This is a genomic window from Phenylobacterium sp. (genome assembly GCF_031984885.1).
Classification (GTDB): domain Bacteria; phylum Pseudomonadota; class Alphaproteobacteria; order Caulobacterales; family Caulobacteraceae; genus Phenylobacterium.
The window spans coordinates 56,049-112,640 of the sequence record NZ_DAMABV010000006.1; the positions used below are offsets into that span (position 1 = coordinate 56,049).

Consider the following 56,592-nt stretch of genomic DNA (forward strand, 5'->3'; position numbering starts at 1 on the left):
GGCGTGTTCTGCGCGCTGGACCTGGTGCTGTTCTACCTGTTCTTCGAGTTCGGCCTGGTGCCGATGTTCCTGATCATCGGCATCTGGGGCGGCAAGAACCGGGTCTACGCGGCCTACAAGTTCTTCCTCTACACCCTGCTCGGCTCGGTGCTGATGCTGGCGGCCATCCTGGTCATGATCAGCGTCGCGGGCACCGCCTCGATCCCCGAGCTGATGAACTACAAGTTCGACGAGCACCTGCAGACCTGGCTGTGGCTGGCCTTCTTCGCCTCGTTCGCGGTGAAGATGCCGATGTGGCCGGTGCACACCTGGCTGCCCGACGCCCACGTCGAGGCGCCGACGGCCGGCTCGGTGATCCTGGCGGGCATCCTGCTGAAGATGGGGGGCTACGGCTTCCTGCGCTTCTCGCTGCCGATGTTCCCGCAGGCCTCGGACCTGTTCACGCCGCTGGTGTTCGCCTTGAGCGTGATCGCGATCGTCTACACCTCGCTGGTCGCCTTCCGTCAGACCGACATCAAGAAGCTGATCGCCTATTCGTCGGTCGCCCACATGGGCTTCGTGACCATGGGCATCTTCGCGGGCAACGCGGTCGGCGTGCAGGGCGCGGTCTTCCAGATGCTGAGCCACGGGGTGATCTCCGGCGCGCTCTTCCTCTGCGTCGGCGTGGTCTATGACCGCATGCACACCCGCGAGATCGCCTTCTACGGCGGGCTGGTGAACCGCATGCCCTGGTACGCGGCGACCTTCATGCTCTTCACCATGGGCAATGTCGGCCTGCCGGGCACCTCGGGCTTCGTCGGCGAAATCACCACCATGGTCGGCGTCTATCACGTCTCGACCTGGACGGCGGTCGTCGCGGCCACCGGCGTGATCTTCTCGGCGGTCTATGCGCTGACCCTCTACAAGCGGGTCATCTTCGGCGAGATCACCAACCCGGCCCTGGCCGACATCACCGACCTCGACTGGCGCGAGGTGGCGATTTTCGCGCCGCTGATCGCCATGACCCTGTACCTCGGCGTCTATCCGGCCGCCGTCTTCGATCTGACCCAAGCCTCGGTCGACAATCTCGCCGCGGTTTACCGCGCGGCCATCGGCGGGTGAGGACCTAAAGTCACATGACCTTCTCCCAAGACCTCGCTCTCGCCACGCCGGAACTGATCCTGGCGATCGGCGCCCTTGGCCTGCTGGTGGTCGGCGCCTTCGCGCCGCGCGCCACCACGGCCCTGATGCTGGCCTCGATCGGCGCGCTGATCCTGGCCGCCTGGGCCGCCGCCGTCGGCCCCATCGGCCGCGGCTTCTCCGGCGGGCTGATCTCCGACAACGCCTCGGCCTTCGCCAAGGTGGCGATCTACCTGGCCAGCGCGGTGGCCATCGTGCTCGGCCAGAAGTGGTTCGAGCGCAAGGCGATCCGCAACTTCGAGTTCCCGATCCTGATCCTGCTGGCCGCGCTCGGCATGGGGATGATGGCGTCGGCGGGCGACCTGATCTCGCTCTATATGGGCGTCGAGCTGCACTCGCTGGCGCTCTACGTGCTGGCGGCCATGCACCGCGAGAACGCCAAGGCGTCGGAAGCGGGCCTGAAGTACTTCGTGCTCGGCGCGCTGTCCTCGGGCCTGCTGCTCTACGGCGCCTCGCTGATCTACGGCTTCGCCGGCTCGACCAAGTTCGACGAGATCGCCGCCGTGGTCCAGGGCGGCGCCAGCACCGGCGTGCTGTTCGGCCTGGTGTTCCTGATCTGCGGCCTGGCGTTCAAGGTCTCCGCCGCGCCGTTCCACATGTGGACCCCGGACGTCTACGAAGGCGCCCCGACCCCGGTCGTGGCCTTCTTCGCCGGCGCGCCGAAGCTGGCGGCCATGGTGCTGTTCGCCCGCGTGCTGGCCGAGGGCTTCGCCGGCGCGGCCGAGCAATGGCGCCAGATCCTGGTGGTCATCGCCCTGCTGTCGATCTTCGTCGGGGCTTTCGCGGGCCTGGCGCAGAAGAACCTCAAGCGCCTCTGGGCCTACTCCTCGATCGCCAATGTCGGCTACGCGGTGCTGGGCCTGGCCTCGGGCAACGCCGAGGGCATGCAGGCGATGCTGATGTTCATGATCCTCTACATGATCGACGTCACCGGCTTCTTCGCCTGCCTGACGGCGCTGTCGCGCGACGGCCGTCCGATGGAGACGATCGACGACATGGCCGGGCTGTTCAAGGAACGCCCCGGCATCGCCTTGGCCATGACGGCGTTCTCGCTGTCGGCCCTGGGCCTGCCGCCGTTCTCCGGCTTCTGGGCCAAGTTCTACGTCTTCAAGGCGGCCCTGAACGTCGGCGAGCCGATGATCGTGGTCGCTGCGGTGCTCGGCCTGGTCGGCAGCGTGGTCGCGGCGTTCTACTACCTGCGCCTGATCAAGGTGATGTGGTTCGACGTGGCCCCCAGCGGCACCGACGCCCCGCCGCGCGAAGCCCAGGTGGTGGCCATCAGCGCGGCGCTGTTCACCTTCCCGGTCGTGATGGGCGCGCTGATCTTCCTCGATCCGCTGGCCAAGGCCGCGGCGGCGGCGTTCGGACTCGCCTCCTAGGTGGCAAGCCACCCCCCGATCGAGGCCTATGACGAACTGGACTCCACCAACGCCGAGGCGCGGCGACGCGCCGAGGCGGGGGAGACCGGCCCGGTCTGGATCACGGCCCTGCGACAGACCGCAGGGCACGGGCGCCGGGGGCGGCCGTGGACCACGTCCACCGGCAACCTGGCCGCCACCCTGCTGCTGACCACGGCCAAGCCGGCCGGCGAGGCGGCGCAGCTCTCCTTCGTGGCGGCGCTGGCCGCCGCCGACCTGGCGCAGACCTGCCTGGGGCCGGGCGCGGCGCGGCTGAAATGGCCCAACGACGTCATGGTCTATGGCCGCAAGGCGGTCGGCATCCTGATCGAGTCCGGGACGCGGCCCGACAGCGCGCTGTGGATGGCGGTCGGCATCGGCATCAACCTGGCGCAGGCGCCGACCGACGTCGAGCGGCCGGCGACCTCGTTCGCCGAGCACATGGCCACGCCGCCGCCCGCGCCGCTGGACGCGCTGGAGGTGCTGGCCACGCGGTTCGAGCACTGGCGCGCACTCTGGGCGTCCGAGGGCTTCGGGCCGATCGCCGAGGGCTGGACCGCCCACGCCCATGGCCTGGGCGAGCCGTGCGTCGCGCGGTTGCCCAACCAGACCCACACGGGAATCGCCGAAGGGCTCGATCTGGACGGCGCCCTTCGCCTGCGTCTGGACGACGGGACCGTGCTGCGGATCACCGCCGGCGACGTTTTCTTCGGGGAGGCTTGAGACCGATGCTTCTGGCCATCGAACAGGGCAACACCAACACGCTGTTTGCGGTGCATGACGGCGAGAGCTGGATCGCCCAGTGGCGCGCGGCGACCGATTCCAGCCGAACCGCCGACGAATATGCGGTCTGGCTCTCGCAACTGCTGCACATGGCCGGGTTGCAGTTCGGGGTGCTGGACGCCTGCATCATCTCCAGCGTGGTGCCGCAGTCGATCTTCAACCTGCGCAACCTGGCGCGCCGATACCTGCATGTCGAACCGCTGGTGATCGGCGAGAACGCCGACCTGGGCATCGAGGTGCGGATCGACAAGCCGTCGGAAGCCGGGGCCGACCGCCTGGTCAACGCCCTGGGTGCGCACATCGTCTATCCGGGCGATCTGATCGTGATCGACTCCGGCACCGCGACCACCTTCGACGTCATCGCCGCAGACGGCGGGTTCGAGGGGGGTGTGATTGCGCCCGGCATCAACCTATCTATGGAAGCGTTGCACTCCGCGGCCGCCAAGCTGCCGCGCGTGGCGATCCAGAAGCCGCAGCGCGTGGTGGGCACCGACACGGTCGGCGCCATGCAGTCGGGCGTCTTCTGGGGCTATGTGGCCCTCATCGAGGGACTGATCGCCCGGATCAAGGCTGAACGCGAAAAGCCCATGACCGTTATCGCCACGGGCGGCGTCGCCTCGCTGTTCCACGGCGCCACCGCGGCCATCGACCATTTTGACCCGGACCTGACGATCCGGGGCCTACTTGAAATTCACCGCCGGAACACGGCGGCAAGGACGTAATGAAAGCAAAAGACCAAGACGAACTCGTCTTCCTGCCGCTCGGCGGCTCGAACGAGATCGGCATGAACTTCAACCTGTACGGCTACGGCCCGGCGCATGCGCGCAAGTGGATCGTGGTCGACCTGGGCGTCACCTTCGGCGACCAGACCACGCCGGGCGTGGAGATCATCCTGCCCGACCCGGAATTCATCCTCGAGCACGCCAAGAACATCATCGGCATCGTACTGACGCATGCGCACGAGGACCATATCGGCGCGGTGTCGTGGCTGTGGCCGCAACTGCGCGCGCCGCTCTATGCGACGCCGTTCACCGCCTTCCTGCTGCGCGAGAAGCTGCGCGAGAACGAGGACTGCGCCGACGCCGAGATCACCGAGATCCCGCTCTCCGGCAAGATCCAGCTCGGGCCCTTCGAGGTCGAGTTGATCACCCTGACCCACTCGATCCCCGAGCCGAACGGCCTGGCGATCCGCACGCCCCTGGGCACGGTGCTGCACACCGGCGACTGGAAGATCGATCCGGACCCGGTGCTGGGCTCGGTCACCGACGAGGCGGCGATCCAGAAGCTGGGCGACGAGGGCGTCCTGGCCATGGTCTGCGACTCGACCAACGTCTTCGTGGATGGGGAGTCGGGCTCCGAGGCCGACGTGAAGGAGGCCCTGGCCGGCCTGATCGGCGGTCTGTCCGGCAAGGTGGCGGTGGCCTGCTTCGCCTCCAACGTCGCCCGGATGGACAGCGTGATCCGCGCCGCCGAGGCCGCGGGCCGCAGCGTCTGCCTGGTGGGCCGCTCCATGCACCGGATGGCGGCGGCGGCGAAGTCCGTCGGCCTGCTGGACGGCGTGCGCGAGTTCCTGTCGGAGCAGCAGGCCGCCGCGATGCCCGAGAACGAGGTGCTGTTCCTCTGCACCGGCAGCCAGGGCGAGCCGCGCGCGGCGCTGTCGCGGATCGCGGACGGGGCGCACCCGCATGTGAAGCTGGGGGCGGGCGACGCCTGCGTGTTCTCCTCGCGGGTCATCCCGGGCAACGAGATCCCGATCCGCAACCTGCAGAACCGCCTCGCCGACCGCGGGGTGCGGCTCTACACCGAGCGCGACCATCCGGGCATCCACGTCTCGGGCCACCCGTGCCGGGACGAGCTGGCGCAGATGTACAGTTGGGCGCGGCCGCAGATCGCGGTGCCGACCCACGGGGAGCGCCGCCACCTGCTGGAACACGCCGCCTTCGCCAAGGACCTGCAGGTTCCGCAGTCGGTGGCGCCGCGCAATGGCGACATGGTGCGCCTGGCGCCCGGACGGGCCGAGATCATCGACGAGGTGCCCGCCGGCCGGATCTATGTGGACGCCGGGGTGCTGACGCCGGAGAACGGCGACGCCCTGCGCGAGCGTCGCCATGCCGCCTACAACGGCGTGCTGGCGGTCAGCGTCGTGCTGGACGGCCGCGGCAAGATCGCCGCCGGACCGCAGGTCAGGGCGCTGGGCCTGCCGGCGGACGACGACTATCCGATGGACGAGGTCCTCGATGACCTGGCCAAGGAAGCCAGCCAGGCGCTGGGCCGCCTGCAGGGCGAGCAGCGGGAGTTCGACGAAGAGGTCGAGACCGTGATGTCGCGGGCGGTGAAGAAGGCCAGCCAGCGGATCTGGGGCAAGCGGCCGGTGGTCGAGACCACGGTGCTGCGGCTCTAGCGGCTTCCGCCACGTGATCTCGCGCGGCGCTTCGGAGAGGTCTATACGGCTGTCATGATCGGAAGACTGAACCACGTCGGGGTCGCGACCCCCTCCATCGCCGAGTCCGTGAAGCTCTATCGCGACGTGCTGGGCGCGACGAACATCACCGAGACCAAGGCGATGCCGGAGCAGGGCGTCTATGTCTGCTTCGTCGACCTGCCCAACAGCCAGATCGAGCTGATCGAGCCGCTGGGCGACGATTCGCCGCTCATTGGCTTTCTTGCGAAGAACCCGGCCGGGGGGCAACACCACGTCTGTTTCGAGGTGCCCGACATCATCGCCGCGCGCGACGACATGCGGGCCAAGGGCGCGAGCGTGCTGGGCACGGGCGAGCCGCGGATCGGCGCGCACGGGACGCCGGTGATCTTCGTCCATCCGAAGAACATGGGCGGGGTCCTGGTCGAGCTGATGGAATCCCCTAAGGACGCGCACTGATGACGATCTTCACCGGCATCGCGATCTACTTCACCATCTGGTGGACGGTGCTGTTCTCGGTCCTGCCGATCGGCGTGACCAGCCATGCCGAGGCGGGCATCGACAAGGGCGACGGGGGCGATCCCGGCGCGCCGGTGGATCCCAAGCTGAAGAAGAAGTTCATCACCACGACCATCGTCGCGACGATCCTGTGGGTGATCCTGTTCTTCGTCGTGAAGTACGACCTGATCAAGCTGCCGGACGTTCCGGCTAGCTGGCGCTAGGGCTGGGCGCGAGCGCGGATTGAGCGCCGGGCCCCGGGGCTCGCCCAAGTTTTAGGCGAAAGCGCGATTGAGCGTCGGCCGGGGCGATCGGCGCGGCGCGGGCCGTGTAACTTCGGTTACCCCTGAACTCAGACACAGGCAGCCGGCTGGCCGCCCGTGGCGTTTTCCCCGACAACTTGAGGGCCGCCCGGCCACCGGGCGGCCTTCTTTTCGCTCCGCATACATGGCAAAGCTGGGCGACTTGGCCGCTGCGGCCGCTGATGATCGGGACACCTCCCCAGGCATGAATCCTTCGAGACCTTCGTCCAACGGAGCGGTCGCCGCGTGAGTACGCCGTCGACCAACGGGACGCTGAACGGCCGCGCGCCGCCCTTCGGCCAATGGGAACGCTCGGTGGCGGCCCGCTACCTGCGCGCCAAGCGCAGCCAGGGCGGGGTGGCGCTGATCTCGATCATCTCGTTCGTCGGCATCATGCTGGCGGTGGCGGTGCTGATCATCGTGATGAGCGTGATGAACGGCTTTAGGGCCGAGCTTCTGTCGCGGATCCTCGGCTTCAGCGGGCATCTCTATGTGTCGGGCGGGGTGCTGACCGCGCCCGATCGCGAGGCGGCGATCAGGAGGATCTCCGATCTGCCCGGGGTCATCCAGGTGACGCCCGTGATCGAGGCGCAGGCCATGGCCCTGGGCGCCGGCCAGATCAGCGGCGCCATCGTGCGCGGCATCACCGCCAAGGACCTGAAGGCGACCAGGATCGTCTCGGACAACATCACCCGCGGCAGCATGGCCGGGTTCGACGAGGGCGAGTACGGCGGCGACATGATCCTGGTCGGCGACCGCCTGGCCCAGACCCTGGGCGTGCAGCCGGGCGACGAGCTCAGCCTGGTCTCGCCCAGCGGCGGGGCGACGGCGTTCGGGGCGACGCCGCTGCGCAAGGCCTACACCGTGGCCGGCACCTTCACCGTCGGGATGAGCGAGTACGACCAGGCGTTCATCTACATGCCGCTGGAGCAGGCCCAGCTATTCTTCGGCCGCGACGACGGGCTCGACTACATCGAGATCAAGCTGAACGACGCCGACAGGGCGATCGCCATGAAGGGCGACGTCGCCCGGGCCGCCGGGCCCTCGGCCCTGGTCACCGACTGGACCGAGAAGAACTCGGCCTACTGGGGCGCGCTGAAGGTCGAGCGCAACGTCATGCGCCTGATCCTGATGATGCTGGTGGCGATCGCCGCCATGAACATCATCTCGGGCCTGGTCATGCTGGTGAAGAACAAGGGGCGCGACATCGCCATCCTGCGGACCATGGGCGCGGGGCAGGGCTCGATCCTGCGGATCTTCTTCATGTCGGGGGCCGCGGTCGGCGTGCTCGGCACCATCGCCGGCCTGCTGATCGGTTCGCTGTTCTGCATCTTCATCGGCGAGATCCAGCAGTTCGTGGAGTGGGTGACCGGGGCCGAGGTCTTCAACTCCGACATCTACTTCCTCACCCGCATTCCGGCGAAGATCGACTGGCAGGAAGTGGCCGTGATCACCTTCTGGGCCCTGGCCATGTCGTTCCTGGCGACCCTGCCGCCGGCCTGGCGGGCCTCGCGTCTCGATCCGGTGGAGGCGCTTCGCTATGAGTAATCCCGTCCTGACCATCCGGGGGCTGCGGCGCACCTACCAGAGCGGCGACAAGACCCTGACCGTGCTGGACGGCGTCGACCTCGACGTGCGGCCCGGCGAGATCGTCGGCCTGATCGGCCCGTCGGGGTCGGGCAAGTCCTCGCTGCTGCACGCCGCCGGCCTGCTGGAGCACCCGGACGCCGGGCAGATCAGCATCGAGGGCCGGGACTGCTCGGACCTCAGCGACCGGCAGCGGACGCGGGTGCGCCTGGCGACCATCGGCTTCGTCTATCAGGCCCACCACCTGCTGGCCGAGTTCACGGCGCTCGACAACGTGGCCCTGCCGCAGATGATCGCCGGGCGCTCGCGCCGGGCCGCGCGGGAACGGGCGCGCGAGCTGCTGACCAGCCTGGGGCTGGGCGAGCGGGTCGAGCACCAGCCCGCCCAGATGTCCGGCGGCGAGCAGCAGCGGGTGGCCATCGCCCGGGCGCTGGCCAACGCGCCGCGGCTGCTGCTGGCCGACGAGCCGACCGGCAATCTCGATCCGCACACCTCGGGCGCCGTGTTCGACAGCCTCTACGCCCTGGCCCGCAGCGAGGGCGTCGCGGCCCTGGTGGCGACCCACAACCTGGAGCTCGCCAAGCACATGGACCGCGTGGTGGCGCTCAAGGACGGCCACCTGGAAGAGCAGGTCCAAGGCGCCTTCTAGCCGCAGCCCGCCTCGGCCGTGGGTTCGGACGCCCTCGCGCGCGCGACGCCAAACCGCTTGACGGTGAGAACAAAACGGGAAATAAGAACAAGAACAGAACATCCACAACGAGGACGTCGCAGATGGTTCGCTTGGCTCGGGAATCGCTGGCCTTTGTTTCGGTCGCAGGGTTTGTGTGGATGATGTGCGCGGTGGCCCAATTGGCCGCCTGATCTGGGAGGCGAGGGGTGAGCGAAGCGGTGAACGAGGGTTTCGTCCACCTGCGGGTCCGCTCCGCCTATTCGCTGCTCGAGGGCGCGATCAAGGCCGACAAGGTCAGCAGCCTGGCCAAGGCCGCCGAGATGCCGGCGGTGGCCCTGACCGACCGGGCCAATCTCTACGGCGCGCTGGAGTTCTCGGTCACCAGCAAGGATGCGGGCGTCCAGCCGATCATCGGTTGCGCCCTGCCGGTCACGGGGATCGGCGGCGGCCAGACCGAGCGCTGGGCCAAGATCCCCACCATCGTGCTGCTGGCCCAGAGCGAGCAGGGCTATCTCAATCTCAGCGAACTGTCCTCGCGCTGCTACCTCGACGCCGACGGCAGCGAGGACGTCTCGGTCTCCTGGCGGAAGGTGGTCGAGCACAATGAGGGCCTGATCCTGCTGTCGGGCGGGGTCGACGGGCCGGTCGACCCGCTGCTGGCGGCGGGGAAGATCCCCGAGGGCAAGGCCGCCCTGGCCGAGATGGCCCAGGTGTTCGGCGACCGCTTCTATGTCGAACTGCAGCGGCATGGCCTGCCGTCCCAGGCGGCGGCGGAAGGCGAGCTGGTCGCCTTCGCCTACGACAACGACATTCCGCTGGTCGCCACCAACGACGTCTATTTCGCCAAGCGGGAGATGTACGCCGCCCACGAGGCGCTGCTGTGCATCGCCGACGGCGCCTTCATCATGCAGGACGAGCGTCGCCGGGTGACGCCGGAGCACTGGTTCAAGCCGGCCGCCGACATGCGCGCGCTGTTCGCCGACCTGCCGGAAGCCTGCGACAACACCCTCGACATCGCCCGGCGCTGCGCCTTCATGGTGAAGAAGCGCGATCCCATCCTGCCGCGGTTCGACACCGACGGCGGACGCTCCGAGGCCGACGAACTGGCCCACCAGGCGCGCGAGGGGCTCAAGGCGCGGATCGCCAAGGGGCAGGCCTCGGCGATGCCGGTGGAGGACTATGAGGCGCGCCTCGAGCGGGAGATCGGGATCATCACCCAGATGGGGTTCCCGGGCTACTTCCTGATCGTTTCGGACTTCATCAAGTGGGCCAAGGACCACGACATCCCGGTCGGTCCCGGGCGGGGGTCGGGCGCCGGCTCGCTGGTCGCCTATGCGCTGACCATCACCGACCTCGACCCGCTGCGCTATGGCCTGCTGTTCGAACGCTTCCTGAATCCGGAGCGGGTCTCGATGCCCGACTTCGATATCGACTTCTGCCAGGAGCGCCGCGAAGAGGTCATCACCTACGTCCAGCAGCACTATGGACGCGACCGGGTGGCGCAGATCATCACCTTCGGCACCCTGCAGGCTCGCGCGGTGCTGCGCGACGTCGGGCGGGTGCTGCAACTGCCGCTGGGCCTGGTCGACCGCCTGGCCAAGATGGTGCCGGCCAACCCCGCCAACCCGGTGACCCTGGCCAAGGCTATCGAGATCGAGCCGCGCCTGCGCCAGGCCAAGGAGGAGGACGAGGCGGTCAAGCAACTGCTGGAGACGGCGTTGCAGCTTGAGGGCCTCTACCGCAACGCCTCGACCCACGCCGCCGGCGTGGTGATCGGCGACCGGCCGCTGACCGAGCTGACGCCGCTCTACCGGGACCCGCGCTCGGAACTGCCCGCCACCCAGTTCAACATGAAGTGGGTCGAGAGCGCCGGGCTGGTGAAGTTCGACTTCCTGGGCCTGAAGACGCTGACGGTGATCGACCGGGCGGTGAAGTTCCTGCGCAAGCGTGGGGAGGAGATCGACTTCGCGACCCTGCCGGTGGACGACGCGGCGGCCTATGAGGTGATGTCCAGCGGCGGCACCGTCGGGGTGTTCCAGTTGGAAGGGCAGGGGATGCGCGACACCCTGCGCCAGCTTCGCCCGGGCTCGATCGAGGACGTGACCGCCGTCGTCTCGCTCTATCGCCCCGGCCCGATGGACAACATCCCGGCCTTCATCGACTGCAAGTTCGGCCGGCGCGAGATCGACTACCTGCACCCGAGCCTGGAACCGGTGCTGAAGGAGACCTACGGCATCATCGTCTACCAGGAACAGGTGATGCAGATCGCCCAGATCCTGGCGGGCTACTCGCTCGGCGAAGCCGACCTTCTGCGCCGGGCGATGGGCAAGAAGAAGAAGGAGGAGATGGACCTGCAGCGCGCGCGGTTCGTCTCCGGCGCCGAGGCCAAGGGCGTGCCGGCCGAACAGGCCGGGTCGATCTTCGACCTGGTGGACAAGTTCGCGGGCTACGGCTTCAACAAGAGCCACGCGGCCGCCTACGCCTATGTCTCGTACCAGACCGCCTGGCTGAAGGCGAACGCGCCGGTCGAGTTCTTCGCGGCCTCGATGAGCCTCGATATCTCCAACACCGACAAGCTGGCGGTGTTCTACCAGGACGCCAAGCGGTTCGGCGTGAAGGTGCGCAGCCCTGACGTGAACCGCTCGGGCGCCGACTTCGAGGTGGAGGACGGCGAGGTGCTCTACGCGCTGGGCGGCATCCGCAACGTCGGCCAGCAGGCCATGGAGCACGTGGTGGCGGTCCGCAAGGCGGGCGGCCCCTTCAAGGACATCTTCGACTTCGCCTCGCGGGTCGATCCCAAGCAGGTGAACAAGCGGACCTTCGAGACCCTGGCCCGCGCCGGCGCCTTCGATTCCATCCACCCGGACCGGGCGCAGTTGCTGGCGGCGGCCGAGCTGCTGGCCGGTCTCGGCCAGAGTGTGGCGTCGCAGGAAAGCTCGACCCAGGGCGCGCTGTTCTCGGACGGCACCCACCACCTGGTCGACCAGGTGCGCAAGAAGATGCCCAAGGCCGAACCCTGGACGCCGGTGCAGCGGCTGGACGAGGAACTGGCGGCGGTCGGCTTCTACCTGTCGGGCCACCCGCTGGACGACATGGTCACGGCCCTGCGTCGGCGCCGCACCGACCTGCTGGCCGACGTGATCCCCAAGGCCGAGGCGGGCGCCGAGGCGTTCCGCATGGCCGGCGTCGTGCGCCGCAAGCAGGAACGGGCCTCGCAATCCAGCGGCGAGAAGTTCGCCTTCGTCACCCTGTCGGACCCGACCGGGGAGTACGAAGTGCTGTTCCCGCCGGAATCGCTGCGCAAGTGCCGCGACCTGCTGGAGCCGGGCAAGGCGGTGGCGATCAAGGTGCGGGCCAAGGCGCGCGACGGCGAGGTCCGGTTCTTCGGCGACGACGCCGAGCCCGTCGACAAGGCGGTCGAGAACGCGGTGGCGGGCCTGCGGGTCCATGTGGCGCCGCGCAGCGCCGAGATCGAGGCGCTGAAGAAGCGGCTGGAGAACGTCGCCAACCCGCGCGGCGGGGAGATCATCCTGGTGGCCAATATCGAGCGCGGCCGCGAGGTGGAGCTGAAGCTCCCGGGCCGCTTCAACCTGGATGTCTCGGTGCGCGGCGCGTTGAAGACCGCGCCGGGCGTGGTCTTCGTCGAGGATATCTAGCCGCCGTCAGCGCAGGTCGATGTAGCCCGGCGGCTTGGCGGGCTTCTGGTAGGCGTCGACGCCGCCGCGGTTGGAATAGACCGACGAGCCTTTGTACGGCTTGAAGGGCTCGGGCTGATGCATGGTCGGCGGCTTGGGCGGTTCTGGAAAGCGCGGCGTCGCGGGGCTTCCATAGTGTGGCGACGGAGCGGGCGCGCCGTAGACGGGCGGCGTATAGGGGCGATAGCTGGGCGCAGGTCCCAAGGTTCCCGTGGACGGCTTCAGCGTGCCGCCAGGCGAACCGAAGGTTCCCTGGGCCAGCAGCCCAAGCCCGACGCCGAGCGCTACGATAGGTGTCATGTGCCGCCTCCCACCCTTGCAAGATGCGGCGGAACGGCGTTCTCCGCAAGCCGGCGAAGGCGGCGCGCGGCGTGCAAGGCTTGCATTTTCTCCGCTCAGCGCCTATTTGCCCGGCTCATTCCACACGCAGGTGTTTGGCGACGTACGGGGAGACATCCCGCCCGTATCCATTCCGGTCCTCCATCTGGAGGGTTTGCCTGCGGCGGTTAACCGGAAAAAGGACGAAAAAGCCGATGGCGCTTCCTGAATTCTCCATGCGTCAGCTCCTGGAAGCTGGCGCCCACTTCGGTCACCAGACCCACCGCTGGAACCCGAAGATGGACCGCTACATCTTCGGTTCGCGGTCGAACATCCACATCATCGACCTCTCGCAGTCGATCCCGCTGCTGCACCAGGCCCTGGTGAAGGTGCGCGAAGTCGCCGCCGCCGGCGGCCGCGTGCTGTTCGTCGGCACCAAGCGCCAGGCGTCCGAGCCGATCGCCACCGCCGCCAAGCGCAGCGCCCAATACTATGTGAACCACCGTTGGCTGGGCGGCACGCTCACCAACTGGCGCACCGTGTCGGGTTCGATCCAGCGCCTGCGCGACCTGGAAGGCATGCTCGAGGGCGAAGGCCAGGGCCGCGGCAAGAAAGAACTGCTGCAGATGACCCGCGAGCGCGACAAGCTCGAGCTCAGCCTGGGCGGCATCAAGGACATGGGCGGCATTCCCGACCTGATGTTCGTGATCGACACCAACAAGGAGTCGATCGCCATCCAGGAAGCCCGCAAGCTGAACATCCCGGTCATCGCGATCCTGGACACCAACTGCGATCCGGACGGCATCACCTATCCGATCCCGGGCAACGACGACGCCGCCCGCGCGATCCAACTGTACTGCGACCTGATGGCCGACGCCGTTCTGGACGGCCTGGCCGCCGGTCAATCGGCCGCCGGCGTCGACCTGGGCGCCTCGGTCGCGCCGGTTGAGCCGACCCTGGCTCGAGAGCTTACGCCGGAGCCGCAAGCGGCCCCGGCCGCCGAGGCTCCGGCCGCGGACCAGGAACAAGCCGGCTAAGACGCATTCGTGCGTCTTACTCAGCTTGACGAAAAACGATCATGGCCGGGCCCTATCAGGGTCCGGTCAAACCCATTCTGACTGATAAGGAGCTGACCATGGCGGAGATCACCGCTGCGCTGGTCAAGGACCTGCGCGAAAAGTCCGGCGCTGGCATGATGGACTGCAAGAAGGCCTTGCAGGAAAACAACGGCGACATGGAAGCGGCCGTCGACTGGCTGCGCACCAAGGGCCTCTCGAAGGCCGCCAAGAAGTCGGACCGCGCGGCCGCTGAAGGCCTGGTGGCCGGCAAGCTGAGCGACGACGGCAAGACCGGCGTCCTGGTCGAACTGAACGCCGAAACCGACTTCGTCTCGAAGAACGAGCTGTTCCAGACGGCCGCCCGCGACTTCGCGGTCGTCGGCCTGGAGGTCGAAGGCGTCGACGCCATCACCGCGGCCAAGACGGCCAAGGGCGAAGTCGTCAGCGACGTGATCACCAACCTGATCGCGACCATCGGCGAGAACATGCGCCTGCGCCGCTCGGCTCGCCTGTCGGTGGGCGAAGGCGCCGTGGCCCTCTACCTGCACAACGCGCAGGGTGAAGGCGTCGGCCGTCTTGGCGTGCTCGTGGCGCTGGAAGGCGCCGGCGACCAGGCGGTGCTGAAGGAAGTCGGCCGCAAGATCGCTCTGCACGTGGCCGGCACCCCGACCCCGCCGCTGGCCCTGACCGAGGGCGACCTCGATCCGGCCGCCGTCGAGAAGGAAAAGAAGTTCCTGACCGACCAGGCGCTGGAATCGGGCAAGCCGCTCGCCGTCGTCGAGAAGATGATCGAAGGCCGGATCCGCAAGTGGCAGGAAGAAGTGGTGCTGCTGAAGCAACCCTTCGTCATGAACCCGGATCAGACCATCGAGCAACTGATCGCCGAGACCGCCAAGGAAACCGGCTCGCCGGTGGCCGTGAAGGCTTTCGTGCGCTTCGCCCTGGGTGAAGGCGTGGAAAAGAAGCAGGACGACTTCGCCGCCGAAGTGGCGTCGATGACCGGCCAAGCTTAATTCCATTCGATCGAGCCTGTCGGGGGCGCCGTGTGTTCGACGCACACGGCGCCCTTGGTTTATGTAGTACCCAGCCAGATTCTCGCCGGAACCCGCCGATGCCCGAAGCCAAGCCCCGCTACAAGAAGATCCTCTTGAAGATGTCGGGCGAGGTCCTGATGGGCGAGTCGCTCTTCGGTATCGACACCAAGACGATCGAGGCGGTGGCCGAGGACATCAAGGAAGTGGTCGATCACGGGATCGAGCTCTGCCTGGTGGTCGGCGGCGGCAACATCTTCCGCGGGGTCTCCCTGGCCGGGAAGGGCATGGACCGGGCCAGCGCCGACTATATGGGCATGCTGGCCACCGTGATGAACGCCCTGGCCCTGCAGGGCGCGCTCGAGAAGATCGGCGTCTACACCCGCGTCCAGTCGGCGATTCCGATGGAGGCGGTCTGCGAGCCCTACATCCGCCGCCGGGCGCTGCGGCACCTGGAGAAGGGCAGGGTGGTGATCTTCGCCGCCGGCCTGGGCGCGCCGTTCTTCACCACCGACACCCCCGCGGCGCTGCGGACGGCCGAGATGGGTTGCGATGCGCTGTTCAAGGGCACCAGCGTCGACGGCGTCTACACCGCCGATCCCAAGAAGGATCCGAGCGCCCAGCGCTACGAGACGCTGAGCTATCAGGAAGTCCTGGCCAAGGACCTGCGCGTGATGGACGCTTCGGCCATCGCCCTGATGCGTGACAATCAGATCCCGATCGTGGTCTTTTCCATCCGCGAGCGGGGCAACTTCTTCAAAGTTCTGAAGGGCGAAGGCGTCTTTACGACGATCGCCTGATCCCTTTCCCGAGTTAGACGACAAATCTAGGAGAAATTCCTATGGCTGCTGCGGAAAAGCCGGTCCTGGCGCGATATCGGGACCGCATGGACAAGGCGATCACGGCCCTGAAGGACGAGTTCGCGAGCCTGCGGACCGGGCGGGCTTCCGCCAGCCTGCTGGACCAGGTGATGGTCGACGCCTACGGCTCGAGCGTGCCGCTGAACACGGTGGGCTCGGTCAGCGTGCCCGAGCCGCGCTCGATCAGCGTCAACATCTGGGACCGCGGCCTGGTGGTCTCGGTCGAGAAGGCGATCCGCAATGCGGGCCTGGGCCTGAACCCGGTCGTCGACGGCCAGAGCCTGCGCGTGCCGATCCCGCCGCTGACCGAGGAACGCCGCAAGGACCTGGCCAAGATCGCCGGGAAATACGCCGAGCAGCAGAAGATCGCGATCCGCAACGTCCGCCGCGACGCCAACGACGACCTGAAGAAGGCCGAGAAGGACAGCGTCATCACGCAGGACGAGCAGCGCCGCATGGAGACCGAGATTCAGAAGTTTACCGACGAGGCGATCAAGCGCGTCGACGAAGCCTTGAAAACCAAAGAACAAGAGATCATGCAGGTTTAATCGTCCCAGTTGGATCGAGGACGAACGGGAACCCATGGCCACGATCGATCAAGAGCAGCCCGCGCCGCACGCGCCCCTGCACGTGGCGATCGTCATGGACGGCAACGGCCGCTGGGCGAAGCGCCGCGGCCTGCCGCGCCAGGTCGGGCATCCGAAGGGCGTCGACGCCATCCGGCGCGTCGTCGAGGCGGCGCCCGCCCAGGGCGTGCGCTGGCTGACCCTCTATGCGTTCTCGACCGAGAACTGGCGTCGGCCCGCCGGCGAGGTGGCCGAGGTCATGCGGCTGCTGAAGCTGTATGTGAACTCCGATCTCGACAAGTTGGCGCGTGAGGGCGTGAAGGTCCGCATCCTGGGCCGCCGCGCCGGCTTGCCGCCGGACGTCGCCGAGATCGTCGAGCGCGCTGAGCGCCAGACGGCGCACAACGACAAGTTCTTCCTGCAGGTCGCGTTCAACTACGGCGGCCGCGCCGACCAGGTGGACGCCGCGCGCGCCCTGGCCGCCGAGGCCGCCGCCGGGCGGCTCAAGCCCGAGGACATCACCGAGGAGCTGCTGCAGAGCAAGCTGTCGACGAGCGGCCTGCCGGATCCCGACCTGGTCATCCGCACCAGCGGCGAGCAGCGGCTTTCGAATTTCCTGCTCTGGGAGACGGCCTATTCGGAGTTCGTCTTCCAGGACGTGCTCTGGCCCGACTACAATGCCGACTATCTGCGGGCGGCGATCGAAGAATTCCAAAAGCGCGAGCGGCGCTACGGCGGCGCCGTGGCCGATGATGTCCTTGCCGCAGGCTAGACGCTTCGATTGGGCCAATCTGGGCGTTCGCGTCGCCTCCGCCACCGTCCTGGTGCCGGCGGTGCTCGGGGCCGTGTGGTTCTCGGACCTGCCGGGCCTGCGCTGGATGTTCCTGGTCCTGGTCGCCATCGCGGTCGCCCTGCTGGCGATCGAGTGGGGCGCGATGACCGCGCCGACGGCGCCGGTGCGGGTCTCCACCGCCCTGACGGTGGCGATCCTGGCGGCGGCGTTCCTGGCCTATCAGAAGCACATGCCCCTGGCCTGGGCGGCGGCGGCGCTGGGCGCGGCCGCAGCAGCCCTGGTGGCCCGCGGAGTGGCCGAGAGACCGACCAATGCGGCGTTCGGGGTCATCTATCTGGCCATTCCCGTCGTCTGCCTGGTCTGGCTGCGGGGCATGCCCGAGGGCCGTCAGTGGACGATCCTGCTGTTCGTCGTCGCCTGGGCGGCCGATATCGCGGCCTTCGCCGTCGGCAGCGCCCTGAAAGGGCCCAAGCTCTGGCCGCGGTTCTCGCCCAACAAGACATGGTCGGGCTTCATCGGCGGCCTGGCGGCCGCGGCGGCGACGGGCGCGGCGATGGCCGCGTTCAGCGCCATCGTGCTCAGCGTGCCGGCCGGCGCGTTGATCGGCCTGCTGGGCGGCCTGGCGACCATGGCCGGCGACCTGTGGGAATCGATGCTGAAGCGCCGCTTCGGCGTGAAGGATTCCGGGGACCTGATTCCGGGCCACGGCGGTTTGCTTGATCGGGTCGACGGTCTGATGTTCGCCGTGGTCGTCCTGGCCGCGGCGCGGCTGATCAATCATTGGGGATGGGCGCATTGACTTTGCCTCGCCGCGTCAGCGTTCTGGGTTCCACCGGCTCGGTCGGCGTCTCGACCCTGGACCTGCTGGATAAGGCTGGAGCGGAGGTCGAGGTGACCGCCCTGACCGCCGGCAAGAACGTCGAGCGGCTGGCCGAGCAGGCCCTGCGCTGGCGGCCCAAGCTGGCGGTCGTCGAGGACGAGGCCAGGTATGGCGAACTGCGCGAGCGCCTGAAGGGCTCCGGCGTCGAGGCCGCCGCGGGCGCGGGCGCGGTGGCGGACGCCGCCGCCGCCGAGGCCCAGTGGGTGATGTCGGCCATCGTCGGGTTCGCAGGGCTGGCCCCGACCATGGCCGCGGCCAGGGCGGGCGCGGTGATCGGCCTGGCCAACAAGGAGAGCCTGGTCTGCGCCGGGCCCTCGCTGCTGCGGACCGCCAAGTTCGCCGGCGGGGCGGTGATCCCGGTCGATTCCGAGCACTCGGCGATCTTCCAGGTGCTGGACCCGATGAACGCCCAGCATGTGAGCCGGCTGATCCTGACGGCCTCGGGCGGACCGTTCCGGGGCTGGACCCTGGAGCAGATGGCCCATGCCACGCCCGAACAGGCCGTGGCGCACCCCAAGTGGGACATGGGCGTCAAGATCTCCATCGACTCGGCGACCATGATGAACAAGGGCCTGGAGATGATCGAGGCGGCCTACCTGTTCTCGATGCCGTCCGAGCGCGTGGACGTCCTGGTCCATCCGCAGTCCATCATCCACAGCCTGGTCGAATATGCCGACGGATCGACGCTGGCGCAGCTTGGCGCGCCCGACATGCGCACGCCGATCGCCTGCGCCTTCGCTTGGCCCGATCGGCTGCCCTGGCCGGCCCCGAAGCTGGATTTGGCCGCCATCGGACAATTGACCTTCGAAGAACCGGACCTGCGCCGTTTTCCCGCCTTGAAGATCGCCAAAGAAGCATTGGCGGCCGGTGGGGCCGCGCCCGCGGTGATGAACGCCGCCAACGAGGTCGCAGTGGCCGCTTTCCTTGACCGCAAGATTGGCTTTCTCGATATTGCCGCCACGGTGGCTGAGACCCTCGAACGCGTCGAGACTCAGGGCCTTGTCGCGGGGGCGGCACATGGCGACACGCTCGAGAACGCAAGGCATACCGATACGCTGGCGCGCCGCGTCGCCGGCGAGGTCGTCGCCGGCCTGGGGCGCTAGGCCCGGAGGAGTGACAGCAGGTGCTTGATTTCATCCTCACCGCCCTGACCTTCATCGTCCCGTTCGTGCTGGTGCTCGGGCTGGTCGTGACGATTCACGAGCTGGGCCACTTCCTGGCCGCCAAGATGTTCGGGGTGGCCATCGACCGGTTCTCCATCGGCTTTGGCAAGGCGATCGCCGCCTGGACCGACAGGTCCGGGGTCGAATGGCGCGTCGGCTGGATCCCGCTCGGCGGCTATGTGCGCTTCACGGGCGACGAGAACGCCTCCAGCGTGCCGGACTCCGAAGACCTGGACGCCATGCGCGAGACGATCGCGCGGCGCGAGGGCCGGGACGCCGTCGCCCGCTATTTCCATTTCAAGCCGCTCTGGCAGCGCGCCATCGTGGTGGCCGCCGGGCCGATCGCCAACTTCGTGCTGGCGGTGGCGCTGTTCGCCTCGCTGCTGCTGGCGTTCGGCCAGTATGTGCTGCCGGCGAAGATCGCCTCGGTGCAGCCGGGCAGCCCGGCCGAGGCGGCCGGCTTCCGGGCCGGCGACCTGATCGTCGAGGCCGACGGCCGGCGCATCAAGGGCTTCGACGAGGTCGCCGAGATCGTGCAGGTCCGCGCCAACGTCCCGACCGCCTTCGTGGTCGAGCGGGCAGGGCGGCAGGTCGAGATCAGCGCGACGCCGCAGTGGGTCGAGCGCACCGACTCCCTGGCCGGGACCCGCCGGCAGGGGATGCTGGGCCTGACGCCCGCCCAGACCCGCGACGACTTCGAACACGTCCGCTACAACCCGCTCGAGGCGCTGGCGGGCGGCGTGCAGCGCACCTGGCGCACGCTGGAGACCACCGTCTACTACCTCGGGCGCATGGTGACGGGCCAGGTTTCGCCCGATCAGCTCAGCGGGCCTCTCGGAATCGCCCGAATCTCCGGCAAGGTCGCCCAGGCTGGAGCGGAGGGCGCGCCCGACGTCGGGGGAATGATCCTCGGCAGCGGGGTGAACCTGCTCCAACTGGCGGCTTTCGTTTCGGTGAGCATCGGCTTCATGAATCTGCTCCCAATCCCTGTCCTGGATGGGGGCCACCTGCTGTTCTACGCCTACGAGGCGGTGGCCCGTCGTCCGCTTGCGGCGAGGGTGCAGGCGGCGGGCTACCGGGTGGGGCTTGCGCTGCTCCTGGGATTGATGTTGTTCGCGACCTGGAACGATCTGCAGCAACTGCGTGTGTTCAAAATCCTTGGCGGCGTTTTCTCCTGAAACCCGCGCTTTTCCATTGACGGCTGATACGATGCAAAGACCCCGCGCTAGCCGCGCCGCGCTCGCCTCCGGCCTCGCCTTGTTGATGGGCTCGACGGCGCTTGTCGTTCCCAGCGCCGTGCTGGCGCAGGAACAGGCGACGCCGCCTGAGTCCCAGGACATGGGGCAGCAGTCCGGCGTGGTCCAGCGGATCATCGTGCGGGGCAACGAGCGGATCGAGCAGTCGACCGTGCTCTCCTACCTGCCGATCCAGCCGGGCGAGACCCTGGATCCGGCCAAGGCCGACCTGGCGCTGAAGACCCTGTTCCGCACCGACCTCTTCGCCGACGTGAAGATCGATCTGCAGGGCTCGGACATGATCGTGACGGTCGTCGAGAACCCGATCATCAACAAGGTGGTCTTCGAGGGGAACTCGGGCCTGAAGGAAGACAAGCTGCGCGACGAGGTGACCGTGCGCCCGCGCGGCATCTTCACCCGCGCCAAGGTCCAGCAGGACGTGCAGCGGATCGTCGAGCTCTATCGCCGCTCGGGCCGGATCTCGGCGACCGTGACGCCGAAGATCGTCGAACTGCCCCAGAAGCGCGTGGACCTGATCTTCGAGATCAACGAAGGCCCCAAGAGCGGCGTGCTGCGCGTCAACTTCCTGGGCAACCAGGAGTTCTCGGACAACGACCTGCGCGACGTGGTCGTGACCGAGCAGAGCAGTTGGTACAAGTTCTTCTCGAACAACGCCAACTACGACCCCGACCGCCTGGAATACGACAAGGAGCAACTGCGCAAGCACTACCGCAACCGCGGCTTCTACGACTTCCGGGTGGTGTCGGCGATCGCCGAGCTGGCGCCCGACAAGAACGGCTTCGTCGTCAGCTACACGCTCGACGAAGGCAAGGAATACAGGTTCGGCAAGATCTCGGTGGAGACCGAGCTGCAGAAGCTGGACAAGAACGTCCTCCAGCAACTGGTGCCGATCCGTTCGGGCGAGATCTATCAGGACGAGAAGATCGAGGCGGCGACCGACTCGCTGACCTTCGCGGCCGGCGCCGCCGGCTTCGCCGCGGTGGACGTGCGTCCGCGCTACACGCCCAATCGCGAGACCGGCCTGGTCGACGTGGTCTTCCAGGTGCGCGAGGGACCGCGGGTCTATGTCGAGCGCATCGACGTGACCGGCAACACCCGCACCCTGGACTACGTGGTCCGCCGGGAGATGAACCTGGTCGAGGGCGACGCCTACAACCGCGCGCTCGTGGACCGTTCGCGCAACAACATCCGCGCGCTCGGCTTCTTCAAGGACGTCACCATCAACGAGGCGCCGGGCTCGGCGCCCGATCGCACGACCCTGCAGGTCCGGGTCGAAGAGCAGCCCACGGGCGAGCTCTCCTTCAGCGCCGGCTACTCCTCGGTCGACCAGTTGATCCTCGACCTGGGCGTCACCGAGCGGAACTTCCGCGGTCGCGGCCAGAGCCTGCGGGCCCGGGTGTCGGTCGGTTCGCTGCGCCAGCAGATCGACTTCGGCTTCACCGAGCCGCGTTTCCTGGGCCGCGACCTGGGCGCCGGCGTGGACCTCTATTCCTACCGCTACGACCTGACCGAGTACTCGGCCTATAAGACCGTCACCGTCGGCGGCAACATCCGCATGGCGTTCCCGCTGACCCTGAACTCGCGGATGTCGACCCGCTACACGCTCCGCCAGGAAGACGTGCAGATCGACGACGCCTACTGCGATCCGACCATGCCGCTGGTGTCGCTGTCGCTCTGCGCCCAGCGCGGCAAGTACCTGACGTCGCTGATCGGCTACACCTACCTGTACGACCGCCGGAACGATCCGATCAATCCGACCCGCGGCTTCCGCTTCGACGTCAGCCAGGACCTGGCCGGCATCGGCGGCGACGTGAACTACATCAGTACCGAAGCCACCGGCGGCTGGTACTACGGCTTCAACAAGAACTTCATCCTGAGCGTGACCGGCCAAGGCGGCTATATCGCCGGCTGGAGCGGCGATACGGTTCGGGTCAACAGCCGGTTCTACAAGGGCGGCAACAACTTCCGCGGCTTCGAGACCGCGGGCATCGGCCCGCGCGACACGAACTTCGGACGGTCGGACGCCCTGGGCGGCCGCGCCTACGCCATCGGTTCGGCCGAACTGACCATCCCGACCTTCCTGCCCGAGCAGTACGGCATCAAGGCCGCGCTGTTCACCGACGTCGGCACCCTCGGCCTGCTGGACGACAAGGACAAGCTCAAGGCCGACGGCACCGTCGACCCGCTGATCCACGACGACCTGTCGCTGCGGGCCTCGGCCGGCCTCTCGGTGTTCTGGCGCTCGCCGATGGGCCCCATCCGATTCGACTTCAGCCAAGTTTTGGCCAAAGAAGACTACGACAAGACCGAAACTTTCCGGTTCTCCACCTCAACCAGGTTCTAAGTTCACCTCATGACGATCAAAGCCCTTGTCGCGGCGACCTGCGTCGCCGCCATCACTGCTTCCGCTTCCAGCGCGGCCTTCGCGCAAGCGGCTGCGCCCGCCGCCCCGGCGGCGCCTGCGGTGACTCACGGCCCGGCGCTGCCCGGCGTCTGCACGGTCTCGGTGGAAGGGGCGATCGGGACCTCGACGGTCGGCAAGTACGTCCAGACGCGTCTCCAGCAGATCGCGACCCAGGTCGAAGCCGAGCTGACCGCCGAGCAGAACGCCATCCAGAACGAAGCCAAGACCCTGGAAGGCCAGCGCGCCTCTCTCGACCAGAACACCTTCGAGACCCGCGCCGCGGCCCTGCAGGTCAAGGCCAACGCCTATCAGCGCAAGGAACAGCAGCGTAGCCGCGAGATGCAGGCCACGCAGCAGAAGGCGCTGGGCCGGGTCTATCAGGAACTGTCGCCGATCATCGGCCAAGTCTATCAACAGCGTCAGTGCAGCCTGCTGATCAACCGCGAGAGCGTCGTGATCTCGAACCCGGCGATGGACATCAGCCAGCCGGTCGTGACCGCGCTGAACGCGAAGATCACCCAGTTCACGTTCGACCGCGAGCGCCTCGACCAAACCACCGCGGCTCCGGCCGCGGCTGCGGCGCCGGCGACCCGCAAGTAGGGCGCGACTCGCGATAAAGGCGGGTCGAGCTGAGGAATCCCATGCCCGACCCCCGATTCTTTGAAGACCTCGGCCCTGTCACGCTCGCAGACCTGGCGAGCCTGACAGGCGCCGAACTCGCCGCTCCGGATCAAGGCCAACGCCAGGTCCGCGGCGTCGCCGTCCTGGCCAGCGCCCAGGCCGACACCGTCACCTTCCTGACCGACAAGAAGTACGCGGCCGACCTGGCCGTCGTGAAGGCGGCTGCGGTCTTTCTGACGGCCCGCGACAAACACCTGGCGCCGGAGGGCTGCGTGGCCCTGGTGACGCCGACCCCGCAGGCGGCCTACGCCGCGGCGGCCAACCGGCTGCACCGGGCGCGTCGCCACGTCGGCCGCGAGGCCGTCTCCGCCGACGCCGTGCTGGAGGAGGGCGTTCTGCTGGCCCCCGGCGCGGTGGTCGGTCCAGGCGCGCGCATCGGGGCGCGGACCGAGATCGGCGCCAATGCGGTGATCGGGCCGGGCGTGACCATCGGCCGTGACTGCGTGATCGGCGCCAACGTCACCCTCGGCTTCGCCCTGCTGGGGGACCGGGTCAGGATCCTGGCCGGCGCCGTGATCGGCGAACCGGGCTTTGGGGCGGCCGGCGGCGCCAAGGGCGTCGTGGACATCCCCCAGCTTGGCCGCGTGATCCTGCAGGACGGCGTCACCGTCGGCGCCAATAGCTGTATCGACCGCGGCGCGTTCGACGACACGGTGATCGGCGAGAACACCAAGATCGACAACCTGGTGCAGATCGCCCACAACGTGCGTGTGGGACGGAACTGCGTCATGGCTGCGCACACCGGCATCTCCGGCAGCGTCGTGATCGGCGACGGCGCGGCCTTCGGCGGCCGGGCTGGCGTCGCCGACCATGTGAACATCGGCGACGGCGCCCAGGTGGCGGCCGCGGCCGGCGTGTTCCGCGACATCCCCGCAGGCGAGACCTGGGGCGGGGTGCCGGGACAACCCATTCGACGCTGGATGCGGGAGGTGGCTTGGCTGTCGCGCTCCGCCAACCGCAAAGGAACGGAAAAATGAGCAACGACGCGGCGGTGGCCGAGGTCTCGATCGATATTTCTGAGATCCTCGAGCGGATCCCGCACCGCTATCCGTTCCTGCTGGTGGATCGCGCCGAGGCCTATCGGCCCAACGAATCCATCGTCGGCATCAAGTGCGTGACGATCAACGAGCCGTTCTTCCAGGGGCACTTCCCGGACTACGCGGTGATGCCGGGCGTGCTGATCGTCGAGGCCATGGCCCAGACCGGCGCGGTGCTGATGTCGAAGACCCTGAACGTCGATCGCGCCGGCAAGACCATTCTGTTCACCTCGGTCGACAACTGCCGCTTCCGCCAGCCGGTGCGGCCGGGCGACGTCCTGCGCATGCACGTCAAGGTGCTGCGCGTCCGCGGGGGGCTGTTCAAGTTCGAAGGCAAGGCGATGGTGGGCGAAAAGACCGCTGCCGAAGCGGAGTTCGCCGCCATGCTGGTGGAAACCCCATGAGCATCGAAGTTCATCCCAGCTCCGTCGTCGATCTCAAGGCCCAGTTGGGCGACGGGGTCGTGATCGGTCCGTTCTGCACGGTCGGCCCGAACGTGACGCTGGGCGCGCGGACCAAACTGATTTCGCATGTCGTGGTCGCGGGCGTGACCACGCTGGGCGAGGACAACGCCGTCTATCCGTTCGCCATGCTGGGCGGCCCGCCGCAGCACACCGCCTACAAGGGCGAAGACACCCAATTGGTCATCGGCGACCGCAACGTCGTGCGCGAGCACGCGACGATGAACACCGGCACGGTCGGCGGCGGCGGGATCACCAGGGTCGGCTCGGACGGCCTCTACATGATCGAGAGCCATGTCGGGCATGACTGCGTCGTCGGCGACCAGGTGATCCTGACCAAGCAGGCGACCCTGGGCGGCCACTGCGAGATCGCCGACTTCGTCATCGTCGGCGGCCTGGCGGCGGTCCACCAGCGCACCCGCGTCGGCCGTCACGCGATGATCGGCGGCCTGGCCGCGGTGGTGAAGGACGTCATCCCCTACGGCTCGGTCTGGGGCAATCACGCCCACCTCGAGGGCCTGAACCTGCTGGGCCTGAAGCGGCGCGGCTTCAGCCGCGAGACCATCAACACCATGCGGGCGGCCTATCGCATGCTGTTCGCCGACGAGGGCACCTTCCAGGAACGCCTGGACGACACCGTCGAGACCTATTCCGACACGCCCGAAGTCATGGAGATCATCGACTTCATCCGCGCCGACGCCAGCCGTCCGCTCTGCCTGCCGGAGCGGGAGGTCTAGGGCGTGCAGAAGCTCGGCCTGATTGCGGGCGGCGGGAACCTGCCGGTCGAGATCGCGCAGCACTGCGAGCGCGCCGGCCGCCCGTTCTTCATCATCCGCCTGAAGGGCTTCGCCGGCGAGGAGATCGCCCGATTTCCCGGCGCCGACATCGGCATCGCCGAGCTCGGCAAGTGCTTCAAGGCGCTCAAGCGCGCCGGCTGCAAGGCCGTGACCCTGGTCGGCACGGTCGATCGGCCGGACTTCAAGTCGCTCGCCCCCGACCTGCGCGGCCTGATGGCCTTGCCGGGCGTGATCGCCGCGGCGCGCCAGGGCGACGACGCCCTGCTGCGCCAGCTCCTGGGCGAGTTCGAGAAGGAAGGCTTCGCCATCGAGGGCGCCCACGAAGTGATGGGCGACCTGACCCTGGGGGCCGGCCCGCTGGGCGCGGTCACGCCGAGCGCCGAGCAGATGGCCGACGTCCAGCATGCGCTGCGGGTGGCCCGCGCCATCGGCCAGCTCGACGTGGGGCAGGGCGCGGTCGTCTGCGACGGCCTGGTCCTGGCCGTGGAGGCGCAGGAGGGCACCGACGCCATGCTGCGGCGCGTGGCCGAGCTGCCGCGCGCCATCCGCGGAACCGCCGAGGCGCCGCGCGGCGTGCTGGCCAAGGCCCCCAAGCCGATCCAGGAAACCCGCATCGACCTGCCGACCATCGGCCTGGGCACGATCCAGCGCGCCGCCCAGGCGGGCCTGGCCGGGGTCGCGGGCGAGGTGGGGAGGCTGCTGGTGCTCGACCGGGAGGCCGTGATCGCCCTGGCCGACGAACTGGGGCTGTTCGTGGTGGGCGTGGAGCCGCCCGAAGCGCCGTGAGCAAGCCGCTGTGCGTCATGCTGGTGGCGGCCGAAGCCTCGGGCGACGACCGTGGCGCGGGCCTGGCCAGGGCGTTGCGCGCGCGTCTGGGCGAGGGCGTGCGCTTCGTGGGCGTCGGCGGCGAGCGGATGGCCGCGGAAGGCGTCGAAAGCCCCTTCGACATCGCCGAACTGTCGATCCTGGGCCTGCTGGAGGGCCTTCTGGCCTACCGCAAGGTGGTCGCCCGGGTCGAGGACACGGTGGCCCTGGCGCGGCGCGAGAAGCCCGACGTGGTGGTGCTGATCGACTCCTGGGGCTTCACGCTGCGGGTGGCGCAGCAACTGCGCAAGCTCGATCCCAAGCTGCCGCTGATCAAGTACGTCGCCCCGCAGGTCTGGGCGACGCGGCCGGGCCGCGCCAAGACCCTGGCGGCGAGCGTCGATCACCTGCTGTCGATCCACGTGTTCGACGCGCCGTATTTCGAGGCCGAGGGCCTGCCGGTCACCTTCGTCGGCAACTCGGCCCTGACGCTGGACGTCTCGGGCGCCGACGGCGCTCGCCTGCGCGCCCGGCTGGGAATTTCGCCCACCGCGCCGGTGCTGCTGGTGCTGCCGGGAAGCCGGCCGGGCGAGATCAGCCGGATCCTGCCGCCGTTCGCGGACGCGGCGGCGATCCTGAAGGTGCAGCGTCCCGACCTGGAGGTCGTCATTCCGGCGGCCCCGACCGTGGCGCAGGCGGTCAAGGCGCAGGCCGCCTCCTGGGCGCACGTCGTCGAAGGGGAGGACGCCAAGCTCGACGCCATGAAGGCGGCGACCGTCGCCCTGGCCTGCTCGGGCACCGTGACCACGGAACTGGCCATGGCCGGCGTGCCGATGGTCGTGGGCTATCGGCTGGGCGCGATGACCCACGCGATCCTCAAGCGCCTGATCCGCACGCCCTACATCACGCTGTTCAATATCGCCGCCAAGGACTTCGTGGCCCCCGAGCTGGTGCAGGACGACTGCAATGGCCCGGCCCTGGCCCGCGAGGTCGCCAAACGCCTGGATGACCCCGCCTTGCGCGAACGCCAGGTCGAGGCGCAGACGGCCGCGCTCCTGAAGATGGGCCGCGGCGGCCCCGATCCGTCGGAGGCCGCGGCGGACGCCGTCCTGAAGGTGCTAGCCGCGCGATCTTAGCGGCGTGGCGTCCAGCACGTAGCGTTGGATCTCCGGCGCGGCGGCGCAGACGTGCATCTCCGACCAGGTCGGATTCACCGTGGAGACGCCCAGCTTGCGCAGCGCCGGGAAGAAGCGGTCCTCCAGGTACTCCTTGAGGTCCTCCTCGTTGTCCCAGATGTCGACGGTGTGCGCGCCGGCCTCATCGAAAGACGCCATGTGCAGCACGCATCCCGCCGGCGGGTTTTGATCCCAGCCGATCTCTGCGCGCACCTGTTCGTACATGTCGCGGGTGATGTGGGGCTCGTTCAGTTTCGCCATGAACGCCATCGGCGTGCTCCTGTGGGTTGGCGCAGTCCAGCTTACGAGCATCGGGCGGCGCTGCAACCCAGGCGTATCCCTAAGAAAAAGCCCCGCCCGGCGGACCGGACGGGGCTGAATTCTCAGGCGCCGTGAAGCGGCTTAGCGCTTGTCGACCGAGATGTAGTCGCGCTGGGCCGAGCCCGTATAGATCTGCCGCGGGCGGCCGATCTTCTGCGACGGATCCTCGATCATTTCCTTCCACTGGCTGATCCAGCCCACGGTGCGGGCCAGGGCGAACAGCACGGTGAACATCTCCGGCGGGAAGCCGAGGGCGCGCAGGGTGATGCCCGAGTAGAAGTCGACGTTCGGATAGAGCTTGCGTTCGATGAAGTACGGGTCGTTCAGGGCGACCTTTTCCAGCTCCATCGCGACCTTCAGCAGCGGGTCGTCCCCGTGGCCGACCTCGGCGAGCACTTCGTGGCAGGTCTTCTGCATCACGGTCGCGCGCGGGTCGTAGTTCTTGTAGACGCGGTGACCGAAGCCCATCAGGCGATAGCGGCGGTCCTTAACGCCTTGAACGTACTCGGGAATACGATCGACGGTGCCGATCTCCTTGAGCATGTTCAGCGCTTCTTCGTTCGCGCCGCCGTGGCTCGGGCCCCAGAGGCAGGCGATGCCGGCCGCGATGCAGGCGAACGGGTTGGCGCCCGACGAACCGGCCAGGCGGACGGTCGAGGTCGAGGCGTTCTGCTCGTGGTCCGCATGCAGGATGAAGATGCGGTCCATGGCGCGGGTCAGCACCGGGTTCGGCTTCCAGTCCTCGGCCGGGACCGAGAAGCACATGCGCAGGAAGTTTTCCGAGTAGGACAGGTCGTTGCGCGGGTGCACGAACGGCTGGCCGCGGAAGTACTTGAAGGCGCGGGCCGCGATCGTCGGCATCTTGGCGATCAGGCGGTGCGACGAGATCATCCGCTGTTCCGGATCATCCACGTTGGTGCTGTCGTGATAGAAGGCCGACAGCGCGCCGACGGCGCCGACCATGATCGCCATCGGGTGGGCGTCGCGGCGGAAGCCCATGAAGAACCTATCGAACTGCTCGTGCAGCATCGTGTGATAGGTGATGTTGTGCTCGAAGGTCTCGAACTCCTTGGCGTTCGGCAGGTCGCCGTTCAGCAGGAGGTAGCAGACCTCGAGGAAGCTCGACTTCTCGGCCAGTTGGTCGATCGGGTAGCCGCGATGCAGCAGGATGCCCTTGTCGCCGTCGATGAAGGTGATCTTGCTCTCGCAGCTCGCCGTCGAGGTGAAGCCCGGGTCATAGGTAAAGACGTCGGCCTCGGCGTAGAGTTTTCGGATGTCCACGACGGCGGGGCCGTCCGTACCCTTGAGGATCGGCAGCTCGACCGACTTGCCGTCGAAACTCACCTTAGCCGTGTCGCCCATGCCATTCCTTCCGTCTTGCAGGAGTTAAACGCCCGTTTCAGGGTGCCTTATAGCGCCTTATGCAGGCTGTGAAAGCGCGTCGTCGAGACGCCCCAAACTTTCCGGTTTCCCAAGGCTCACAAGGGCTCCGGCCAGATCCGGGGCCGGTGAGCCTCCCGAGAGGACGCCGCGTAAGGCCGGGCCGAACTTGCCCATGCCCACGCCCTCGGCTTCGGCGAAGCCGCGCAGGGCCGCCTCCAGGGTCGGAACCTCCCAGGTCGCCTGGCCGTCCAGGTGCGCACGCAGGCGCAAGAGCCGGCCCCGGGTTTCGTCGGTGAGCAGGCCCTTGGCCTTCTCGGGCAGTTCGAGCGGGCGGCGCTTGAGCGCGAACACCGTCGCGTCGGCCAGTTCGAGCATGGTCTTGGCGCCGTCGCGGACCAGCGGAACGGTCCGCTCGATGATCACGTCGTCGCCGTCGTGCAGCGGGAAGTCGCGGCTCTTGTGGACGCCGACGACCAGCTTGGCCAGCCGCGCAGGCTCGGCCTGGCGGATGTAGTGGTTGTTCAGGTGGTTCAGCTTGTCCCAGTCCAGGCGGGCGGGGGCGCCGACCACGTCCTTGACGTCGAACCAACTGATCGCCTGCGCGTCGGAGAAGATCTCGTCGTCGCCATGGCCCCAGCCCAGCTTGGCCAGGTAGTTGCGCATGGCTTCGGGCAGATAGCCCATGTCGTCGAATTCGCTGACCGCCTGGGCGCCGTGGCGCTTGGACAGCTTGGTCCCGTCGGGGCCATGGATCAGCGGCAGGTGGGCCCAGACCGGAACCTCCCAGTCCATCGCCTGATAGATCAGGGTCTGGCGCGCGGCGTTGTTCAGGTGGTCGTCGCCGCGGATCACATGGGTGATGCCCATGTCATGGTCGTCGACCACGACGGCCAGGTTGTAGGTCGGGCTGCCGTCGGAGCGCAGCAGGATCAGGTCGTCCAGGGTCTTGTTCTGGAAGGTGACCTGGCCCTTCACCTGGTCGGCGATCACCGTCTCGCCTTCGAGCGGGCTCTTCAGGCGCACGACGTAGGGCTGGCCTTCGTCATAGTTGCCGGCGCCGCGATCGCGCCACGGCGAGCGGATCACGCGGCCTTCGGCGCGGGCGGCCTCGCGCTCGATCTCGAGCTCGTCGGGGGTCATGTAGCAGCGATAGGCGCCGCCGCGGGCCAGCATCTCCTCGACCACCGCGCGGTGACGGTCGGCGCGGGCGAACTGGAACACCGGCTCGGCGTCCGGCTTCAGGCCCAGCCAGTCGAGGCCGTCGAAGATCACCTGCACCGCCGCGTCGGTCGAGCGCTCGCGATCGGTGTCCTCGATGCGCAGCAGGAACTTGCCCCCGGTATGCTTCGCATAAAGCCAGTTGAAAAGCGCCGTCCGGGCCGTGCCAATGTGCATGGAGCCGGTGGGCGAGGGGGCGATCCGGGTGACGACGGGACGGTCGGACATCGAGGTGGAGGCTGTGACTTTGGCTGGCGCGCCTGACGTGCGCGCGGCGCCTCTTAACACGCGCTTTTCGCCCCGTCCCGGTTTTCGCCGCGTCGCAACATGGTTTGGCGATCAAGCCTCCGTGCAGACGACGAGCCTTTGGGCGCCGGTCGCGTTCGGGGGCGGCGCGGCGGTCTACCTCGCGCTGCCGGGCGAACCCTTGGCGATCGTGGCCTTCATGCTGCTGGGTATGGCCGGGGCGATGCTGCTGGTCTCGTCGCGGCTGAACCTGGGCCGTGCGGCCACCGTGGCCCTGGTCCTGGCGGCGTTCGCCCTCGGCGGCTTCGCGGCGGCCAAGCTGCGCACCCAGGCCGTTCGCGCCCCGATCGCGCCGGCCGGCGGGGGCGTTCGGCTCATTGAGGGCTTCGTCGTCGACGTCGCCAGCCCCGGCCAGGGCGGCGCGCGGCTGGTCATCGCGCCCATCGCCATCAGTGGCCTTGCGCCCGAGGCGACCCCCATCCGGATCAGAATCACCTTGCGGGACGACGACGCCCTGCCGGCGCCGGGGAGCACGGTGTCGGTGAAGGGGATGATCAACGCCCCGCCGCCGCCCGCCAGTCCCGGTTCCTACGACTTCGCGCGCGACGCCTTCTTCGACGGGATCGGCGGGGTGGGATTCGCGCTGACGCCGGTCGCCGAGATCGCCGCCGCACCGTCGCCGCCCTGGCGGCTGGCCCTGCAGATGAAGATCAACGCGATCCGATGGGCCCTGGCCAAACGCATCGTCGCGGAAATGGGCGTGGAAAGCGGTGGGCTGGCGGCGGCGATGATCACCGGCCACGAGGCCTTCGTCCCCAGGGAGCAGGTCGAGGACCTGCGCGCGTCCGGCCTGGCGCACATCATCTCGATCTCCGGCCTCCACATGGCGATCGTGGGCGGGTTCACCTTCGCGGCGGTGCGGCTCGGCGTCGCGGCCTGGCCATGGGCGGCGCTGCGGGTGTCGTCCAAGAAGCTCGCCGCTGCGGCCGGCCTGCTGGCGGTGCTGCTCTATCTGGTGATCTCCGGCGCGCCGAGCCCGGCCGAGCGGGCGGCGATCACCGCCGGCGCCGCATTCCTGGCGATTCTCGTCGATCGGCGGGCGATCAGCCTGCACACCCTGGCCATCGCGGCCCTGGTGATCCTGGCGCTGCAGCCGGAAGCCGTGGCCCAGCCGGGCTTTCAGATGTCGTTCGCCGCCACGGCGGCCCTGGTCGCGCTCGCCGAAGCCTGGCCGCGGCCGGCCAAGGAGATCAACACGCCCTGGCCGATCCGGGCGGTGCAGGCGCTCGGCGTATGGACGGCGGCCAGCATCGGGGTGAGCTTCGTCGCCGGCCTGGCGACCGGGCCGTTCGCCATGCAGCATTTCAACCGGGTCTCGACCTTCGGGCTGGTGGCCAACCTGCTGACCGCGCCGATCTCGTCGTTCCTGATGATGCCGGCCCTGGCGGTCGGGGCGGTGCTGGCCCCGCTCGGCCTGGGCGCCGTGCCCCTGGCGGCGGCGGACGTGGCCATCGACACCATGAACCTGATCGCCTCCTGGGTGGCGGGCCTGCCGGGCAGCCAGCGGATCTTCGCCAGCGCCCCGGCCTGGACGCTGCCGGCCGCCTTCGTCGGGATCCTCTGGCTCTGCCTCTGGAAGGGGCCGCTGCGCTGGCTGGGCCTGCCGCTGGCGCTCAGCGTCTGGCTCTGCCCGCGTCCGCCCGCGCCCGATGCGTGGATATCCGCCGACGGGGCGACGGTGGCGGTGCGGCGTGGCGACCAGGCGGTGCTGCTTCGTCCCGACGCCAAGCTCTTCGCGGCCGAGCTGTGGGCGCGCCGGCGGGGCCTGAGCGTGGCGAGCCAGGAGGCGCGGGACGCGGGCTACGACTGCGATCGCTGGTCGTGCGCGCCGCGCCAGGCGATCGCCGATCCCCGCATCGCCGCGATCTTCACCCGCCGCGTCTCGACCATCGAGAAGAAGCAGCCGCTGTTCTGCCAGTGGGCCGAGGTGGTGGTCGTCCGCGGTGACGCCCCGCCGTGCCCGGCGGCGCTGACGCTGACGGCGGCGGACTTCGCCAGGGGCGGTTCGGCCGAACTCTATCGGACGGCGGCGGGCTGGCGGATCGTGTGGGCGCAGGACCTGCGCGGTCAGCGGCCCTGGAGTCGCTGAGCCGCGATCAGTGGTAGCGGCGGATCAGGCCGACCAGGCGGCCCTGAACCTGGACCTGGTCGGGTCCGAAGATGCGGGTCTCATAGGCCGGGTTCGACGCTTCGAGCGCGATGGACGCGCCCTTCTTGCGCAGGCGCTTCAGGGTGGCTTCCTCGCCCATCACCAGGGCCACGACGATGTCGCCGGAGTTGGCCGTGTCGGTCTTGCGGATCACCACATAGTCGCCGTCGAGGATGCCGGCGTTGATCATCGAATCCCCGGCGATCTCGAGCACGAAATGCTCGCCCGCACCGAGAATGGTTTCCGGCACCGGGATCCGGTCGCGTTCCTGCTGGATGGCTTCGATCGGGGTGCCGGCGGCGATGCGGCCGAGGATCGGCAGTTCGCGGGTGTCGTTGGCGATCGGCATGGCCGGCGCCTCGCCGCCCTCGACCAGTTGCGGCTTGAAGGGCGAACGGCCCTTGGGCGGGGCGGTGGTCGTGGCCTGCTGCGGCAGCTTCACCACTTCCAGCGCCCGGGCCCGATGGGGCAGGCGGCGCAGGAAGCCGCGCTCTTCCAGCGCGGTGATCAGGCGGTGGATGCCTGATTTCGACGCCAGGTCGAGCGCTTCCTTCATCTCGTCGAACGATGGCGAGACCCCGGTTTCCTTGATCCGCTCATGGATGAACATGAGAAGTTCGTGTTGTTTACGGGTGAGCATGGCTGTCGAGCCCTTGAGAACAAAGCGCTAACGTCACGAATGTTCTCTAGGTGTTCTAGGTTAATGTCAAGTTACCGTTGAGCCTTTGAAAAGCCAGGCTTTTTCGGTCGCAAGACGGCCGCCCGGGCGACTCAGCCGAGCAGGGCGCGGGTCGCGGCGGTCACGTCGGCCTGCCGCATCAGGCTCTCGCCGACCAGCATCGCCCGTGCGCCGCAGCGCTCCAGCCGGGTGACGTCCAGCGGCGTGAAGATTCCGCTTTCGGTGACCAGCAGGGCGTTGGCGGGCGTGGCCTCGGCCAGCCGCTCGGTGATGGCCAGGTCGGTCTCGAAGGTCCGCAGGTTGCGGTTGTTGACCCCGACCAGGGTCGCGCCGAGCTTGCCGGCCCGCGCCATCTCGTCCTCGTCGTGCACCTCGACCAGGGCGTCCATGCCCAGGCGGGCGGCCTCGGCCATCAGGTCGGCGGCCAGGGCGTCGTCGACCATGGCCAGGATCACCAGGATGGCGTCGGCGCCCAGGGCGCGCGCCTCGGGGACCTGCCAGGGATCGACCAGGAATTCCTTGCGGATGGCGGGCAGGGCGACGGCGTCGCGAGCGGCGGTCAGGTACGCATCGGCGCCCTGGAAGCTGGGGCCGTCGGTCAGCACCGACAGGCAGGCCGCGCCGCCGGCCTCGTAGGCGCGGGCGAGGGCGGGCGGATCGAAGTCCTCGCGGATCAGGCCCTTGGACGGCGAGGCCTTCTTGATCTCGGCGATCAGGGCCAGCTTGCCGGGGGCGTGGGCGCGTTCCAGGGCGGCGCGAAAGCCGCGCGGCGGGGACGCCGCCTGGGCCGCGGCCTCGAGCTCGGCCAGCGACCGCGCGGCTTTGCGTTCGGCCACTTCCTCGCGCTTGTAGGCGGCGATCTTGTCGAGGATGTCGCTCATGGCGTCGTGGTGACCTCGACGAGCTTGGCCAGGGCGGCCTTGGCGCGGCCGTCGTCGATGACCTGGCCGGCCAGTTCGACGCCCTCGCGCAGGGTTTCGACCTTCTCGCCGACCAGGAAGGCGGCGGCGGCGTTCAGCAGCACGATGTCGCGATAGGCGCCGTTCGCGCCGTCCAGCAATTCGCGCAGGGCGACCGCGTTCTGGGCCGGCGAGCCGCCGGTCAGGTCGGCCAGGGCCGAGCGGGGCAGGCCCACGGCCTCGGGCGTGATGGTGAACAGGCGCACCTGGCCGTCGCGGTACTCGGCCACGCTCGTCTCGCCCGTGGTGGTCATCTCGTCGAGCCCGCCGCCATGGACGACCCAGGCCCGCTCGGCGCCCAGCGCGCCCAGCACGCGGGCCAGCGGCTCGACCCAGCGGTCGGCGAAAACGCCCATCACCTGGCGCTGGGCGTGGGCCGGATTGGTCAGCGGGCCCAGCAGGTTGAAGATCGTGCGGAAGCCCAGGTCGGTGCGGATCGGGGCCACGTGGCGCATGGCGCTGTGGTGGGCCGGGGCGAAGAAGAACGCGACATTGGCCTCGTCCAGCGCCCGCAACTGCTGCTCGGCGGTGGCCGCGAGGTTCACGCCCAGCTCGGTCAGCACGTCGGCGGCGCCCGAGCGCGACGACACCGCCCGGTTGCCGTGCTTGGCGATCTTCAGCCCGCCGCCGGCGGCGACGAAGGCCACGGCGGTGGAGACGTTGAGCGTGTGCAGCCCATCGCCGCCGGTGCCGCAGACGTCCATCACCTGGAACGGATGGTCGAGGGTGACGGCGGCCTTGCGCATGGCGCGGGCGCAGGCGGTGATCTCGCCGGTCGTCTCGCCGCGCATGCGCATGGCGGTGACGGCGGCGGCGACCTGCGCCGGGGTGGGTTCGCCCCGCAGGCAGGCGGCGAAGAACTCGCCGGCGTCGTCCTCGGTCAGGGTTCCACCGTCCGCGAGGCGGCCCAGAAGCGGCTTGAAGGCGTCGGACATGTCTTAGGCGTCGACCTGGGGCTCAACGCCCGCGAGCTTGAGGAAGTTGGCCAGCATGGCGTGGCCGCCTTCGGTGGCGATGGACTCGGGGTGGAACTGCACGCCGTGGACGGGCTTGGCCTTGTGCTGGAAGCCCATGATCTCGCCGTCCTCGGTCCAGGCGGTCACCTCCAGCACCTCGGGCAATGTCGACTTCTCGACCGAGAGGCTGTGGTAGCGGGTGGCGGTCACCGGCTCGGGCAGGCCCGCGAAGATCCCCTTGCCCTCGTGGTGGATGGCGCTGGTCTTGCCGTGCATGATCGCCTTGGCGCGCACGACCTCGCCGCCATAGGCCTGGCCGATCGCCTGGTGGCCCAGGCAGACGCCCAGGATCGGCAGGTCGTCGGGCGCGGCGGCCAGCAGCTCCAGGCAGATCCCCGCCTCGTTGGGCGTGCAGGGGCCGGGCGAGAGCAGGACGCCCTGCGGCTTCAGGCCCAGCGCTTCTTCGACGCTCAATGCGTCGTTGCGATAGACGAGCGTCTCCGCCCCCAGCTCGTTCAGATAGTGAACCAGGTTGTAGGTGAAGCTGTCGTAGTTATCGATCACCAAGATCATAAGGGTTCTCTAGGCTTGGCCCGCCCCGACGCCAAGCCCCCGATTGCCGGGGCCGCGCGTTGGCGGGATGCTGTGTTCATGACGCCGACCGATTCCGCCCTCGACCCTGGCCAGATGGCCTATGCGCGCACCCTGCTGCGGACGCCGGTCTATCGCGAGCGGGCCTGGCCGGCCCTGGGGGCGGCGGCTTTCGCGGCCGTGGCGGCGCTGGCGCTCGCCGTGGCCATGATCACCGCGCCGCCGGTGACGACCACCCACGTGGTTGAACGCGCGCCCTAGACGAAGCGCCAGGACTCCTCGGCGGCGCGGCGCAGGGCGCGGGCCTTGTGCAGGGTCTCGTCGTACTCGGCGTCGGGATCGCTGTCGGCGACCACCCCGCCGCCGGCCTGGACGTACATCTGGCCGTCCTTGAAGCAGGCCGTGCGCAGCACGATGCAGGTGTCCACCGAACCGTCGGCGCCGAAGTAGCCGACCGCGCCGGCATAGGCGATGCCGCGCTTTTCGATCTCCAGCTCGTCGATGATCTCCATGGCCCGCACCTTGGGCGCGCCCGACAGCGTGCCGGCGGGCAGGGCGGCCATCAGCACGTCGATGGGATCCAGCCCCTCGGGCGCGTCGCCCTCGACGTTGGAGACCAGGTGCATGACGTGGCTGTAGCGCTCGACGAAGAACGAGTCGGTGACCCGCACCCGCGGCCCGCGTGAAACCTGCTGGGGCTCGTTGGCGCCCTGGTTCTTCAGCATCGCCACCCGGCCGACGTCGTTGCGGCCCAGGTCGAGCAGCATCAGGTGCTCGGCCCGCTCCTTGGGATCGGCGATCAGCTCGGCCTCCAGCGCGCGGTCCTCTTCCGGGGTCGCGCCGCGCGGGCGGGTGCCGGCGATCGGGCGGATGGTGATCTTGCCGTCGCGCAGCCGCACCAGGATCTCGGGGGACGAGCCGGCCAACTGGAAGTCGCCGAAGTTCAGGTAGAACAGGAACGGCGAGGGGTTCATCCGCCGCAGCGAGCGGTAGAGCGCGAACGGATCGAGCGTGAAGGGCGCGCGGAACCTGTGGCTGGGCACCACCTGGAAGATGTCGCCGGCCAGGATGTAGTCCTTCGCCCTGGCGACGATGCGGTGATAGTCCTCGCGGCTCACCGGGGTGGTGAAGCGATCGGGCTCGGGGCTGGCCGCGCCGGTGAGCGGCGGGGCCGCGCCCTTCAGGTCGGCGGCGACCTCGGCCAGGCGGGCCTTGGCGTCCTCATAGGCGGCCTTGGCGGTGATCTCCGACGGACGCACCGTCGTCACCAGCACGATCTCCTGGGCGATGGCGTCGAAGATCGCGACCATCGAGGGGCGGATCATCAGCCCGTCGGGCAGGTCCAGCGGATCGGGATTGACGTTCGGCAGGCGCTCGACCAGCCGGATCATGTCGTAGCCGATGGCCCCGAACACGCCGGCCGACATCGGCGGCAGGCCTTCGGGCAGGTCCAGCCGCGAGCGGGCGACCAGGTCGCGCAGCGAATCCAGCGCCCCGCCGGCCTGAGCCTGGAAGCGGCCGGCGGCGATGTCGGGCCCGACCGCGATCTCGGCCTTGTCGCCGCGACACCTCCAGACGAGGTCGGGCTTCATGGCGATGACCGAATAGCGTCCGCGGTGCGCGCCGCCCTCGACCGACTCGAACAGGAAGGCGTAGGGCCGCCCATGGGCGATCTTCAGATAGGCCGAGACCGGCGTCTCCAGATCGTCGATCAGCCGGGTCCAGACGACCTGCGGCGCGCCTTGAGCGTATTTCGCCTCAAAGTCCGCAAACGCAGGATCGATCGTCACTTCGCCTTCTCCGTCTTGGCCGCCGGTTCAGCGGCCTTCGCCTTTTCGATCGGCGGCAGGCCCAGGGCCGCGCGCGCCTTGTCCGGATAGACCTGGGCCTTGACCTCGGTGCGGGCCGCCTTGCGGGCGGCCGCGCCCAGGTCGCGGAACAGCGCCATGGTCACCTGCGGGCGCACGTCCTCGGTGATGCGCGCCAGGGTCGGGCCGCTCGGCGGGCGAACGGCTTCCAGCTTGCCGACGATCAGGCCAAATTGCGTGCCCTCGGCGGTGAACACATCGCCCTGCTTGACGCTGAACGCCTTGCCCAGCGCGTCCCGCGACAGGGCCGTGCTCTGCGCCGCGTTCTGGCGGTCCAGGTTGGCGACATGGACGACCTTGGCGCCGGCCGAGGCGGCGACGGCCTCGAGGCTTTCGCCCTTCCTGACGCGGGCGGCCAGCTCGTCGGCGCGGGTCTGCATGCGCTTGACCAGTTCGCGCATCATCCAGAAGCGCGAGAGCTGCGGCTTGACCTCGGCCAGGGGCGGCAGGGCCTTGGGGATGACCCGCTCGACGCGGACGGCGAAGTAGTTGCCTTCGCCGGCGTCCTGGACCTCGCTCTCGCCCCCGGCGGGGAGGCTGTAGGCCAGTTCCAGCATCTTCGGCGTCAGGCCGGGCACGGGCTGGCCTTGCTGTCCCTGGCCCTGCTGGGTCACCGGGCCGAGGGTGAAGGTCGGCACGCCGGCCTTCTTGGCCGCCTCGATCAGGTTGGCGCCGTCGGCGCGGGCGTCCTCATAGGCCTGGCTGAGGGCGTAGACCTTCTCGGCCGCCGCATCCTTGCGCAGCTCGGCTTCGATCTGCGGCCGAACCTGGTCGAGGGTCACCGCCTGGCCGGGGGTGATCTTCACGACCTTGACCACAGCCATGCCCAGGTCGCCCTGGATGGTCGAGATCTGGCCTTCCTTCAGCGCGAAGGCGCCGGCGCCGACGCGCTTGTCGGCGACCGCGCTCTGCGGCCGGTCGGCATAGTTGATGGCTTCGACGCCGGTCGACTTGGCGACCGCGGCCGGATCCTCGCCCTTGGCCAGGCGGTCGGCGATCGCCTGGGCCGCGGCGGCGTCCTTGGCCGGAATCTGGACCAGGGTGCGGGTTTCGGGCCGCGACAGCGTGTCCTTGCGGAACTCGAAGCGCTTCTGGACCTCGGCCGGGTCGATCGGAAGATCGCCGCTGACCTGGGCCGGGGTGAAGGCCACGACCGTCAGGACGCGGAACTCCGGCAGGGTCATCCGGTCGGCGTTCTCCTTCATGAACGCCTCAAGCTGCGCGTCGGTCGGCTGGGCCGGCTGGGTCACGCTGCGCGGATCGATCATGAAGTAGCCGACGTCGCGAGCTTCGAGCTCGTAGATGGCGCTCAGCGCGCCATAGGCCCGCGGCACCCGCAGGCCGTTCACCATCGCCGCGGCGGTGTGGCTCTCGGCGATCTGGTCGCGCAGCAGCGTCTCGAAGCGGGCCGGGTTAAGGCCGTTCTCGCCCAGCCGCTGCTGGTAGAGGGTCTTGTCGAAGGCGCCGGACACCGGGTTGAAGAAGGCCGGGATCTTGCGGAGTTCCGACTCCATCAGTTGGTCCGAGGGATGGACGCCGATCTTGCGGAGCATCTCGCCGAACGACTCGCGGGTGGCGATTTCGTCCATCAGCCGCACGTCGAGGCCGGCCTGGGCGGCCTCCTCGATGCTGATCGGGCGCTTGGTCTGCTCCTCGGCGCCCTTGCGGAAATTGTCGAACTCCCGGCGGAAGTCCTGTCCGGACACGTGGCGGGAGCCGGCTTTCACCACATCGTTGGTGAAATTGCCCTTGAAGGCATCGTTGACGCCGAAGATCGCGAAGCTGACGACCAGCAGGCCGATCAGCACGGCGGCGACCCAGGATTTGGCGAATTGTCGGGTGGCGGACAGCATTTGACCCTACCTGAGCCCCTTCGGCGCGATTGTGGAACGGCGGGTATAGTGGAGGCCGCTTCCCCCCCGCAAGCACGTGACAGAACAAGCTGCATAGCTTAACGGCGCTGCGACCCACGAAATGCGAGGCAAGACATGACTTCTCCGACCCCTTTGATCGCCGGCAACTGGAAGATGAACGGGGTCGCGGCGTCGCTTGCGGAAGCCCAGGCGGTCGCTTCGGGCGTCGGGTCGGCCAAGGCGCGCGTGGCGATTTGCCCCCCCGCGACGCTGATCGCGCGGGCCGCCGAGGCGCTGAAGGGCAGCGCCGTGCTGGTCGGCGGCCAGGACTGCCGGGCCGAGGCGTCCGGCGCCTTCACCGGCGACGTGGCGGCTGAAATGCTGGCCGACGCTGGCGCCGGCCTGGTGATCCTGGGCCACTCCGAGCGCCGCGCCGGCTATGGTGAGACCGACGCCGTGGTCGCAGGCAAGGTGGGCGCGGCGCTGCGCGCGGGGCTGGAGCCGATCGTCTGCGTCGGCGAAACCCTGGCCGAGCGCGAGGCGGGCGACGCCCTGAGCGTCGTCACCGGGCAAGTGAGGGGATCGCTGCCGGCCGAACTGGCGGGCAAGGCGTTCTCGGTGGCCTATGAGCCGGTCTGGGCGATCGGCACGGGTCTGACCCCCACCACGCCGCAGATCGAGGAAATCCACGTCGCCATCCGTGCGACCCTGGTCGAACTGTTCGGCGAACACGGCAAGAGCGCGGCGATTCTCTATGGCGGCTCGGTGAAGCCGTCGAACGCGGCCGAGATCCTGAACGCGGCCGAGGTCGGCGGCGCGCTGGTCGGCGGCGCCTCGCTGAAGGCGCAGGACTTCCTGGGCATCATCAACGCCCTCTGATCGGGATTAGCCGGGCGGGCCCTTCAGCTCGACCGTATTGCCCTCGGGGTCCTTGATGTAGATCGAGGGCCCTTCGCCGTCCGCGCCGAAGCGCGGCGCCTGTTCGCCGATCTCGACCCCGTGCGCGGCCAGGTGCGCCAGGATCGCCGCCGCATCGAAGGGCCTGACGGCCAGGGCGAAGTGGTCGAGGTTACGCCCCTCCGGGCCCGGCGCGGCCCCGCCCATCTGGCCGAGCTTGCCGTCCACCGTCACCAGGTCGATCAGCGAGGCGCCGGCGCGAATGTGGGTGAGGCCAAGCTCGGGCCGATCCCATTCGACAGGGCAGCCGAGCACGTCGCGATAAAAGGCGACCATCCTCTCCTTGTCGACGACGCGCAGGACGATGTGATCGAAGCCGGTGGTGCGTATCGGATGGGTCATGGGTTTTAGTTATGCAGCGGGCGCACGCATTCTAGAGCAGCAGGCCGAACAGCCGGCAGTCGCGATGCTCCCCATCGCGCAGGATGTGGCCGCGCAGCAGGCCTTCCTCCTGGAAGCCCAGCTTCTCAAGCAGCGTGTCGGACCGCAGGTTGCCCAGATGGGTGCGCGCCGACAGCCGTCGCAGGCCCATGGTCGCGGCATGGCTCACGACCGAGCGCATGGCCTCCAGCGCATAGCCCTGGCCCCAGGCGCCGCGCCCCAGCAGGAAGCCGATCTCGGCCCGCTTGTGCCAGCGGTCGATGTCGGAGAGGTCGCAGGCGCCCAGGAACTCGTCGCCCAGCGTGCGGATCGTCCAGTGCGCGGCCTTGCCGGCCTGCGCCTCCGCCACCTGGCCCTCGACGATGGCGCGCACCAGGTCGGGATCGTCGACCTCGGGGATGTCCCAGTGGGCCATCACCTCCGGGTCGCTCAGGATCGGAAACAGCAGTTCGGCGTCCGCCACCGCCAGCGGCCGCAGACTGAGACGTTCGGTTTCGAGAATCATGGGCTTGCCCGCGCGATGCGACGCCCTAGCTATGGCCTTACGCGCATCCAAGTGGTAGAGCGCGCGCTTCATTTCGGCACGGGTGACCGGCCGGAGGCATTGGATACGTCATGCTGCTCGGCATTCTGCTCACTGTTCACGTCATCGTCTGCGTCGCCCTGATCGCGGTGGTCCTGCTGCAACGCTCCGAAGGCGGCGCCCTCGGCATGGGCGGCGGCAACACCGGCTTCATGACCGCACGCGGCGCGGGCGACCTGCTGACCCGCACGACCTGGATCCTGGGCTCGATCTTCTTCCTGCTCAGCCTGACGCTGACCATCCTGGCCGGCCAGGAGCGCGGCTCGTCCTCGGTCGTCGACCGCATCAAGGTCCAGGGCATCGATCCGAGCACCCTGAACCAACCGTCGGTCCCGCAGCCGACGGCTCCGGCCGTCCCCAGCGACGCTCCCGCGCCGCTGACCGCGCCGACGCCGCAGGTCCGCAGCCCGTTCGAAGGGCCCGCCCAGGCCCCGGCGGCGCCGTCCAACCCTTAAGCCTCAGAGTCATCGTGAGATCTCAAGAAAAGCCGCTCCGGCGGCTCTCTCGGCGTTTGCGCGCGCGGGTTTCCGCAGAACCGCGCTTTCAATCCACAGCCTTTGGCGAATCGCCGCAGGGCGCCCGCAGCGAATCACTGGTACTCTGAACGCCCATGGCCCGGTACATCTTCATCACCGGCGGCGTGGTCTCCTCCTTGGGAAAAGGTCTCGCGTCCGCCGCCCTTGGCGCGCTCCTGCAGGCTCGCGGCTACAAGGTCCGCCTGCGCAAGCTCGACCCCTATCTGAACGTCGATCCGGGGACCATGAGTCCCTATCAGCACGGTGAGGTCTTCGTGACCGACGACGGCGCCGAGACCGACCTCGACCTGGGGCACTATGAGCGCTTCACCGGTGTGAACGCCACCAAGGCGGACAACATCACCACCGGCCAGATCTACAAGACCATCATCGAGAAGGAGCGCCGCGGCGACTATCTCGGCGCGACGGTCCAGGTGATTCCGCACGTCACCGACGAGATCCGCAACTTCGTCCTGTCCGATCCGGGCGAGGGCGTCGATTTCGTGCTGGTCGAGATCGGCGGCACGGTCGGCGACATCGAGGGCCTGCCGTTCTTCGAGGCGATCCGCCAGCTTGGCCAGGAACTGCCCCGCGGCCATGCCTGCTACATCCACCTGACCCTGCTGCCGTACATCAAGACGGCCGGCGAGATGAAGACCAAGCCGACCCAGCACTCCGTCAAGGAGCTGCGCTCGATCGGCATCCAGCCCGACATCCTGCTTTGCCGTTGCGAGCAGCCGATCCCGGCCGGAGAGCGCCGCAAGATCGGCCAGTTCTGCAATGTGCGCGAGAGCGCGGTGATCCAGGCGATGGACTCGCCGAACATCTACCACGTGCCGCTCGACTACCACGCCCAGGGCCTGGATCGCGAAGTGCTGTCGGTGTTCGGCCTGCTGGACACCGCGCCGGCGCCGGATCTGTCGCGCTGGCAGTCGATCTCCAACACCCTGACCAACCCCGACGGCGAGGTGAACATCGCCATCGTCGGCAAGTACACCGGCCTGACCGACGCCTATAAGTCGCTGGTCGAAGCCCTGGTGCACGGCGGCGTCGCCAACAATGTCCGGGTCAAGTTCGACTGGATCGAGGGCGAGGCCTTCGAGCGCGAGGAGGGGCTCATCTCCGAGCGCCTGACCGGCGTTCATGGGGTGCTGGTGCCCGGCGCCTTCGGCGAGCGCGGCTCGGAAGGCATGATCCGCGCCGTGCGGTTCGCCCGCGAGCACGAGATCCCTTACTTCGGCATCTGCTTCGGCATGCAGATGGCCATGATCGAGGCGGCCCGGAACCTGGCCGGCATCAAGCAGGCCTCGTCGACCGAGTTCGGCCCGACGTCCGAGCCGATCGTCGGCCTGATGACCGAGTGGGTGCGCGGCAACGAGCGTGAGATGCGCAAGGAAGGCGACGACCTGGGCGGCACCATGCGCCTGGGCGCCTATGAGGCGGTCCTGACGCCCGGCTCCAAGGTCGAGGGCATCTATGGCGGCTCGACCATCAGCGAGCGCCACCGGCACCGCTACGAGGTCAACATCGCCTATCGCGACGCCATCGAGAACACCGGCCTGTCGTTCTCGGGCCTCTCGCCCGACGGCGTGCTGCCGGAGATCTGCGAGCGCAACGACCACCCGTGGTTCGTCGGCGTCCAGTTCCACCCGGAACTGAAGAGCCGGCCGTTCGATCCCCACCCGCTGTTCACCGGCTTCATCGGCGCCGCCAAGGAGCGCAGCCGGCTGGTCTAGGGCGCCGCCATGCTGCCCCTCTGGGGGAGCTGTCAGCCGCCTCGGCGCTACGCACCGATCCACCTCCCCCAAGGGGGGAGGATCTTGAAGGCTGGCTGGTGAGTTCTACTCTCCTCATGCTCACCCGCGACGACGTCCGCCGCATCGCCCTGGCCCAGCCGGAGGCCTACGAGGCCGATCATCACGGCATGCCGTCGTTCCGCGTCGGCAAGAAGATCTTCTGCACGATCCACCAGGACCGGCCGCGGGCGATGCTCAAGCTCGATCCGGAGGACCAGCGCAATCTCAGCGCGGGACGGCCAGGCGTGATCGAGCCGGTTCCGGGCTATTGGGGCAGGAACGGCTCGACCTTCGTGTGGTTCGAGCGAATCGAAGAGGCCGATCTGGCCGGCCTGATGCGCATGGCCTGGGCGCAGATCGCGCCGAAAGCCTTGCAGGCAAGGGTTTCACACGGGATTCACAAGGGTGGTTGAAACCGCGGACGTTTTCCGGCATACACCCGCGCTCACGTCGGCGGCCGCTCGTTCGGCCGCCTTCTCCATTTTCTACGCCTGCGAGATTTTCCGATGGCCGTTCCGAAGCGAAAAGTATCCCCCTCGCGGCGCAACATGCGACGCTCGCACCACGCGCTGGGCGCCAACTCCTATGTCGAAGACAAGGAAACCGGCGAACTGAAGCGCCCGCACCACGTCGACCTGAAGACCGGCATGTACAAGGGCCGCCAGGTCATCACGCCGAAGGCCGACTAAGCCTCCGACGTTCCGGCCCTCGCGCGCCGGCGAGTTTTCGAAAGCCCCCGTCCGGGATGCCGGGCGGGGGCTTTTGCATGGGACCGGCCGGCTGGCGATTTGCCCACACGGGCGAAGGTGGCTAAACGGTCCGCGCCTTTCCCGCCCAAGACCTGGAGCTCCCATGACCGAAATCATCGACATCACAGCCCGTGAAATCCTGGATAGCCGGGGCAATCCGACGGTCGAGGTCGATGTCGTCCTGGAAGACGGCTCCCTGGGTCGCGCGGCGGTGCCGTCGGGCGCCTCCACGGGCGCGCACGAGGCCGTGGAGAAGCGGGACGGGGACAAGAGCCGCTATGGCGGCAAGGGCGTCCTGCAGGCGGTGGAAGCCGTCAACGGCGAGATCTATGACGCGCTGTCGGGCTTCGACGCCGAGGACCAGCGCCGGCTGGACCAGCGCCTGATCGAGCTGGACGGCACGCCCAACAAGGCCCGCCTGGGCGCCAACGCCATCCTCGGCGTCAGCCTGGCGGCCGCCAAGGCCGCGGCGATCAGCGCCGGCCTGCCGCTCTACAAGTATGTCGGCGGCGTTTCGGCCCGCGTCCTGCCGGTCCCGATGATGAACATCATCAACGGCGGCGCCCACGCCGACAACCCGATCGACATCCAGGAATTCATGATCCTGCCCACCGGCGCCCCGACCTTCGCCGAAGGCCTGCGCATGGGCGCCGAGATCTTCCATGGCCTGAAGAAGGCCCTGAAGGACGCCGGCCACAACACCAATGTCGGCGACGAGGGCGGCTTCGCCCCCAACATCGGCTCGGCCGAAGAGGCCCTGGCCTTCATCGTCAAGGCGGGCGAGGCGGCCGGCTACAAGGCGGGCGAGGACTTCCAGTTGGGCCTCGACGTCGCCTCGACGGAGTTCTTCAAGGGCGGCAAGTACGTGCTGGAAGGCGAGGGCAAGACCCTCGATCCGGCCGGCATGGTCAAGTACCTGGAAGGCCTGGTCAAAGACTTCCCGATCGTCAGCATCGAGGACGGCGCCGCCGAGGACGATCTGGAGGGCTGGAAGCTGCTGACCGAGACCCTGGGCGGCAAGGTGCAACTGGTCGGCGACGACCTGTTCGTGACCAATCCGGCCCGCCTGGCCATGGGAATCGAGAAGGGCCTGGCCAACTCGATCCTGGTCAAGGTCAACCAGATCGGCACGCTGTCGGAGACCATGGACGCCGTCGATATGGCGCACCGCGCGGCCTACACCTCGGTGATGTCGCACCGCTCGGGCGAGACCGAGGACTCGACCATCGCCGACCTGGCCGTCGCCATGAACTGCGGTCAGATCAAGACCGGCTCGCTGGCCCGTTCGGACCGCACCGCCAAGTACAACCAGCTCCTGCGCATCGAAGAAGAACTGGGCGACCAGGCGATCTATCTCGGCGCCAAGGCGCTCAAGCGCCTCTAGGACCACGCGATCGGCGGCGGGCAGGATTTTTCGCATCCGGCCCGCCCATCCGGTGTTTGTAACCGGAAATTAAGCACGTTTGCGTGAGATGTCGCTGATCAGGAGTCTTGAATTCGACCGTGTTCGCGCGCTTCCGCTCATATCTGCCGACCGCGGCGCTCCTGCTCCTGATCTGCTATTTCGGGTACCACGCCTTCGCGGGCGAGCGTGGCCTTCTGTCGTCCACGCAAAGGGATGCGGCGCTGGCCGCCAAGTCCAAGGAACTATCCGAGCTGCGCGCCCAGAGGCAGGACCTCGAGGCCCGCGCCAGGCTTCTGCGCGATTCGAGCCTGTCTGCTGACCTACTGGAAGAACGTGCCCGTTCCCTGCTAGGTTTCGGCCACCCGAACGACTATGTGGTCCGCGTGAAGCCCTAGGGCGGATTCGTTCGTTCATTAACGACCCGAAAAGCGCGGAATTTAACCGTGCGAAATCATTCCTGCGGGAGAGACAGATGGCGCGTGGGCAAACAGGCTCCGCAGCTAAGCGGAAGAATAGTGACGCCAGCGCGGATGGCGTCGCCGGAAGCCCTGTGACCAAGGACGAGCTTCTCAAGTACTACCGCGACATGTTGCTGATCCGGCGCTTCGAGGAGCGGGCCGGGCAACTGTACGGCATGGGCCTGATCGGCGGTTTCTGCCACCTCTACATCGGCCAGGAAGCCATTGCCGTCGGCGTGCAGGCGATCAAGGAGCCTGGCGACCAGGTGATCACCGGCTACCGCGACCACGGCCACATGCTGGCCTGCGGCATGGACCCCCGCGAGGTGATGGCCGAACTGACCGGCCGCGCCGGCGGCTCGTCCAAGGGCAAGGGCGGGTCGATGCACATGTTCTCGACCGAAGCCGACTTCTACGGCGGCCACGGCATCGTCGGCGCCCAGGTGGCGCTCGGCACGGGCCTGGCCCTCGCCAACCACTATCGCGACAACAAGAAGGTCTCCTTCACCTACTTCGGCGACGGCGCCGCCAACCAGGGCCAGGTCTATGAGAGCTTCAACATGGCCCAGCTCTGGAACCTGCCGGTCGTCTACGTGATCGAGAACAACCAGTACGCCATGGGCACCTCGATCGAGCGGTCCTCGTCGGAAACCCACCTCTACAAGCGCGGCGCCTCGTTCCGCATTCCGGGCGAGGAGGTCGACGGCATGGACGTTCTGGCGGTCAAGGCCGCCGCCCGGAAGGCCGCCGACCATGCGCGCTCGGGCAATGGGCCCTACATCCTCGAGATGAAGACCTACCGCTATCGCGGCCACTCGATGAGCGATCCGGCCAAGTACCGCACGCGCGACGAGGTCGACGAGGTCCGCAAGACCCGCGACCCGATCGACCACGCCCAGGAACTGCTGGCCAGCAAGGGCTGGGCCGACGAGGCCGCGCTCAAGGCCATCGACGCCGAAGTCAAGGCGATCGTCGCCGACGCCGCCGAGTTCGCCCGCACTTCGCCCGAGCCCGAAGCCTCGGAGCTCTACACGGACGTCTATCTGGAGGCCGCCGAGTGACCGACGTCCTTATGCCTGCGCTTTCCCCGACCATGGAGGAAGGCACGCTCGCCAAGTGGCACGTAAAGAAGGGCGACGCCGTCCGTTCGGGCGACGTCATCGCCGAGATCGAGACCGACAAGGCGACCATGGAGGTCGAGGCCGTCGACGAGGGGACGATCGAGGAGATCCTGGTTCCCGAAGGGACCGAGGCGGTGAAGGTCAATACGCCGATCGCCCGCCTGTCCGGCGACGGGGCGCCCGCCGCTCCGGCTCCGGCCCAGTCCTCCGGCGAGCCCGAAAAGGCCGCTCCCGAAGCCGCTCAGCCGCAGCCCGAGGGCGAGGCCACGGCGCCGGTGACCCCCAAGGTCGAACTGCGCGACCCCGAACTTCCCGCCGACGCCAAGCTGGTCAGGACGACCATCCGCGACGCCCTGCGCGACGCCATGGCCGAGGAGATGCGCAAGGACGACAAGGTCTTCCTGATGGGCGAGGAAGTCGCCCAGTACCAGGGCGCCTACAAGGTCTCGCGCGACCTGCTGCAGGAGTTCGGCGACAAGCGCGTCATCGACACCCCGATCACCGAGCACGGCTTCGCCGGCCTGGGCGTCGGCGCGGCGATGGCGGGCCTCAAGCCGATCGTCGAGTTCATGACCTGGAACTTCGCCATGCAGGCGATCGACCACATCATCAACTCCGCCGCCAAGACGCTCTACATGTCCGGCGGCCAGATCAAATGCTCGGTCGTGTTCCGCGGTCCGAACGGCGCAGCCGCCCGCGTCGGCGCCCAGCACAGCCAGGACTACTCGGCCTGGTACGCCCAGGTGCCCGGGCTGAAGGTCGTGGCGCCTTACGACGCCGCCGACGCCAAGGGCCTGCTCAAGGCTGCGATCCGCGACCCGAACCCGGTCGTCTTCCTCGAGCACGAGATGATGTACGGCCAGGAGTTCGACGTTCCGCAGGACATCGACTGGGTCGTGCCGATCGGCAAGGCCAAGGTCCGCCGCGAGGGCAAGGACGTCACCATCACCGCCCATTCGCGGATGGTCGGCCTGGCCCTGAAGGCCGCCGAGGAACTGGCCGCGGAAGGCATCGAGGCCGAGGTCATCGACCTGCGCACCCTGCGTCCGCTGGACCATGAGACCATCGTCGAGAGCGTGAGGAAGACCAACCGCCTGGTCACCACGGAAGAAGGCTGGGGCCCGATGGGCGTCGGCGCCGAGGTGGTGGCGCGGGTCCTGGAGCACGCCTTCGACTATCTGGATGCGCCGCCGACCCGCGTGCACCAGAAGGATGTGCCGCTGCCCTACGCGGCCAATCTGGAAGCCCTGTCGCTGCCCTCGGTCGAGGACATCGTGAAGGCGGTCAAGGCGGTCACCTACAAATGACCGCCGGAACCATCGCCGCCCGTCCCGCTCAGCGTCTGAGACCCGCCCATGTCCATTGATGTTCTGATGCCCGCGCTCTCCCCGACCATGGAGGAGGGCACGCTCGCCAAGTGGCACGTGAAGAAGGGCGACAAGGTCGCGTCCGGCGACGTCATCGCCGAGATCGAGACCGACAAGGCGACCATGGAGGTCGAAGCCGTCGACGAGGGCGTCGTCGAGGACATCCTGGTGCCTGAGGGCTCGGAGGGCGTGAAGGTGAACACCCCGATCGCCCGGCTGTCCGGCGAGGACGGCGCCTCCGCGCCGCCGCCCAAGGCTGAGGCGAAGGCCGAAACGCCCAAGGCCGAAACCCAGAAGACAGAGACGCCCAAGGCCGAGCCGGCGTCGGCTCCGAAGCCCGCCCCCGCCGCGCCGGCGCGAGCGTCGGGCGAACGGATCTTCGCCTCGCCGCTGGCCCGGCGGATCGCCGAGCAGAAGGGCCTGGACCTCGCCCAGGTGCAGGGGTCCGGCCCGCATGGCCGGATCATCAAGCGCGACGTCGAAGGCGCGACGCCCCAGGCCGCCAGGCCGGCTGCGGGCGCAGCGACGCCCGCCGCGGCGGGCGCCCCGCGTCAGGCGCAGACCCTGGCCCAGATGGGCATTCCGGACGGGAGCTACGACCTCATTCCGCTGGACGGCATGAAGAAGACCGTCGCCCGCCGGATGACCGACAGCTTCCGCGACGTGCCGCACTTCCCGCTGACCATCGACCTGGAGATCGACGGGCTGCTGGCCAGCCGCGCCAAGATCAACGCCATGCTGGAGAAGCAGGGCGTGAAGGTCAGCGTCAACGACCTGGTGATCAAGGCCGCCGCCGTGGCGCTGAAGCAGGTGCCGGAGGCCAACGCTTCCTATTCGCCTGAAGGCATCGCCATGCACCACAACGCCGATATCGCCATGGCCGTGGCCATCGATGGTGGATTGATCACGCCGATCATCCGCAAGGCCGAGACCAAGGGCCTGGCCCAGATCGCCGCCGAGGCCAAGGACCTGGCCGAACGGGCGCGGACTCGAAAGCTGAAGCCCGAGGAATTCCAGGGCGGCACCTTCTCGATCTCCAACCTGGGCATGATGGGGATCAAGTCGTTCAACTCGATCATCAACGAGCCGCAGGGCGCGATCCTGTCAGTCGGCGCGGGCGAGCAGCGGCCGGTGGTCAGGAACGGCCAGTTGGCGATCGCCACCCTCATGACCGTCACGCTGACCTGCGATCATCGCGTGGTCGACGGCGCCATCGGCGCGCGTTGGCTGCAGGCCTTCAAGGCCCTGATCGAAGATCCCATCACGATGATCGTCTGAGGCAGAGCACATGGATTTCGACGTCATCGTCATCGGCTCGGGCCCGGGCGGCTATGTCACGGCCATCCGCGCCAGCCAGCTCGGCTTCAAGACCGCCATCGTCGAGCGCGAAGCGCTGGGCGGGGTGTGCCTGAACTGGGGCTGCATCCCGACCAAGGCCCTGCTCAAGTCGGGTGAAGCCTACGAGAACCTCGGCCACCTGGCCGACTACGGCCTGACGGTCGAGAAGGCGAGCTTCGACTTCGCCAAGGTCATCGAGCGTTCGCGCAAGGTCGCCGCCCAGCTCAATTCGGGCGTCGGCTTCCTGATGAAGAAGCACAAGATCGAGGTCATCGAGGGCGTCGCCAAGCTCGAGAAGGGGCAGGGCGCCCCCAAGGTGGTGGTGGCGCTGAAGGCCGGCGGTTCGCGGACCCTTCAGGCCAAGCACGTGATCCTCGCCACCGGCGCGCGGGCGCGCACCGTGCCGGCCGTCGGCATGGAGCCGGACGGCGAGCGGGTCTGGACCTATCGCGAGGCTATGGTCCCGAAGGCCGCCCCCAAGTCGCTGATCGTCATCGGCTCGGGCGCCATCGGCATCGAGTTCGCCAGCTTCTATCGAGCCCTGGGTTCGGACGTGACCGTGATCGAGGCGCTGCCGCGCATCCTTCCGGTCGAGGACGAGGAAGTCTCCAAGGCCGCCCACAAGGCGTTCGAAAAGCGCGGCCTGAAGTTCCGCGTCGACGCCAGCGTCAAGAAGCTCTCCAAGTCGAAGACCGGCGTCTCGATCGACCTGGAGGCCGGCGGCAAGGCCGAGACCCTGCAGGCCGACGTCGCCATCGTGGCCATCGGCATCGTCGGCAATGTCGAGGACCTGGGCCTCGAAGCGCTGGGCGTGAAGATCGAGAAGACCCACGTGGTCACCGACGCCCATGGCGGGACCGGCGTGCCTGGCCTCTACGCCATCGGCGACGTGGCGGGGCCGCCCTGGCTGGCGCACAAGGCCAGCCACGAGGGCGTGCACTGCATCGAGCACATCGCCGGTCTGAAGCCGACGAACCTGAACTCGCCGATCCCCGGCTGCACCTATTCGAACCCGCAGATCGCGTCGGTCGGCCTGACCGAGGCCCAGGCCAAGGAGCAGGGGATCGAGGCCAAGGTCGGCCGCTTCCCGTTCAAGGTGAACGGCAAGGCGATCGCCTCGGGCGAGACCGACGGCTTCGTGAAGACGGTCTTCGACGCCAAGACCGGCGCCCTGATCGGCGCGCACATGATCGGCGCCGAGGTGACCGAGATGATCCAGGGCTTCACCCTGGCGATCACGCTGGAAGCCACCGAGGCCGAGGTGTTCGCCACGGTGTTCCCGCACCCGACCATGAGCGAGGCCATGCACGAGGCCGCGCTCGACGCCTATGGGCGCGTCCTGCACATCTGACGGCGAAAGATCCTCTATGCTTCGTCATGGCCGGGCCGGCAGGTCCCGGCCATCCATAGACGCCGAGCCTCGCCGAAAACCCTCGGGCGCATATGGATCCCCGGCACGCCTACGCGGCCGGGGATGACGATCGGAGGAGGCGGGTTCAAGGCGACGGCCGTATGCTATGGCCCGGCTCGGCCTAGTGGCGGGTGGGCGAAGGCTCAGGCGGCGCGGCGCCCGTCGGCCTCGGCCATCCGCGTGATCGCCACGTAGTCGGTCTTGCCGGTGCCAAGGACGGGAATCTCGGTGACCCGGATGATCTTGCGCGGCACGGCCAGTTCGGGCGCGCCGATCGCCTGGGCGTGAGCGACCAGCGGGGCGGAGTCGGCGTCGCGCCGGTCGGTGACCAGCACCAGCCGTTCGCCCTTCTTCGGATCGGGCATGGCGATCACCGCATGGCGGCTGTCGGGCCAGACCGCGGTGGCGATGTCCTCGGCGGCGGTCAGGGAGACCATCTCGCCGCCCACCTTGGCGAACCGCTTCACCCGGCCAAGGATCTTGATCCAGTCGTCGTCGGTGATGTCGACGACGTCGCCGGTGTCGTGCCAGCCGCCCGGCGGCGGTTCGAGGCCGGTTTCGGTGAGGTAGCCGGCCATGATGTTGGGGCCGCGCACGAACAGCCGCCCGCCGCCCGGAATGCCCTCGACCTTTTCCAGCCGCGCCTCGATGCCGGGCAGCAGGCCCCCGACCGTGCCGCGGCGATTGTCGGTCGGCTTGTTGACCGCGATCACCGGCGAGGCCTCGGTCGCGCCGTAACCCTCCAGCACGGGCACGTCGCCGAAGCGGTCGCGGATCAGGTTGTGGGTCTCGTCGCGCACCTTCTCGGCGCCGCAGACGATGAACTGGAGGCCGGAGAGCTCGTCGCGCTCGGCGGCGCGGGCGTACTGGTTGAGGAAGGTGTCGGTCGCAAACAGGATCGAGGCGCCGGTGTCCTTGATCAGCGGTGGGATCTGCTTGACGTGCAGCGGCGAGGGATACTCGAACGCCTTCATGCCCTTCATCAGCGGCAGCAGCACGCCGCCGGTGAGGCCGAAACAATGGAACGTCGGCAGCGGATTGAACATCACCCACGACGGATCGAGCGGGATGTGGGCGGCGACCTGCTCGACATTGGCGATCAGGTTCGACTGGCTGAGCACGACCCCGCGCGGCGCGCCGAAGCTGCCCGAGGTGAACAGGATCACCCCCGGGTCGGACGGCTTGGTCTCGGTCCTGAAGCGCTTGGGGAAGGTCGCCGCGGCGGCGGCGAACAGCTTGTCGGCCAGGCCGACCTGCTCGCGCACGTCCTCCAGGTAGGTGATCGCCGCCAGCGGCTCGAGCGCGTCGATCAGGTCGTGCAGCTTGCCCTGCTCGATGAAGCGGTGCGAGGTCAGCACGCGCTTCACCCCGGCCAGTTCGCAGGCGGCCTTCAGGTTCCGGATGCCGGCGGTGAAATTCAGCATGGCCGGCGTGCGGCCGAACGCGTGCAGCGCGAAGAAGGTCACCACGGCGCCGGCGCTGGCCGGCAGCATGACGCCGACCCGCTCGCCCTGAACGGTCATGGCCGAGATCTTGCGGCCCAGCGCGAAGGCCGCGCGGATCAGGTCGGTATAGCTGAGAGGCTTGCGCTCCTGGTCCTCCAGGATCGGCTTCTTGGCGCCATAGGTGGCGCGGGCGTCGACAAGCGCATCGAACAGTGAGCGCTCGCACGAACGCGGATCAAAAGAACGCGACAAAGGCGAAAACCTCCCCGAACGTCTCGCCGATTATTATTGGGCGCGAGCCTATAGCCGACGCCTGAGCTTGAAAAGATATGTAACAGGTCGTGAGCTTCGGCTGCCGCGTCAAGTGCGGCGGACGCCCTAAGGTCTTGCCTCGACAGCCGAAATCGCCGCGGGCGCGCGCCCGGCGGCCCGTTCGGCGACGAACCTCTCTAGCGTCGCCAGCCATGGCGCGCGCCATGGGTCGGCTTCCAGGTGCAACGCGCTGCCGGCGCCCGGCAGCGCGGTCGCCTGGCAGGTCGGCAGCCGCGGACACAGGCCCGCCGCCCGCCCTGTGGGGTTGATCATCAGCACCGGCGTTCGAACCTGCGGCGCGCCCGTCTCCAGCAGCCGGCTGGCCGCCTCGAACGCCTTGGTCCAGCCGAGGCTGGGGCCGGCCAGCCGCAGATCGGGGTTCGCGGTCATCCAGGCCTGTCCGACCTGGCCGCGCCAGGCGTCGTGAGTGCGGCGCGCGCCAAGGTCGTCGGCGGTCTCGCGGCTCCACGGCTTCCAGCCCGCCGGCGGCGTGTCGGCCCGGCGGACCGGGCCCAGCAGGCGCCTCGCCGGCGGCTCGGCCAGGCGGGGCGAGCTGGCGACGACGCCGTCGACCTTGAGGCCCGAGCGAACCGCGCCCAGCGCGACGACCACGCCGTCGTCATGGCTGAGCACGACCAGCGGCGCGTCGGGGGAGGGCCGGATCACGACCCTGACCAGTTCGCGCAAGGCGGCGGCGTCCGGATCGAAGGTCGGCGTGAAGCCCAGGTCGCGCGGCAGCACGTAGCGCCCCGAGCCGCCCTGACCGGCGCGGTCGAGGATCCAGACCGTGGCGCCGCGGTCGATCAGGTCGGAGGCGGTCTCGAACCACATCTCGGCGGTCTCGCCATAGCCCGGCACGATGACGACGATCGCCGTGGGGACTCGCCGCGTGCTGGCCACGCCATAGCGCTGCACGGGTTTATCGCCGACGCCGATATAGCCCCAGGCCCAGCCTTCGGGCGGGTAGAAGCGCGGCGCCAGGGCGGCCGGGGTGCGGCTCTCGGCGAAGGGTTCGCGCCCGCCGTCGCGCCCGCAGGCCGCGAGCGAGAGAACCAGAGCGGCGAGCAGGCAGGCGCGAACCATGGCCGAGTTTGACCATGCGTCGCCGGGCCGCTCAATCACGCCTTGATCCTGAGGGAGAGAAAGCCGATCTAGGCCTTATGGCGACCGTCATCGACACCATCGGGGGGCAGCGGCCCCGGCATCCCGAAAAGCAGTCGCGTCCCGATACGCCCGTTCTGCGCAAACCCGAGTGGCTGCGCGTGCGGGCTCCGGGCTCGCCCGGCTACAATGCGACGCGCTCGATCGTGAAGGAGCATGGGCTCACCACGGTCTGCGAAGAGGCCGCCTGCCCGAACATCGGCGAGTGCTGGACCCAGAGCCACGCGACCATGATGATCATGGGCGAGATCTGCACGCGGGCCTGCGCCTTCTGCAACGTCAGCACCGGCAAGCCGCTGGCGCTCGACCCGACCGAACCGGCGCGGGTGGCCGATGCGGTCCTGAAGATGGGCCTCAAGCACGTGGTCATCACCTCGGTGGACCGCGACGACCTGGCAGACGGCGGCAGCGCCCACTTCGCCGCGGTGGTCCACGCCATCCGGGCGACCGCGCCGGGCACGACCATCGAAATTCTGACGCCGGACTTCCTGCGCAAGCCCGCGGCGGCGGCCGAGATCGTGATCGATTCCAAGCCGGACGTCTTCAATCACAACCTGGAAACCGTGCCGCGGCTCTATCTCTCGATCCGCCCCGGCGCGCGCTACTACCACTCGCTGCGCCTGCTCGAGCGGGTGAAGGAACGCGACCCCAACCAGTTCACCAAGTCCGGCCTGATGGTCGGGCTCGGCGAGGCCAAGGAGGAGGTCATGCAGGTGATGGACGACATGCGCTCGGCCGGCGTCGACTTCCTGACCATCGGCCAGTACCTGCAGCCGACCCGCAAGCATGCCGCCATCGACCGATTCGTCACGCCCGAGGAGTTCAAGGCCTACGAGGAAATCGCCCGCGCCAAGGGCTTCCTGATGGTCTCGGCCAGCCCGCTGACCCGCTCGTCGCACCATGCCGGCGAGGATTTCGCACGGCTCAAGGCGGCGCGGCTCGCCAAGGACGCGGCGGCCTAACCGCTTGCCGCGCTACCACATCGAAAAGGTGCTGCCCTACAGCCCCGACCAACTGTTCAAGCTGGTCGGCGACGTCGACGCCTATCCCGACTTCGTGCCGTGGATTCAGTCCATGCGGACCTGGAACGCCCGCGCGGAAGGGGAGGGCGTCACCCTGGTGGACGCCCAGGTGGCGGTGGGCTTCTCGTTCCTGAAGGAGAAGTTCGCGACCCGCGTGCGGCGCGACGCCCAGGAGCGGCAGATCGACGTGCAACTGCTGTCGGGGCCGTTCAAGCACCTGGTCAACCGCTGGCGGTTCGTCGAGACGCCGGGCGGCGCGAAGATCGAGTTCGACATCGACTTCGAATTCAAGTCGCGGCTGCTGTCGGGGATGCTCGCGGCGAACTTCCACCACGCCGTCGACAAGCTGATCTCGTGCTTCGAGGGGCGGGCGAAGACGCTCTACCCGGCCTAGGTCATCCGGTCGCGCAGGGCCTGCAGGGCGGCCTGCACCGCCTGTTCCTGGATTTCCGCGCGCGTGACGCCGTCGAACAA

General features: G+C 68.5%; 56 protein-coding genes (2 of these 56 running past the window's edge). 41 read left to right on the forward strand and 15 right to left on the reverse strand.

From position 1 onward, the window contains the following. The 11 genes from RTL41_RS10625 to dnaE form a co-directional block, all read left to right on the forward strand. A protein-coding gene (locus RTL41_RS10625; protein WP_312164139.1) for an NADH-quinone oxidoreductase subunit M crosses the window boundary here: on the forward strand, positions 1–1,101 show its 3' portion. The gene continues 387 nt to the left of window position 1, outside the view; only the last 1,101 of its 1,488 coding nucleotides appear in the window; its start codon lies beyond the left edge, outside the window; it ends in the stop codon at positions 1,099–1,101. Positions 1,102–1,115: 14 nt separating this feature from the next. Further along, positions 1,116–2,558 carry an NADH-quinone oxidoreductase subunit NuoN gene (gene nuoN, locus RTL41_RS10630; RefSeq protein ID WP_312164141.1) on the forward strand — a complete coding sequence of 481 codons (1,443 nt, stop codon included), beginning with the start codon at positions 1,116–1,118 and terminating at the stop codon, positions 2,556–2,558. Continuing rightward, the gene (locus RTL41_RS10635; protein ID WP_312164143.1) at positions 2,559–3,299 is read left to right on the forward strand and encodes a biotin--[acetyl-CoA-carboxylase] ligase; all 741 of its coding nucleotides are present in this window, start codon (positions 2,559–2,561) and stop codon (positions 3,297–3,299) included. Between the two features lie 5 nt (positions 3,300–3,304). Beyond that, positions 3,305–4,081 (forward strand): type III pantothenate kinase, encoded by a 777-nt coding sequence (locus tag RTL41_RS10640; RefSeq protein ID WP_312164144.1) that lies wholly within the window; start codon positions 3,305–3,307, stop codon positions 4,079–4,081. Continuing rightward, positions 4,081–5,760, forward strand: coding sequence for a ribonuclease J (locus RTL41_RS10645; protein ID WP_312164148.1), 1,680 nt, complete (start codon positions 4,081–4,083; stop codon positions 5,758–5,760). Before RTL41_RS10640 ends, RTL41_RS10645 begins: the two co-directional genes overlap by 1 nt. 54 nt (positions 5,761–5,814) lie before the next feature. Beyond that, complete coding sequence (gene mce / locus RTL41_RS10650) at positions 5,815–6,237, forward strand: methylmalonyl-CoA epimerase (RefSeq protein ID WP_312164150.1); 423 nt, start codon at positions 5,815–5,817, stop codon at positions 6,235–6,237. Next, a complete protein-coding gene (locus RTL41_RS10655) occupies positions 6,237–6,500 on the forward strand; it encodes a DUF1467 family protein (protein ID WP_312164152.1) in 264 nt (87 codons plus the stop codon). The genes mce and RTL41_RS10655 overlap by 1 nt, the downstream gene beginning before the upstream one ends. A 324-nt stretch (positions 6,501–6,824) precedes the next feature. Further along, the gene (locus RTL41_RS10660) at positions 6,825–8,126 is read left to right on the forward strand and encodes a lipoprotein-releasing ABC transporter permease subunit (protein WP_312164155.1); all 1,302 of its coding nucleotides are present in this window, start codon (positions 6,825–6,827) and stop codon (positions 8,124–8,126) included. Further along, entirely contained in the window at positions 8,119–8,814 is a 696-nt protein-coding gene (locus RTL41_RS10665) for an ABC transporter ATP-binding protein (protein ID WP_312164157.1), read from the forward strand. The genes RTL41_RS10660 and RTL41_RS10665 overlap by 8 nt, the downstream gene beginning before the upstream one ends. 122 nt (positions 8,815–8,936) lie before the next feature. Beyond that, the gene (gene sidA / locus RTL41_RS20875) at positions 8,937–9,026 is read left to right on the forward strand and encodes a cell division inhibitor SidA (RefSeq protein WP_082531887.1); all 90 of its coding nucleotides are present in this window, start codon (positions 8,937–8,939) and stop codon (positions 9,024–9,026) included. Between the two features lie 15 nt (positions 9,027–9,041). Next, entirely contained in the window at positions 9,042–12,491 is a 3,450-nt protein-coding gene (gene dnaE, locus RTL41_RS10670) for a DNA polymerase III subunit alpha (RefSeq protein WP_312164159.1), read from the forward strand. Between the two features lie 6 nt (positions 12,492–12,497). On the opposite strand, the gene RTL41_RS10675 is transcribed toward dnaE, so the two are convergent. Further along, complete coding sequence (locus RTL41_RS10675; protein ID WP_312164161.1) at positions 12,498–12,830, reverse strand: hypothetical protein; 333 nt, start codon at positions 12,828–12,830, stop codon at positions 12,498–12,500. A 233-nt stretch (positions 12,831–13,063) separates the two neighbouring features. Between RTL41_RS10675 and rpsB the strand changes: the two genes are divergently transcribed. The 15 genes from rpsB (at position 13,064) to lpxB (ending at position 27,775) form a co-directional block, all read left to right on the forward strand. Further along, positions 13,064–13,885: a 30S ribosomal protein S2 gene (gene rpsB, locus RTL41_RS10680; RefSeq protein WP_312164163.1), complete on the forward strand. Its 822-nt coding sequence runs from the start codon at positions 13,064–13,066 to the stop codon at positions 13,883–13,885. A 98-nt stretch (positions 13,886–13,983) separates the two neighbouring features. Next, positions 13,984–14,919 (forward strand): translation elongation factor Ts, encoded by a 936-nt coding sequence (tsf, locus tag RTL41_RS10685; RefSeq protein WP_312164165.1) that lies wholly within the window; start codon positions 13,984–13,986, stop codon positions 14,917–14,919. Between the two features lie 98 nt (positions 14,920–15,017). Further along, on the forward strand, positions 15,018–15,737 hold the full coding sequence (gene pyrH, locus RTL41_RS10690) for a UMP kinase (protein WP_312164166.1): 720 nt from the start codon (positions 15,018–15,020) through the stop codon (positions 15,735–15,737). Between the two features lie 41 nt (positions 15,738–15,778). Continuing rightward, positions 15,779–16,345, forward strand: coding sequence for a ribosome recycling factor (gene frr / locus RTL41_RS10695; protein ID WP_312164168.1), 567 nt, complete (start codon positions 15,779–15,781; stop codon positions 16,343–16,345). Between the two features lie 34 nt (positions 16,346–16,379). After that, positions 16,380–17,135 carry an isoprenyl transferase gene (locus RTL41_RS10700; RefSeq protein ID WP_312164170.1) on the forward strand — a complete coding sequence of 252 codons (756 nt, stop codon included), beginning with the start codon at positions 16,380–16,382 and terminating at the stop codon, positions 17,133–17,135. Beyond that, positions 17,113–17,955 carry a phosphatidate cytidylyltransferase gene (locus tag RTL41_RS10705; protein WP_312164172.1) on the forward strand — a complete coding sequence of 281 codons (843 nt, stop codon included), beginning with the start codon at positions 17,113–17,115 and terminating at the stop codon, positions 17,953–17,955. Before RTL41_RS10700 ends, RTL41_RS10705 begins: the two co-directional genes overlap by 23 nt. Beyond that, positions 17,943–19,139 (forward strand): 1-deoxy-D-xylulose-5-phosphate reductoisomerase, encoded by a 1,197-nt coding sequence (gene dxr / locus RTL41_RS10710; protein ID WP_312164174.1) that lies wholly within the window; start codon positions 17,943–17,945, stop codon positions 19,137–19,139. The genes RTL41_RS10705 and dxr overlap by 13 nt, the downstream gene beginning before the upstream one ends. A gap of 20 nt (positions 19,140–19,159) precedes the next feature. Continuing rightward, entirely contained in the window at positions 19,160–20,377 is a 1,218-nt protein-coding gene (rseP, locus tag RTL41_RS10715) for an RIP metalloprotease RseP (protein WP_312164176.1), read from the forward strand. 31 nt (positions 20,378–20,408) lie between these two features. Then, on the forward strand, positions 20,409–22,799 hold the full coding sequence (gene bamA / locus RTL41_RS10720) for an outer membrane protein assembly factor BamA (RefSeq protein ID WP_312164178.1): 2,391 nt from the start codon (positions 20,409–20,411) through the stop codon (positions 22,797–22,799). A 9-nt stretch (positions 22,800–22,808) separates the two neighbouring features. Further along, entirely contained in the window at positions 22,809–23,459 is a 651-nt protein-coding gene (locus RTL41_RS10725; RefSeq protein WP_312164180.1) for an OmpH family outer membrane protein, read from the forward strand. 41 nt (positions 23,460–23,500) lie between these two features. After that, positions 23,501–24,517: a UDP-3-O-(3-hydroxymyristoyl)glucosamine N-acyltransferase gene (lpxD, locus tag RTL41_RS10730; protein ID WP_312164181.1), complete on the forward strand. Its 1,017-nt coding sequence runs from the start codon at positions 23,501–23,503 to the stop codon at positions 24,515–24,517. Beyond that, positions 24,514–24,981: a 3-hydroxyacyl-ACP dehydratase FabZ gene (gene fabZ / locus RTL41_RS10735; RefSeq protein WP_312164183.1), complete on the forward strand. Its 468-nt coding sequence runs from the start codon at positions 24,514–24,516 to the stop codon at positions 24,979–24,981. Before lpxD ends, fabZ begins: the two co-directional genes overlap by 4 nt. Beyond that, positions 24,978–25,775 (forward strand): acyl-ACP--UDP-N-acetylglucosamine O-acyltransferase, encoded by a 798-nt coding sequence (lpxA, locus tag RTL41_RS10740; protein WP_409418323.1) that lies wholly within the window; start codon positions 24,978–24,980, stop codon positions 25,773–25,775. The genes fabZ and lpxA overlap by 4 nt, the downstream gene beginning before the upstream one ends. Positions 25,776–25,778: 3 nt before the next feature. After that, a complete protein-coding gene (lpxI, locus tag RTL41_RS10745) occupies positions 25,779–26,621 on the forward strand; it encodes a UDP-2,3-diacylglucosamine diphosphatase (RefSeq protein WP_312164185.1) in 843 nt (280 codons plus the stop codon). Then, complete coding sequence (gene lpxB / locus RTL41_RS10750; RefSeq protein WP_312164186.1) at positions 26,618–27,775, forward strand: lipid-A-disaccharide synthase; 1,158 nt, start codon at positions 26,618–26,620, stop codon at positions 27,773–27,775. The genes lpxI and lpxB overlap by 4 nt, the downstream gene beginning before the upstream one ends. On the opposite strand, the gene RTL41_RS10755 is transcribed toward lpxB, so the two are convergent. The 3 genes from RTL41_RS10755 to gltX all read right to left on the reverse strand — a co-directional run bounded on the left by RTL41_RS10755 (position 27,758) and on the right by gltX (position 30,964). Continuing rightward, a complete protein-coding gene (locus RTL41_RS10755) occupies positions 27,758–28,084 on the reverse strand; it encodes a hypothetical protein (protein ID WP_312164188.1) in 327 nt (108 codons plus the stop codon). The genes lpxB and RTL41_RS10755 overlap by 18 nt on opposite strands. Positions 28,085–28,216: 132 nt before the next feature. After that, positions 28,217–29,497 (reverse strand): citrate synthase, encoded by a 1,281-nt coding sequence (gene gltA / locus RTL41_RS10760; protein ID WP_312164190.1) that lies wholly within the window; start codon positions 29,495–29,497, stop codon positions 28,217–28,219. A 57-nt stretch (positions 29,498–29,554) separates the two neighbouring features. Beyond that, a complete protein-coding gene (gltX, locus tag RTL41_RS10765; protein WP_312164192.1) occupies positions 29,555–30,964 on the reverse strand; it encodes a glutamate--tRNA ligase in 1,410 nt (469 codons plus the stop codon). 121 nt (positions 30,965–31,085) lie between these two features. On the opposite strand from gltX, the gene RTL41_RS10770 reads away from it, so the two are divergent. Further along, on the forward strand, positions 31,086–33,131 hold the full coding sequence (locus RTL41_RS10770) for a ComEC/Rec2 family competence protein (protein WP_312164194.1): 2,046 nt from the start codon (positions 31,086–31,088) through the stop codon (positions 33,129–33,131). Positions 33,132–33,138: 7 nt separating this feature from the next. Here the strand turns inward: RTL41_RS10770 and lexA are convergent, their stop codons facing one another. The 4 genes from lexA to RTL41_RS10790 all read right to left on the reverse strand — a co-directional run bounded on the left by lexA (position 33,139) and on the right by RTL41_RS10790 (position 36,358). Further along, the gene (gene lexA, locus RTL41_RS10775) at positions 33,139–33,831 is read right to left on the reverse strand and encodes a transcriptional repressor LexA (RefSeq protein ID WP_312164196.1); all 693 of its coding nucleotides are present in this window, start codon (positions 33,829–33,831) and stop codon (positions 33,139–33,141) included. Between the two features lie 131 nt (positions 33,832–33,962). Then, a complete protein-coding gene (gene trpC / locus RTL41_RS10780; RefSeq protein ID WP_312164198.1) occupies positions 33,963–34,751 on the reverse strand; it encodes an indole-3-glycerol phosphate synthase TrpC in 789 nt (262 codons plus the stop codon). Continuing rightward, complete coding sequence (trpD, locus tag RTL41_RS10785) at positions 34,748–35,764, reverse strand: anthranilate phosphoribosyltransferase (RefSeq protein ID WP_312164200.1); 1,017 nt, start codon at positions 35,762–35,764, stop codon at positions 34,748–34,750. Before trpD ends, trpC begins: the two co-directional genes overlap by 4 nt. A 3-nt stretch (positions 35,765–35,767) precedes the next feature. Then, positions 35,768–36,358 carry an aminodeoxychorismate/anthranilate synthase component II gene (locus tag RTL41_RS10790; RefSeq protein WP_312164202.1) on the reverse strand — a complete coding sequence of 197 codons (591 nt, stop codon included), beginning with the start codon at positions 36,356–36,358 and terminating at the stop codon, positions 35,768–35,770. 78 nt (positions 36,359–36,436) lie between these two features. On the opposite strand from RTL41_RS10790, the gene RTL41_RS10795 reads away from it, so the two are divergent. After that, a complete protein-coding gene (locus RTL41_RS10795) occupies positions 36,437–36,637 on the forward strand; it encodes a hypothetical protein (protein WP_312164204.1) in 201 nt (66 codons plus the stop codon). Here the strand turns inward: RTL41_RS10795 and trpE are convergent. Then, a complete protein-coding gene (trpE, locus tag RTL41_RS10800) occupies positions 36,634–38,166 on the reverse strand; it encodes an anthranilate synthase component I (protein ID WP_312164205.1) in 1,533 nt (510 codons plus the stop codon). The genes RTL41_RS10795 and trpE overlap by 4 nt on opposite strands. Then, the gene (locus RTL41_RS10805; RefSeq protein ID WP_312164207.1) at positions 38,163–40,097 is read right to left on the reverse strand and encodes a peptidyl-prolyl cis-trans isomerase; all 1,935 of its coding nucleotides are present in this window, start codon (positions 40,095–40,097) and stop codon (positions 38,163–38,165) included. Before RTL41_RS10805 ends, trpE begins: the two co-directional genes overlap by 4 nt. A gap of 135 nt (positions 40,098–40,232) precedes the next feature. Here RTL41_RS10805 and tpiA point away from each other — a divergent pair, with 135 nt between their 5' ends. Continuing rightward, a complete protein-coding gene (gene tpiA / locus RTL41_RS10810) occupies positions 40,233–40,976 on the forward strand; it encodes a triose-phosphate isomerase (RefSeq protein ID WP_312164209.1) in 744 nt (247 codons plus the stop codon). 6 nt (positions 40,977–40,982) lie between these two features. Here tpiA and RTL41_RS10815 read toward each other — a convergent pair whose 3' ends face one another. Next, positions 40,983–41,396 carry a VOC family protein gene (locus RTL41_RS10815; RefSeq protein ID WP_312164210.1) on the reverse strand — a complete coding sequence of 138 codons (414 nt, stop codon included), beginning with the start codon at positions 41,394–41,396 and terminating at the stop codon, positions 40,983–40,985. A gap of 31 nt (positions 41,397–41,427) precedes the next feature. Next, on the reverse strand, positions 41,428–41,940 hold the full coding sequence (locus RTL41_RS10820) for a GNAT family N-acetyltransferase (protein WP_312164211.1): 513 nt from the start codon (positions 41,938–41,940) through the stop codon (positions 41,428–41,430). Between the two features lie 110 nt (positions 41,941–42,050). Between RTL41_RS10820 and secG the strand changes: the two genes are divergently transcribed. The 10 genes from secG (at position 42,051) to lpdA (ending at position 52,118) form a co-directional block, all read left to right on the forward strand. Next, a complete protein-coding gene (secG, locus tag RTL41_RS10825; protein WP_312164213.1) occupies positions 42,051–42,473 on the forward strand; it encodes a preprotein translocase subunit SecG in 423 nt (140 codons plus the stop codon). Positions 42,474–42,628: 155 nt separating this feature from the next. Next, positions 42,629–44,269 carry a CTP synthase gene (locus RTL41_RS10830; RefSeq protein ID WP_312164215.1) on the forward strand — a complete coding sequence of 547 codons (1,641 nt, stop codon included), beginning with the start codon at positions 42,629–42,631 and terminating at the stop codon, positions 44,267–44,269. A gap of 98 nt (positions 44,270–44,367) precedes the next feature. After that, positions 44,368–44,742, forward strand: a complete 375-nt coding sequence (locus RTL41_RS10835; protein ID WP_312164217.1) for an MmcQ/YjbR family DNA-binding protein — start codon at positions 44,368–44,370, stop codon at positions 44,740–44,742. Positions 44,743–44,835: 93 nt separating this feature from the next. Further along, on the forward strand, positions 44,836–45,018 hold the full coding sequence (gene rpmF / locus RTL41_RS10840; RefSeq protein WP_056018768.1) for a 50S ribosomal protein L32: 183 nt from the start codon (positions 44,836–44,838) through the stop codon (positions 45,016–45,018). Positions 45,019–45,181: 163 nt separating this feature from the next. Further along, a complete protein-coding gene (gene eno / locus RTL41_RS10845; RefSeq protein ID WP_312164221.1) occupies positions 45,182–46,462 on the forward strand; it encodes a phosphopyruvate hydratase in 1,281 nt (426 codons plus the stop codon). A 119-nt stretch (positions 46,463–46,581) separates the two neighbouring features. Then, a complete protein-coding gene (locus RTL41_RS10850; RefSeq protein ID WP_312164564.1) occupies positions 46,582–46,878 on the forward strand; it encodes a septum formation initiator family protein in 297 nt (98 codons plus the stop codon). 77 nt (positions 46,879–46,955) lie between these two features. Continuing rightward, the gene (gene pdhA, locus RTL41_RS10855) at positions 46,956–48,002 is read left to right on the forward strand and encodes a pyruvate dehydrogenase (acetyl-transferring) E1 component subunit alpha (protein WP_312164223.1); all 1,047 of its coding nucleotides are present in this window, start codon (positions 46,956–46,958) and stop codon (positions 48,000–48,002) included. Continuing rightward, entirely contained in the window at positions 47,999–49,369 is a 1,371-nt protein-coding gene (locus RTL41_RS10860) for a pyruvate dehydrogenase complex E1 component subunit beta (RefSeq protein WP_312164225.1), read from the forward strand. Before pdhA ends, RTL41_RS10860 begins: the two co-directional genes overlap by 4 nt. A 48-nt stretch (positions 49,370–49,417) precedes the next feature. Continuing rightward, positions 49,418–50,707: a pyruvate dehydrogenase complex dihydrolipoamide acetyltransferase gene (locus RTL41_RS10865; protein ID WP_312164228.1), complete on the forward strand. Its 1,290-nt coding sequence runs from the start codon at positions 49,418–49,420 to the stop codon at positions 50,705–50,707. Positions 50,708–50,717: 10 nt separating this feature from the next. Then, a complete protein-coding gene (gene lpdA, locus RTL41_RS10870; RefSeq protein WP_312164230.1) occupies positions 50,718–52,118 on the forward strand; it encodes a dihydrolipoyl dehydrogenase in 1,401 nt (466 codons plus the stop codon). A gap of 203 nt (positions 52,119–52,321) precedes the next feature. Here lpdA and RTL41_RS10875 read toward each other — a convergent pair whose 3' ends face one another. Both RTL41_RS10875 and RTL41_RS10880 read right to left on the reverse strand, forming a co-directional pair. Continuing rightward, entirely contained in the window at positions 52,322–53,875 is a 1,554-nt protein-coding gene (locus RTL41_RS10875) for an AMP-binding protein (protein ID WP_312164233.1), read from the reverse strand. Positions 53,876–54,001: 126 nt separating this feature from the next. Further along, positions 54,002–55,018: an alpha/beta hydrolase gene (locus RTL41_RS10880; RefSeq protein ID WP_312164235.1), complete on the reverse strand. Its 1,017-nt coding sequence runs from the start codon at positions 55,016–55,018 to the stop codon at positions 54,002–54,004. 77 nt (positions 55,019–55,095) lie between these two features. Here RTL41_RS10880 and lipA point away from each other — a divergent pair, with 77 nt between their 5' ends. Then, positions 55,096–56,058, forward strand: a complete 963-nt coding sequence (gene lipA / locus RTL41_RS10885) for a lipoyl synthase (protein WP_312164237.1) — start codon at positions 55,096–55,098, stop codon at positions 56,056–56,058. Between the two features lie 4 nt (positions 56,059–56,062). Next, positions 56,063–56,512 (forward strand): SRPBCC family protein, encoded by a 450-nt coding sequence (locus tag RTL41_RS10890; RefSeq protein WP_312164238.1) that lies wholly within the window; start codon positions 56,063–56,065, stop codon positions 56,510–56,512. Here the strand turns inward: RTL41_RS10890 and RTL41_RS10895 are convergent. After that, on the reverse strand, positions 56,509–56,592 hold the 3' portion of the coding sequence (locus RTL41_RS10895) for a CinA family protein (protein ID WP_312164240.1). Its footprint extends 408 nt past the window's final position; only the last 84 of its 492 coding nucleotides appear in the window; its start codon lies beyond the right edge, outside the window — the gene reads right to left on this strand; it ends in the stop codon at positions 56,509–56,511. The two genes, RTL41_RS10890 and RTL41_RS10895, sit on opposite strands and share 4 nt — an antisense overlap.

Coding starts and splice junctions, on each gene's coding strand:
- RTL41_RS10830 (WP_312164215.1), top strand. CDS start 42,629: ATGGCCCGGTACATCTTCATCACCGGCGGCGTGGTCTCCTCCTTGGGA.
- RTL41_RS10725 (WP_312164180.1), top strand. CDS start 22,809: ATGACGATCAAAGCCCTTGTCGCGGCGACCTGCGTCGCCGCCATCACT.
- RTL41_RS10880 (WP_312164235.1), bottom strand. CDS start 55,018: ATGGTTCGCGCCTGCCTGCTCGCCGCTCTGGTTCTCTCGCTCGCGGCC.
- sidA (WP_082531887.1), top strand. CDS start 8,937: ATGGTTCGCTTGGCTCGGGAATCGCTGGCCTTTGTTTCGGTCGCAGGG.
- lpxD (WP_312164181.1), top strand. CDS start 23,501: ATGCCCGACCCCCGATTCTTTGAAGACCTCGGCCCTGTCACGCTCGCA.
- pyrH (WP_312164166.1), top strand. CDS start 15,018: ATGCCCGAAGCCAAGCCCCGCTACAAGAAGATCCTCTTGAAGATGTCG.
- tpiA (WP_312164209.1), top strand. CDS start 40,233: ATGACTTCTCCGACCCCTTTGATCGCCGGCAACTGGAAGATGAACGGG.
- RTL41_RS10790 (WP_312164202.1), bottom strand. CDS start 36,358: ATGATCTTGGTGATCGATAACTACGACAGCTTCACCTACAACCTGGTT.
- mce (WP_312164150.1), top strand. CDS start 5,815: ATGATCGGAAGACTGAACCACGTCGGGGTCGCGACCCCCTCCATCGCC.
- lexA (WP_312164196.1), bottom strand. CDS start 33,831: ATGCTCACCCGTAAACAACACGAACTTCTCATGTTCATCCATGAGCGG.
- secG (WP_312164213.1), top strand. CDS start 42,051: ATGCTGCTCGGCATTCTGCTCACTGTTCACGTCATCGTCTGCGTCGCC.
- lipA (WP_312164237.1), top strand. CDS start 55,096: ATGGCGACCGTCATCGACACCATCGGGGGGCAGCGGCCCCGGCATCCC.
- eno (WP_312164221.1), top strand. CDS start 45,182: ATGACCGAAATCATCGACATCACAGCCCGTGAAATCCTGGATAGCCGG.
- fabZ (WP_312164183.1), top strand. CDS start 24,514: ATGAGCAACGACGCGGCGGTGGCCGAGGTCTCGATCGATATTTCTGAG.
- RTL41_RS10795 (WP_312164204.1), top strand. CDS start 36,437: ATGACGCCGACCGATTCCGCCCTCGACCCTGGCCAGATGGCCTATGCG.
- trpC (WP_312164198.1), bottom strand. CDS start 34,751: ATGAGCGACATCCTCGACAAGATCGCCGCCTACAAGCGCGAGGAAGTG.
- gltX (WP_312164192.1), bottom strand. CDS start 30,964: ATGTCCGACCGTCCCGTCGTCACCCGGATCGCCCCCTCGCCCACCGGC.
- gltA (WP_312164190.1), bottom strand. CDS start 29,497: ATGGGCGACACGGCTAAGGTGAGTTTCGACGGCAAGTCGGTCGAGCTG.
- rpsB (WP_312164163.1), top strand. CDS start 13,064: ATGGCGCTTCCTGAATTCTCCATGCGTCAGCTCCTGGAAGCTGGCGCC.
- RTL41_RS10665 (WP_312164157.1), top strand. CDS start 8,119: ATGAGTAATCCCGTCCTGACCATCCGGGGGCTGCGGCGCACCTACCAG.
- tsf (WP_312164165.1), top strand. CDS start 13,984: ATGGCGGAGATCACCGCTGCGCTGGTCAAGGACCTGCGCGAAAAGTCC.
- RTL41_RS10675 (WP_312164161.1), bottom strand. CDS start 12,830: ATGACACCTATCGTAGCGCTCGGCGTCGGGCTTGGGCTGCTGGCCCAG.
- trpD (WP_312164200.1), bottom strand. CDS start 35,764: ATGTCCGACGCCTTCAAGCCGCTTCTGGGCCGCCTCGCGGACGGTGGA.
- bamA (WP_312164178.1), top strand. CDS start 20,409: ATGCAAAGACCCCGCGCTAGCCGCGCCGCGCTCGCCTCCGGCCTCGCC.
- RTL41_RS10820 (WP_312164211.1), bottom strand. CDS start 41,940: ATGATTCTCGAAACCGAACGTCTCAGTCTGCGGCCGCTGGCGGTGGCG.
- frr (WP_312164168.1), top strand. CDS start 15,779: ATGGCTGCTGCGGAAAAGCCGGTCCTGGCGCGATATCGGGACCGCATG.
- RTL41_RS10700 (WP_312164170.1), top strand. CDS start 16,380: ATGGCCACGATCGATCAAGAGCAGCCCGCGCCGCACGCGCCCCTGCAC.
- rpmF (WP_056018768.1), top strand. CDS start 44,836: ATGGCCGTTCCGAAGCGAAAAGTATCCCCCTCGCGGCGCAACATGCGA.
- dxr (WP_312164174.1), top strand. CDS start 17,943: ATGGGCGCATTGACTTTGCCTCGCCGCGTCAGCGTTCTGGGTTCCACC.
- RTL41_RS10645 (WP_312164148.1), top strand. CDS start 4,081: ATGAAAGCAAAAGACCAAGACGAACTCGTCTTCCTGCCGCTCGGCGGC.
- RTL41_RS10755 (WP_312164188.1), bottom strand. CDS start 28,084: ATGGCGTTCATGGCGAAACTGAACGAGCCCCACATCACCCGCGACATG.
- lpxA (WP_409418323.1), top strand. CDS start 24,978: ATGAGCATCGAAGTTCATCCCAGCTCCGTCGTCGATCTCAAGGCCCAG.
- RTL41_RS10640 (WP_312164144.1), top strand. CDS start 3,305: ATGCTTCTGGCCATCGAACAGGGCAACACCAACACGCTGTTTGCGGTG.
- nuoN (WP_312164141.1), top strand. CDS start 1,116: ATGACCTTCTCCCAAGACCTCGCTCTCGCCACGCCGGAACTGATCCTG.
- RTL41_RS10815 (WP_312164210.1), bottom strand. CDS start 41,396: ATGACCCATCCGATACGCACCACCGGCTTCGATCACATCGTCCTGCGC.
- RTL41_RS10865 (WP_312164228.1), top strand. CDS start 49,418: ATGTCCATTGATGTTCTGATGCCCGCGCTCTCCCCGACCATGGAGGAG.
- RTL41_RS10705 (WP_312164172.1), top strand. CDS start 17,113: ATGATGTCCTTGCCGCAGGCTAGACGCTTCGATTGGGCCAATCTGGGC.
- pdhA (WP_312164223.1), top strand. CDS start 46,956: ATGGCGCGTGGGCAAACAGGCTCCGCAGCTAAGCGGAAGAATAGTGAC.
- RTL41_RS10655 (WP_312164152.1), top strand. CDS start 6,237: ATGACGATCTTCACCGGCATCGCGATCTACTTCACCATCTGGTGGACG.
- RTL41_RS10805 (WP_312164207.1), bottom strand. CDS start 40,097: ATGCTGTCCGCCACCCGACAATTCGCCAAATCCTGGGTCGCCGCCGTG.
- lpdA (WP_312164230.1), top strand. CDS start 50,718: ATGGATTTCGACGTCATCGTCATCGGCTCGGGCCCGGGCGGCTATGTC.